This window comes from Paraburkholderia sp. BCC1886, assembly GCF_900996245.1.
Taxonomy (GTDB): domain Bacteria; phylum Pseudomonadota; class Gammaproteobacteria; order Burkholderiales; family Burkholderiaceae; genus Paraburkholderia.
The window spans coordinates 113,518-163,523 of sequence record NZ_CAAJGK010000044.1; the positions used below are offsets into that span (position 1 = coordinate 113,518).

Annotated in this window: 56 protein-coding genes and 4 tRNA genes (1 of these 60 running past the window's edge); 5 read left to right on the forward strand and 55 right to left on the reverse strand. The window is 59.9% G+C overall.

Annotated features, from left to right (window positions below):
* Positions 1–1,174: the 3' portion of a penicillin-binding protein 1A gene (locus FQ746_RS14470; protein WP_144110070.1), read on the forward strand. The gene continues 1,226 nt to the left of window position 1, outside the view; the window shows 1,174 of its 2,400 coding nt (coding positions 1,227–2,400); its start codon lies off the left edge, out of view; the stop codon is at positions 1,172–1,174.
* Between the two features lie 126 nt (positions 1,175–1,300).
* On the opposite strand, the gene cyaY is transcribed toward FQ746_RS14470, so the two are convergent.
* Positions 1,301–1,618, reverse strand: coding sequence for an iron donor protein CyaY (gene cyaY, locus FQ746_RS14475; protein ID WP_144110071.1), 318 nt, complete (start codon positions 1,616–1,618; stop codon positions 1,301–1,303).
* A gap of 83 nt (positions 1,619–1,701) precedes the next feature.
* On the opposite strand from cyaY, the gene lptM reads away from it, so the two are divergent.
* Both lptM and lysA read left to right on the forward strand, forming a co-directional pair.
* On the forward strand, positions 1,702–2,034 hold the full coding sequence (lptM, locus tag FQ746_RS14480; protein ID WP_144110109.1) for an LPS translocon maturation chaperone LptM: 333 nt from the start codon (positions 1,702–1,704) through the stop codon (positions 2,032–2,034).
* A gap of 9 nt (positions 2,035–2,043) precedes the next feature.
* Positions 2,044–3,306 (forward strand): diaminopimelate decarboxylase, encoded by a 1,263-nt coding sequence (gene lysA, locus FQ746_RS14485; protein WP_144110072.1) that lies wholly within the window; start codon positions 2,044–2,046, stop codon positions 3,304–3,306.
* A 69-nt stretch (positions 3,307–3,375) separates the two neighbouring features.
* Here the strand turns inward: lysA and msrQ are convergent, their stop codons facing one another.
* The 5 genes from msrQ to FQ746_RS14510 form a co-directional block, all read right to left on the reverse strand.
* Positions 3,376–4,056 carry a protein-methionine-sulfoxide reductase heme-binding subunit MsrQ gene (msrQ, locus tag FQ746_RS14490; RefSeq protein WP_144110073.1) on the reverse strand — a complete coding sequence of 227 codons (681 nt, stop codon included), beginning with the start codon at positions 4,054–4,056 and terminating at the stop codon, positions 3,376–3,378.
* Between the two features lie 11 nt (positions 4,057–4,067).
* A complete protein-coding gene (gene msrP / locus FQ746_RS14495) occupies positions 4,068–5,063 on the reverse strand; it encodes a protein-methionine-sulfoxide reductase catalytic subunit MsrP (protein WP_144110074.1) in 996 nt (331 codons plus the stop codon).
* Positions 5,064–5,250: 187 nt separating this feature from the next.
* Positions 5,251–6,456 (reverse strand): c-type cytochrome biogenesis protein CcsB, encoded by a 1,206-nt coding sequence (gene ccsB, locus FQ746_RS14500; RefSeq protein ID WP_144110075.1) that lies wholly within the window; start codon positions 6,454–6,456, stop codon positions 5,251–5,253.
* 4 nt (positions 6,457–6,460) lie between these two features.
* Positions 6,461–8,674, reverse strand: coding sequence for a cytochrome c biogenesis protein ResB (locus FQ746_RS14505; RefSeq protein ID WP_144110076.1), 2,214 nt, complete (start codon positions 8,672–8,674; stop codon positions 6,461–6,463).
* 115 nt (positions 8,675–8,789) lie between these two features.
* Positions 8,790–9,443: a c-type cytochrome gene (locus tag FQ746_RS14510; protein WP_144110077.1), complete on the reverse strand. Its 654-nt coding sequence runs from the start codon at positions 9,441–9,443 to the stop codon at positions 8,790–8,792.
* Positions 9,444–9,779: 336 nt separating this feature from the next.
* Between FQ746_RS14510 and yihA the strand changes: the two genes are divergently transcribed.
* Together yihA and hemB are read left to right on the forward strand one after the other, a co-directional pair.
* Entirely contained in the window at positions 9,780–10,442 is a 663-nt protein-coding gene (gene yihA, locus FQ746_RS14515; protein ID WP_144110078.1) for a ribosome biogenesis GTP-binding protein YihA/YsxC, read from the forward strand.
* A 251-nt stretch (positions 10,443–10,693) separates the two neighbouring features.
* Complete coding sequence (hemB, locus tag FQ746_RS14520; RefSeq protein WP_144110079.1) at positions 10,694–11,692, forward strand: porphobilinogen synthase; 999 nt, start codon at positions 10,694–10,696, stop codon at positions 11,690–11,692.
* 118 nt (positions 11,693–11,810) lie between these two features.
* Here the strand turns inward: hemB and dsbD are convergent, their stop codons facing one another.
* The 49 genes from dsbD to FQ746_RS14765 all read right to left on the reverse strand — a co-directional run bounded on the left by dsbD (position 11,811) and on the right by FQ746_RS14765 (position 49,742).
* Positions 11,811–13,712: a protein-disulfide reductase DsbD gene (dsbD, locus tag FQ746_RS14525; RefSeq protein ID WP_144110080.1), complete on the reverse strand. Its 1,902-nt coding sequence runs from the start codon at positions 13,710–13,712 to the stop codon at positions 11,811–11,813.
* Positions 13,705–14,037 (reverse strand): divalent-cation tolerance protein CutA, encoded by a 333-nt coding sequence (gene cutA / locus FQ746_RS14530; RefSeq protein ID WP_144110110.1) that lies wholly within the window; start codon positions 14,035–14,037, stop codon positions 13,705–13,707. Before cutA ends, dsbD begins: the two co-directional genes overlap by 8 nt.
* A 171-nt stretch (positions 14,038–14,208) precedes the next feature.
* A complete protein-coding gene (gene rplQ, locus FQ746_RS14535) occupies positions 14,209–14,601 on the reverse strand; it encodes a 50S ribosomal protein L17 (RefSeq protein ID WP_144110081.1) in 393 nt (130 codons plus the stop codon).
* A 195-nt stretch (positions 14,602–14,796) separates the two neighbouring features.
* Complete coding sequence (locus tag FQ746_RS14540; protein WP_006052226.1) at positions 14,797–15,774, reverse strand: DNA-directed RNA polymerase subunit alpha; 978 nt, start codon at positions 15,772–15,774, stop codon at positions 14,797–14,799.
* 124 nt (positions 15,775–15,898) lie between these two features.
* Positions 15,899–16,522, reverse strand: coding sequence for a 30S ribosomal protein S4 (rpsD, locus tag FQ746_RS14545; protein WP_027800372.1), 624 nt, complete (start codon positions 16,520–16,522; stop codon positions 15,899–15,901).
* A 156-nt stretch (positions 16,523–16,678) separates the two neighbouring features.
* On the reverse strand, positions 16,679–17,083 hold the full coding sequence (gene rpsK / locus FQ746_RS14550) for a 30S ribosomal protein S11 (RefSeq protein WP_006052224.1): 405 nt from the start codon (positions 17,081–17,083) through the stop codon (positions 16,679–16,681).
* Positions 17,084–17,111: 28 nt separating this feature from the next.
* On the reverse strand, positions 17,112–17,477 hold the full coding sequence (gene rpsM, locus FQ746_RS14555) for a 30S ribosomal protein S13 (protein WP_012434566.1): 366 nt from the start codon (positions 17,475–17,477) through the stop codon (positions 17,112–17,114).
* A 41-nt stretch (positions 17,478–17,518) separates the two neighbouring features.
* Positions 17,519–17,635, reverse strand: a complete 117-nt coding sequence (gene rpmJ, locus FQ746_RS14560; protein ID WP_004199844.1) for a 50S ribosomal protein L36 — start codon at positions 17,633–17,635, stop codon at positions 17,519–17,521.
* Positions 17,636–17,655: 20 nt separating this feature from the next.
* On the reverse strand, positions 17,656–17,874 hold the full coding sequence (infA, locus tag FQ746_RS14565; RefSeq protein ID WP_004521905.1) for a translation initiation factor IF-1: 219 nt from the start codon (positions 17,872–17,874) through the stop codon (positions 17,656–17,658).
* 8 nt (positions 17,875–17,882) lie between these two features.
* The gene (gene secY, locus FQ746_RS14570; RefSeq protein ID WP_144110082.1) at positions 17,883–19,229 is read right to left on the reverse strand and encodes a preprotein translocase subunit SecY; all 1,347 of its coding nucleotides are present in this window, start codon (positions 19,227–19,229) and stop codon (positions 17,883–17,885) included.
* A 46-nt stretch (positions 19,230–19,275) separates the two neighbouring features.
* Positions 19,276–19,710: a 50S ribosomal protein L15 gene (gene rplO / locus FQ746_RS14575; protein WP_144110083.1), complete on the reverse strand. Its 435-nt coding sequence runs from the start codon at positions 19,708–19,710 to the stop codon at positions 19,276–19,278.
* 29 nt (positions 19,711–19,739) lie between these two features.
* Positions 19,740–19,922 carry a 50S ribosomal protein L30 gene (gene rpmD, locus FQ746_RS14580; RefSeq protein ID WP_007180126.1) on the reverse strand — a complete coding sequence of 61 codons (183 nt, stop codon included), beginning with the start codon at positions 19,920–19,922 and terminating at the stop codon, positions 19,740–19,742.
* 10 nt (positions 19,923–19,932) lie between these two features.
* Positions 19,933–20,451, reverse strand: coding sequence for a 30S ribosomal protein S5 (gene rpsE, locus FQ746_RS14585; protein ID WP_006052219.1), 519 nt, complete (start codon positions 20,449–20,451; stop codon positions 19,933–19,935).
* A 14-nt stretch (positions 20,452–20,465) separates the two neighbouring features.
* Positions 20,466–20,831 (reverse strand): 50S ribosomal protein L18, encoded by a 366-nt coding sequence (gene rplR / locus FQ746_RS14590; protein WP_144110084.1) that lies wholly within the window; start codon positions 20,829–20,831, stop codon positions 20,466–20,468.
* A 12-nt stretch (positions 20,832–20,843) separates the two neighbouring features.
* Positions 20,844–21,374, reverse strand: coding sequence for a 50S ribosomal protein L6 (gene rplF / locus FQ746_RS14595; protein ID WP_144110085.1), 531 nt, complete (start codon positions 21,372–21,374; stop codon positions 20,844–20,846).
* A gap of 18 nt (positions 21,375–21,392) precedes the next feature.
* Positions 21,393–21,788 carry a 30S ribosomal protein S8 gene (rpsH, locus tag FQ746_RS14600; protein ID WP_144110086.1) on the reverse strand — a complete coding sequence of 132 codons (396 nt, stop codon included), beginning with the start codon at positions 21,786–21,788 and terminating at the stop codon, positions 21,393–21,395.
* Between the two features lie 14 nt (positions 21,789–21,802).
* Positions 21,803–22,108 (reverse strand): 30S ribosomal protein S14, encoded by a 306-nt coding sequence (gene rpsN, locus FQ746_RS14605; protein ID WP_029971247.1) that lies wholly within the window; start codon positions 22,106–22,108, stop codon positions 21,803–21,805.
* 7 nt (positions 22,109–22,115) lie between these two features.
* A complete protein-coding gene (gene rplE / locus FQ746_RS14610; protein WP_006052214.1) occupies positions 22,116–22,655 on the reverse strand; it encodes a 50S ribosomal protein L5 in 540 nt (179 codons plus the stop codon).
* 17 nt (positions 22,656–22,672) lie between these two features.
* Positions 22,673–22,981: a 50S ribosomal protein L24 gene (gene rplX / locus FQ746_RS14615; protein WP_006052213.1), complete on the reverse strand. Its 309-nt coding sequence runs from the start codon at positions 22,979–22,981 to the stop codon at positions 22,673–22,675.
* Positions 22,982–22,990: 9 nt separating this feature from the next.
* Positions 22,991–23,359, reverse strand: a complete 369-nt coding sequence (rplN, locus tag FQ746_RS14620) for a 50S ribosomal protein L14 (RefSeq protein WP_031361573.1) — start codon at positions 23,357–23,359, stop codon at positions 22,991–22,993.
* A gap of 290 nt (positions 23,360–23,649) precedes the next feature.
* Positions 23,650–23,922 (reverse strand): 30S ribosomal protein S17, encoded by a 273-nt coding sequence (rpsQ, locus tag FQ746_RS14625; RefSeq protein WP_007180129.1) that lies wholly within the window; start codon positions 23,920–23,922, stop codon positions 23,650–23,652.
* The gene (rpmC, locus tag FQ746_RS14630) at positions 23,919–24,113 is read right to left on the reverse strand and encodes a 50S ribosomal protein L29 (protein ID WP_035933103.1); all 195 of its coding nucleotides are present in this window, start codon (positions 24,111–24,113) and stop codon (positions 23,919–23,921) included. Before rpmC ends, rpsQ begins: the two co-directional genes overlap by 4 nt.
* Positions 24,114–24,123: 10 nt before the next feature.
* Positions 24,124–24,540 carry a 50S ribosomal protein L16 gene (gene rplP, locus FQ746_RS14635; RefSeq protein ID WP_007180131.1) on the reverse strand — a complete coding sequence of 139 codons (417 nt, stop codon included), beginning with the start codon at positions 24,538–24,540 and terminating at the stop codon, positions 24,124–24,126.
* Positions 24,541–24,542: 2 nt separating this feature from the next.
* Positions 24,543–25,343 (reverse strand): 30S ribosomal protein S3, encoded by an 801-nt coding sequence (rpsC, locus tag FQ746_RS14640; protein ID WP_144110087.1) that lies wholly within the window; start codon positions 25,341–25,343, stop codon positions 24,543–24,545.
* Positions 25,344–25,354: 11 nt separating this feature from the next.
* Positions 25,355–25,687 (reverse strand): 50S ribosomal protein L22, encoded by a 333-nt coding sequence (gene rplV / locus FQ746_RS14645; protein ID WP_007180133.1) that lies wholly within the window; start codon positions 25,685–25,687, stop codon positions 25,355–25,357.
* 7 nt (positions 25,688–25,694) lie between these two features.
* Positions 25,695–25,970, reverse strand: a complete 276-nt coding sequence (gene rpsS / locus FQ746_RS14650) for a 30S ribosomal protein S19 (protein WP_004199273.1) — start codon at positions 25,968–25,970, stop codon at positions 25,695–25,697.
* A 10-nt stretch (positions 25,971–25,980) separates the two neighbouring features.
* Complete coding sequence (rplB, locus tag FQ746_RS14655; RefSeq protein ID WP_144110088.1) at positions 25,981–26,808, reverse strand: 50S ribosomal protein L2; 828 nt, start codon at positions 26,806–26,808, stop codon at positions 25,981–25,983.
* A gap of 2 nt (positions 26,809–26,810) precedes the next feature.
* The gene (gene rplW, locus FQ746_RS14660; protein ID WP_144110089.1) at positions 26,811–27,125 is read right to left on the reverse strand and encodes a 50S ribosomal protein L23; all 315 of its coding nucleotides are present in this window, start codon (positions 27,123–27,125) and stop codon (positions 26,811–26,813) included.
* Positions 27,122–27,742, reverse strand: a complete 621-nt coding sequence (gene rplD, locus FQ746_RS14665; RefSeq protein ID WP_007180136.1) for a 50S ribosomal protein L4 — start codon at positions 27,740–27,742, stop codon at positions 27,122–27,124. Before rplD ends, rplW begins: the two co-directional genes overlap by 4 nt.
* On the reverse strand, positions 27,742–28,401 hold the full coding sequence (gene rplC, locus FQ746_RS14670) for a 50S ribosomal protein L3 (RefSeq protein WP_007180137.1): 660 nt from the start codon (positions 28,399–28,401) through the stop codon (positions 27,742–27,744). The genes rplD and rplC overlap by 1 nt, the downstream gene beginning before the upstream one ends.
* 201 nt (positions 28,402–28,602) lie before the next feature.
* Positions 28,603–28,914, reverse strand: a complete 312-nt coding sequence (gene rpsJ, locus FQ746_RS14675) for a 30S ribosomal protein S10 (protein WP_144110090.1) — start codon at positions 28,912–28,914, stop codon at positions 28,603–28,605.
* 126 nt (positions 28,915–29,040) lie between these two features.
* The gene (tuf, locus tag FQ746_RS14680) at positions 29,041–30,231 is read right to left on the reverse strand and encodes an elongation factor Tu (protein ID WP_074762375.1); all 1,191 of its coding nucleotides are present in this window, start codon (positions 30,229–30,231) and stop codon (positions 29,041–29,043) included.
* A 46-nt stretch (positions 30,232–30,277) separates the two neighbouring features.
* Entirely contained in the window at positions 30,278–32,380 is a 2,103-nt protein-coding gene (gene fusA / locus FQ746_RS14685; protein WP_144110091.1) for an elongation factor G, read from the reverse strand.
* A gap of 134 nt (positions 32,381–32,514) precedes the next feature.
* Positions 32,515–32,985, reverse strand: a complete 471-nt coding sequence (gene rpsG, locus FQ746_RS14690; RefSeq protein WP_006053291.1) for a 30S ribosomal protein S7 — start codon at positions 32,983–32,985, stop codon at positions 32,515–32,517.
* A gap of 182 nt (positions 32,986–33,167) precedes the next feature.
* Positions 33,168–33,548 carry a 30S ribosomal protein S12 gene (gene rpsL / locus FQ746_RS14695; protein WP_006053290.1) on the reverse strand — a complete coding sequence of 127 codons (381 nt, stop codon included), beginning with the start codon at positions 33,546–33,548 and terminating at the stop codon, positions 33,168–33,170.
* Positions 33,549–33,756: 208 nt separating this feature from the next.
* Positions 33,757–35,604: a DNA helicase RecQ gene (recQ, locus tag FQ746_RS14700; protein WP_144110092.1), complete on the reverse strand. Its 1,848-nt coding sequence runs from the start codon at positions 35,602–35,604 to the stop codon at positions 33,757–33,759.
* A gap of 203 nt (positions 35,605–35,807) precedes the next feature.
* On the reverse strand, positions 35,808–40,046 hold the full coding sequence (rpoC, locus tag FQ746_RS14705; protein WP_144110093.1) for a DNA-directed RNA polymerase subunit beta': 4,239 nt from the start codon (positions 40,044–40,046) through the stop codon (positions 35,808–35,810).
* A gap of 21 nt (positions 40,047–40,067) precedes the next feature.
* The gene (rpoB, locus tag FQ746_RS14710; RefSeq protein WP_144110094.1) at positions 40,068–44,174 is read right to left on the reverse strand and encodes a DNA-directed RNA polymerase subunit beta; all 4,107 of its coding nucleotides are present in this window, start codon (positions 44,172–44,174) and stop codon (positions 40,068–40,070) included.
* Between the two features lie 370 nt (positions 44,175–44,544).
* A complete protein-coding gene (gene rplL / locus FQ746_RS14715; protein ID WP_054043372.1) occupies positions 44,545–44,919 on the reverse strand; it encodes a 50S ribosomal protein L7/L12 in 375 nt (124 codons plus the stop codon).
* A gap of 63 nt (positions 44,920–44,982) precedes the next feature.
* Positions 44,983–45,486 (reverse strand): 50S ribosomal protein L10, encoded by a 504-nt coding sequence (rplJ, locus tag FQ746_RS14720; RefSeq protein ID WP_007180144.1) that lies wholly within the window; start codon positions 45,484–45,486, stop codon positions 44,983–44,985.
* A 302-nt stretch (positions 45,487–45,788) separates the two neighbouring features.
* Entirely contained in the window at positions 45,789–46,487 is a 699-nt protein-coding gene (rplA, locus tag FQ746_RS14725; protein ID WP_144110095.1) for a 50S ribosomal protein L1, read from the reverse strand.
* Entirely contained in the window at positions 46,488–46,919 is a 432-nt protein-coding gene (gene rplK, locus FQ746_RS14730) for a 50S ribosomal protein L11 (protein WP_144110096.1), read from the reverse strand. It abuts the gene before it with no gap.
* Between the two features lie 166 nt (positions 46,920–47,085).
* The gene (gene nusG, locus FQ746_RS14735; RefSeq protein ID WP_007180147.1) at positions 47,086–47,643 is read right to left on the reverse strand and encodes a transcription termination/antitermination protein NusG; all 558 of its coding nucleotides are present in this window, start codon (positions 47,641–47,643) and stop codon (positions 47,086–47,088) included.
* A gap of 1 nt (position 47,644) precedes the next feature.
* Positions 47,645–48,025, reverse strand: a complete 381-nt coding sequence (gene secE, locus FQ746_RS14740) for a preprotein translocase subunit SecE (RefSeq protein WP_144110097.1) — start codon at positions 48,023–48,025, stop codon at positions 47,645–47,647.
* 35 nt (positions 48,026–48,060) lie between these two features.
* A tRNA-Trp gene (locus tag FQ746_RS14745) sits at positions 48,061–48,136 on the reverse strand.
* A gap of 65 nt (positions 48,137–48,201) precedes the next feature.
* On the reverse strand, positions 48,202–49,392 hold the full coding sequence (gene tuf / locus FQ746_RS14750; RefSeq protein ID WP_074762375.1) for an elongation factor Tu: 1,191 nt from the start codon (positions 49,390–49,392) through the stop codon (positions 48,202–48,204).
* A 63-nt stretch (positions 49,393–49,455) separates the two neighbouring features.
* Positions 49,456–49,530, reverse strand: a tRNA-Thr gene (locus FQ746_RS14755).
* A gap of 14 nt (positions 49,531–49,544) precedes the next feature.
* Positions 49,545–49,618: transfer RNA gene (locus tag FQ746_RS14760), tRNA-Gly, on the reverse strand.
* A gap of 38 nt (positions 49,619–49,656) precedes the next feature.
* Positions 49,657–49,742, reverse strand: a tRNA-Tyr gene (locus FQ746_RS14765).
* Between the last annotated feature and the right edge of the window lie 264 nt (positions 49,743–50,006).

A 50,006-nucleotide genomic window follows, 5' to 3' on the forward strand; every position in this document is an offset into this window, starting at 1 on the left:
GCGGGCGCAGCCGAATCAGCGGGTGCGGCCGGGCGCGATCATCCGCGTCATCAAGAACGACGCCGGCGACTGGTCGATCACACAACTGCCGCAAGTGGAAGGCGCGTTCGTCTCGGTCATCCCGCAGGACGGCGCGATTCGCGCGCTGGTCGGCGGCTTCGATTTCAACAAGAACAAGTTCAATCACGTGACCCAGGCGTGGCGTCAGCCGGGGTCGAGCTTCAAGCCCTTCATCTATTCGGCGTCGCTCGAAAAGGGACTCGGGCCGGCGACGATCATCAACGACGCGCCGCTCTTTTTTAGCGCCGCGGAAACGGGTGGTCAGGCGTGGGAGCCAAAGAATTACGGCGGCGGCTTCGACGGTCCGATGAGCATGCGCACCGCTTTGCAGAAGTCGAAGAATCTCGTGTCGATTCGCATCCTCAACCAGATCGGCACGAAGTACGCGCAGCAATACATCACGCGATTCGGCTTCGACGCGGACCGTCATCCAGCCTATCTGCCGATGGCGCTCGGCGCGGGTCTCGTCACACCGCTGCAGATGGCCGGCGCGTTCTCGGTGTTCGCCAACGGCGGCTACCGTATCAATCCGTATCTGATCGCCGAGGTGACCGACCAGCGTGGTGTGGTGGTCGCTCATGCGCAGCCGCTGGTTGCCGCACAAAGCGCGCCGCACGCGATCACGCCGCGTAATGCCTACGTGATGAACAGCCTCCTGCAGAGCGTCGCGCAACGCGGCACGGGCGCGAAGACCAACGTGTTGAAGCGCACCGATCTCGGCGGCAAGACCGGCACGACCAACGACTCGCGCGACGCATGGTTCGCCGGCTATCAGCACACGCTGACGGCCATCGCGTGGATCGGCTACGACAACCCGCGCAGTCTCGGCGACAAGGAAACCGGCGGCGGACTTTCGTTGCCGGTGTGGGTGGACTACATGGCTCGGGCGCTAAAAGGCGTGCCCGAGTACAAGATGCCGAAACCCGACGGCGTGGTCGAAATCGGTTCGGAACTGTACTTCGAGGACTTTACCCCGGGCAACGGATTCGTCTCGACGGTGGGTGTCAGTCAGGCGGCGCTCGACGCCGATGCGAGCGGCGCATCCGGCGTCGCGCCGCAGCAGGTCGGCGAGCAGGAAAAGCAGGACATCATGAATCTGTTCCGCGGGCATTGACGGGTTGGTGGGCCGAGGCCTTGAAAAGCCCTGGCCCGCTCGCTGTGCCCCGTCACTTCCGCTGCTTCCGCTGCTTCCGCTGCTTCCGCTGCTTCCGCTGCTTCCGCTGCTTCCGCTACTTCCCGCTTACGCTTCGAAGCGAACAGGCTCGCCCGCCTGTTGCGTCGCGTACTCCGAGAGCGCGGCGAAAAACTCCGTACCGCTGCGCGTATCGCGCCACTCGCCGTCGATGAAACGGAAGTGAAAACCACCGGCTTTGGCGGCGATCCAGATCTCACTCATCGGCGGTTGCAGGTTGACGATGATCTTCGAACGGTTCTCGAATTCGAGGGTGAGAACGTTGCCGCTGCGCTCGGCTTCGACGTCGGCCGTGGTGTCGTCGAGCGCGCGTTCGATGGCGGCTAGCGCGGCTTCCGCGCGGGTCAGGTAATCACTATCGGCCATGCTAAACTCCATCGATTATTTATTCAGGGACAGTCATGCGAGTCGATAACCGCGTGCGAACGCGGGTGCAAACGCGGGTGCCAATGCAGGCGCAATCGCGGGTTCAGTCGCCACTACGAACGGCGGCAACCGGCCGCGCGATTGTAGCGGGTTTAGTCATTCTGGCAGGTTGTGCACTCGCCGGTTGCGGTCAACGCGGTTCGCTCTATTTGCCCAACGTGCCGCCGCTGCCCGCGAAGCCGGCAGATCGCACGGCGGCTCCGGCTACCATCACGCCCGCGCCTGCATCCGCGCCGGCCGAAGTGGGCGACGTGCCCGACACCTCTGGTACGCCACTCTCGCTCGCGCCGGAAACCGAACTCGCCAGTCCGCCCGCTGCTGCCTCCGCTGCCTCTGACGTTCCTCCCGCTCAATAAGACTTCCGTATGACTCGATCCGCATTTGATTACGTCGACGGCGTACTGCACGCCGAAGGCGTGTCCGCCGTCTCGCTCGCCGACCAGTTCGGCACGCCGTTGTACGTATACTCGCGCGCCGCGCTCACCGATGCGTGGAGCGCGTACGCCGGTGCCTGCGCAGGCCGCCGCGCAACCGTGCACGTGGCCGTGAAGGCCAACAGCAATCTGGCCGTGCTGAACGTGTTCGCCCGCCTCGGCGCCGGTTTCGACATCGTGTCGGGCGGCGAACTGGCGCGCGTGCTGGCAGCGGGCGGCAAAGCGGAAAACACCGTCTTTTCCGGCGTCGGCAAACATGCCGACGAAATGCGGCAGGCCCTCGCGGCCGGCGTCAAATGCTTCAACGTCGAATCCATTCCCGAGCTGGATCGTCTGAACGCGGTCGCGGCCGAAGTCGGCAAGCGCGCGCCCGTTTCGCTGCGCGTGAATCCGGATGTCGACGCGAAAACCCATCCGTACATTTCCACCGGCCTGAAGTCGAACAAGTTCGGCGTGGCGTTCGACGATGCGCGCGCCACCTATCGTGCGGCTGCCGCGATGGCCAATCTCGAAGTGGTCGGTATCGACTGCCATATCGGCTCGCAGATCACCGAGGTCGCGCCGTATCTGGACGCGGTCGACAAGCTGCTGGAACTGGTCGCGCAGATCGAACAGGACGGCGTGACGATTCGCCATATCGACGTGGGCGGCGGACTCGGCATTACGTATGCCGACGAAGCGCCGCCGGAAATCGGCGCGTTCGTGCGCACGGTGCTTGACCGGATCGAAGAACGCGGCCACGGTCATCGCGAAGTGTATTTCGAGCCGGGTCGATCGCTCGTCGGCAACGCGGGCATTCTGCTGACGCGCGTCGAGTTTCTGAAGCCGGGCGCGGAGAAGAACTTCGCCATCGTCGACGCCGCCATGAACGATCTCGCGCGTCCCGCGATGTACGAGGCTTATCACGCAATCGATGCGGTCGTGCAGCGCGATGGCGCCACACAGGTGTACGACGTGGTCGGGCCGGTGTGCGAGAGCGGTGACTGGTTAGGCCGTGAGCGTCAATTGGCCATCGAGCCCGGCGATCTGCTGGCGGTCCGTTCGGCAGGCGCTTATGGCTTCACGATGAGCTCCAACTACAACACCCGTCCGCGCGCCGCCGAAGTCATGGTGGATGGTACACAGGTGCATGTGGTCCGCGCTCGGGAAGAAGTGCAGCAGCTTTTCGCGGGCGAATCGATTCTGCCGGCGTAAACGTAGCGCTAACTGCAGGCGAGAAAAAAAGGCGATGCCCGAACACGGCATCGCCTTTTTTATTGGCGGTCAGCCGCGGCGCTCACGCAGCCAGACGATCAACCGCCAGCCCAGCAACGCGATCATGATCGCGCCGTAAATCTTCGGCAGAAGCAGATCGTGTTTGCCCGCCTTCATCCACCAGAAATGCAGGATCGCGAGCGCGCCGATTGCGTAGATTGCGCGATGCAAGGTCTGCCAGCGCCGGCCGAGCTTGCGGACCATGGCGCGCGGCGACGTCACGGCCAGCGCGATCAGCAGCACGAACGCCGCGAAGCCGACGGTAATGAACGGCCGCTTGCCGATGTCCTTGAGAATTTCGCCGACGTCGAACCACTTGTCGAACCAGAGATACGTGGTGAAGTGCAGCGTCGCGTAGAAGAACGCGTAAAGCCCGAGCATTCGCCGGAACCGCAGCAAGGCCGGCACGCCGGTCAGCTTGCGCAATGGCGAAACGGCCAGGGTGATGCACAGGAACACCAGCGTCCAGAGACCCGTCGAGCGCGTGATGAACTCGATCGGATTCGCACCCAGCCGGTCGGTCAGACCGAACAGTACGATGCGCGCGAGCGGATACCACGCCGCGATTAACACCACGATTTTTGCCGGCACGATCCAGCGCACGCCGCCCGCCGGACGACGACCCGTGGCGGCGGTTCGAGGTGCCGCTTTCGCTTGAGGTTGCGTTCCAGGTTGTGAGTCAGAAGCCATGAGCGAGCCGCCTAGAAATTCTTCTTCAGGTCCATGCCCTGATACAGCGACGCGACCTGATCGCCGTACCCGTTGAACATCAGCGTCTTGCGCTTGGGCGTAAAGAACCCGTCTTCACCGATGCGCCGCTCGGTCGCCTGACTCCAGCGCGGGTGATCGACGTTCGGGTTCACGTTCGAATAAAAACCGTATTCGTTCGACGCGTACGCGTTCCAGCTGGTCGGCGGCTGCTTGTCGATAAAGCGGATTTTCACGAGCGACTTCGCACTCTTGAAACCGTATTTCCAGGGCACCACCACACGCACCGGCGCACCGTTCTGATTCGGCAGCACCTGACCGTAGAGGCCCATCGTCAGCAAGGTGAGCGGGTTCATCGCCTCGTCCATGCGCAGGCCTTCGGAATACGGCCAGTCGAGCACCGGTGTCGAGAGACCTGGCATCTGCGAGGGATCGGCCAGCGTAATGAACTGCACGTAGCGCGCATTGCCCGTCGGTTGCACACGTTTGATCAGCTCCGCGAGCGGCACGCCGATCCACGGAATCACCATCGACCAGCCTTCCACGCAACGCAGCCGGTAGATGCGCTCTTCGAGCGGCGCAAGCTTCAGCAGCTCGTCGATGTCGTAGACCTTCGGATTGCGGATTTCGCCCTCCACGCTCACCTTCCACGGTCGCGGACGCAAGGTTCCGGCGTTGTGCGCGGGGTCGGCCTTGTCGGTGCCGAACTCGTAGAAGTTGTTGTACGTGGTGATGTCTTTGTACGGCGTGATCTTGTCGAGCGCGACGAACTTCGCGTTGGTCTTTGCCGTCAGCTTCTGCGCCTTCGGGTCGGGCGACGAATACGCGGCGAGCGCCTCGCCGTTCACGCCGACCAGACTGCCGAGCGCCACCGCGCCCGCCGCCTGCAGAATGCGCCGGCGGTTCTCGAACACATGTTGCGGGGTGATCTCGCTGCGCGGGATATCGTCGCCGTGCAGTCGAGTCCGTTCGTTTCGTTTGATCCACATGATGCTGCTCCTGACCGGACCGCGGCTACATCGACCCCGTGCGGTCATAGTGATAGACGGGCCATCCCGACATCGATAGATACTGTGATGGCGAACACTCTGGATGCAGCAAATATTCCGCCCGCCATAAAAAAAACCGCCGGGGCTGAGGCACACGGCGGTTTCGATCGACAGCGGAAAGCCGTTCTTACAGCTTGCCGTAACTATGCAAGCCCGACAGGAACATGTTCACGCCGAGGAACGCGAAGGTCGTCACCAGCAGGCCGGTCAGCGCCCACCACGCGGCCACCGCACCGCGCAGGCCCTTCATGAGACGCATATGCAGCCAGGCGGCGTAATTCAGCCAGACGATCAGCGCCCAGGTTTCCTTCGGGTCCCAGCTCCAGTAGCCGCCCCACGCTTCGGCCGCCCACAGCGCGCCGAGAATCGTCGCGATCGTGAAGAAAGCGAAGCCGACGGCGATCGACTTGTACATCAGGTCGTCGAGCACTTCGAGCGGCGGCAGGCGGTCGGCCAGTACACCGCGCTCCTTGGCCAGATAGGCGACCCCGACCATCGCCGACAGCGCGAAGCTGCCGTAGCCGATGAAGTTCGCCGGCACGTGAATCTTCATCCACCAGCTTTGCAGCGCCGGCACCAGCGGCTGGATCTGCTGCGCATCGCGCGATACCGAGTACCACATGAGAAAGCCAACCGCCGCGCTGATCACCAGCAGCACGAACGCGCCGAGCGCACGGGTGTTGTAGTGCTGCTCGTAGTACAGATAGAAAAGCGCGGTAATCAGGCTGAACAGCACGAATACTTCGTAGAGGTTCGAGATAGGAATATGGCCGACGTCCGCGCCGATCAGATACGACTCGTACCAGCGCACCATCAGGCCGACGAAGCCCATCACCACCGCGGCCCACGTCATGGTGGAACCGATCGCGCCGCCGGTCGGCGACCGCGACAGCAGCCCGATCCAGTAGAACACCGTGGCGAACACGAAGAGCGCGCTCATCCACAAGATGGCCGACTGACTCGAGAGGAAGTACTTCAGGAAGAACGCGGTGTCCGCGCGCGCCAGATCGCCGTGATAGATCTGGATGGCCAGCAGCGACAGCGCGGCGATACCCACCATGAGCGGTCGCACCGGCTTCCAGCGCCAGCCCAGCACCACGAACACCGGAACTGCGCAGCACAGCACCAGCTTGTCGTAGTAGTTCATGAACGGGTGATAGCGCGTCAGCGCAAAACCCGCTCCGGCGACCATGGCGAGAGCGAACAGCCAGTCGACGATACCGAGCCGTTTCAGAAACGGGCGGTCGTCGAACTGTTCGACGTTGAGCGTTTCGCTCGCGGGCGTTTTTCTAAGCCGCGAGGCCGAGGATGAGGATGCTTGAGTCAGGTCCATGATCTTACCGTGTCGAATCTTGGGAGCGAGTGGACGGCTCGGCGCGGGAGCCGACTGTGTCGGAGGCATCGGGTGCTTCGATGAGTGTCGCGCCGAGGGCGGTGCTCACTGCGTCGCGGGTTTGCACGAATTCTTTTTCGAAGTCGAGCGTCTTGCGGGCACTCGACATCGCCATCACGACGGTCGTGCCGAGGTCGGTGTCTTTCAGCCAGAACCAGAGGCGCCGTTCGCGGACGTAGAACATCGAGAAGATGCCTGACACGAGGAGCAGGCTGCCAAGATACACGACTTTTTTGCCGGGTGCGCGCGTCAACTGAAATACCGAAGCTTGCACCTGCTTGAATGAGTCGAGTTGCAGATAGACCGGCGATCCATACAGAAAGCTGTCGGAAATCGCGTTGATCGAGCTCTGGATGAAGCGGCTCGCGTCGGCGCTCGCTGCGGCTTCGGGCTCGCCGAGTTGCTCGCGCGACAGTTGCCAGAGGTCCCACGTCGAGCCTTCCAGCATGCGCAGCAGCAGGCCGGCGGCTTTTTCCTGCTCGGCCTTGGGCACCGAGTGATCGATGAAACCGGCGATGGCCTGGAAGCCGCCGACGGTCTGACCGTTCGGCGTCTTGATGCTGGTGTCGGCGCCGGCGAACAGCGTCAGCACGCGCAACGCGCTTTCTTCCAGATGCTGCTGCAACTCGGGATTCGAGCCCGGCACCGAGCGCAACGCGAAACGATGCGCGGCCGCGGTGCGCATCGCCGGGTTTTCCAGCGTGGCGCGCAGGTTCATCCATTCCTTGACGGTGCCGCCCGTGTCGGCCGGAATGCGCAGATAGCGGAACGGGTCGTCCGGATTCACGCGCATGCCGGCGAGAAACATGCGTTCGCCGGCCACGTCGACCGGCAGCATGTAGTTGTTGTACTCGCGCGCCTGGCCGTCCTTGTCGCGCACCTTGTATTGAACCGACGGCCCGACGTTATGCAGATCGAGCGGCTTCGAGGTCTTCGCGCCCGAGCCGAGCCGTTCGTCGAACGCTTCTTTCAGCGTGCTGTGCGCGGCTACGCCGCGCGCGTCGTTCTGGCCGCTGCCGTTCGAGATGTTCTCGACATTGATCGCGCGGAAATCGGTGAACTCGACGGTTTGGCCGTCGGCCAGCGGACTCGCGGTGCTCAACGGCGCATTGCCGCCGATAATGCCGCCGAACGGCGCGGTCTTCGCGCTATTGCCGCTCATCGGGTAGGCCGTCATCTGCATCTGCGAGCCGCCGTCCTGGAAGCTCGACTGGTAGATCGACACGCCGTCGTAGGTGAAGGGTTTGTTCACCTCGACGCGCGCCGGCACGCGCGCGCCGGTCTTGTGATCCACCACCACGATGTCGCTTGCGAACAGCTTCGGCATGCCCGTCGAGTAGTAGTCGACGATGAACTTGTTGAGTTCGATCGAGAACGGCAGGTCCTGGATCAGCGAGCCGTTCGGCTCGTTCAGGATCGCGGTGGACACGTGCTGCCCTTCAGGCACCCACGCATAGCCACGGAACGACGGGTTCGACTGCGACAGACGGTGTTCCGGCGGAATGTCGTTGATGACCGTGTTCGCGCTGATCGGCGACTTGCCGAACAGCCACATTTGCAGCTTGATCGGCAGATTGCTGTCGAGCAGACCGCCGAGGCAGATCACCACGATCGCGAGATGAGCCGAGATGTAGCCGAACTTGGTGAGCGCGCCGCGCTTGGCCGCGATCAGCGTCGCGCCTTCCGATTCGCGCGTAACGAACTTGTAGCCGAGTCGCGCGGAGAGCCTGGCCAGCACCGCCGAAGTCTCAGCGCGCGTGCCTTGCACCGCGAATTCGCCTTTGTGATGAAACGCGCGCAGGCTGCCTTCGCGGACTTTGTCTTTCCAGCTCTTTGCGTCGGCGACCATTTTCGGGCCGTTGCGGATTACGCAGAGCGACACCGACACCATCAGGAAAGCGAGGATCAGCATGAACCACCACGAGCTGTACACGGTGTACAGACTCAGCGAGCGGAAGATGTCGGCCCAGAACGGGCCGAACTGGTTGACGTAGTTTGGATACGGATCGTCCTGCGTGAGGACGGTGCCGATGATGCTGGCGATGGACAGAATCACGAGCAGCGCGATGGCGAAGCGCATCGAACTCATGACTTCGATGACGCTGCGCGTGAGGCGATTGCCCGACTTCGACTGCAGACCCGACGTGGTGACGCTCATTCAAACTCCGGCTGAACAGCAAAAAAGGGTGACCGGCCGTCGTGCGTACGACGCCTCCACCCTTTTCTTATTGGTACCGATCTCGACGGACCGGTTGCACCTGCGTGCGGGCCTCTTAATGCAGCCCCGCGATGTAGTCGGCGACAGCCTTGATATCGCTGTCCGACAGACGCGATGCTACGGCATGCATCGCGTCGTTGTTATTACGCGCGCCCGGTCCCTGCGTGAACGCGGTCAACTGCGCGACCGTGTAGTCGGCCCACTGGCCCGACAGACGCGGATACTGCGACGGAATCCCCTGACCGGTCGGACCGTGGCAGCTGGCACAGGCCGGTACGCCCTTGTCCGCGAGGCCGGCCCGGTAGATTTTCTGACCGAGCGGGACCGTGTCCTTGTTGTGCGCGTAACCGGGTTTCGGGGTTTGCGTCGAAAAATACGCGGCGACGTTGACCATGTCCTGATCGGAGAGCGCCGCAGCCATGCCCGCCATGATCGCATTGTTGCGCGCCGGCTGCTTCGAGCCCGGCTGCGTTTTGAAATCCATCAGCTGCTTGACGAGGTACTCGGGATGCTGGCCCGCCAGCTTGGGATAGGCACCGCCGGTACTGTTGCCGTCTGCCCCGTGACAGGACGCGCACACCTGCACCGCGATGGCCTGCCCCCGATTGACGTCCGGTTTGGCCGGATCTGCTGCTCGTGCCTGAATTGTCAAACCTGAAAGACCTGCCGCCACCTGAAGCACCATCAGAGTCTTGCTCAGTCGATTCATTCGCGCACCCTGTCTCGTCTTGTGGGATTTTTTAGAGAGCCCCCAAACCCGGCGCATCGCCAGTGGCACTTGCGCTTGGCCCTCAGAGGGGGCGATCCCCGACGAGGACTTACTGCGATGCGAAAAGCTTGGGACGGCCCGGCGTTCTTTTGAAGGCTTTGCAAATCACGACGGCGACCGGGTGACCGTGAGGAGCCGCCAAGGCACGCGGGCTGGCCCCCTCAGGTTTTCAGTAAACCGTCGTATTGTACAATAACTCGCTAATCGCTAAGACGCCAGTCGGGCTTGACCCGTCCCCGCTCCGGGTTCCCCGGCGTCTCGAATCCTGGCCTGAACATGTCCTTCCTGCTCCACCAATCCCGCTTTTTCACCACGGTCAATCACTTGCGTGATCTGCCGGCGACTGCGCAACCCGAAATCTGCTTCGCGGGGCGCTCGAATGCGGGTAAATCTACGGCCATCAATATTCTCTGCAACCAGAAGCGTCTGGCCTTCGCCAGTAAGACGCCGGGCCGTACGCAGCACATCAACTATTTCTCCGTCGGCAAAGCAGACGAACCCACCGCGCATCTGGTCGATCTGCCGGGTTACGGTTATGCGGAAGTGCCGGGCGCCGCCAAAGCGCATTGGGAAGCCTTGCTGTCGACGTATCTGCAGACGCGCTCGCAACTGCGCGGCATGATCCTGATGATGGATTCGCGCCGCCCGCTGACCGATCTGGACCGCCGCATGATCGAGTGGTTTGCGCCGACCGGCAAGCCAATTCACACGCTGCTCACCAAAAGCGACAAATTGTCGCGTCAGGAAAGCACCAATGCTTTGCGCGCCACGCAGAAGGGTCTGGCGGAATATCGCGCCGCGGGCTATCAGGGTGAACTGACCGCGCAACTCTTTTCCGCGCTCAAGCGAGTGGGCCTCGACGACGCTCACGAACTCATCGAAAGCTGGTTGATTCCCAAGGCTAGCGAGGAATCCGGCGAAGTGGACGAAGCGCAGTAACAGCGGCGCCCGCCGTTGCGGCCCGTGCAAACACGCGTTTGCGGCCGCCCATAAAAAAACCCGCCGCTTGAACGGCGGGTCAAACAGCCTAATCAAAAAACTGACAGGCACCCGCTCAGGGAGGAGAAGCGGGGAGGTCAGCGCGAGGCGCCTTGCTCGATCGGTATGATATACCATTGTCTCGAAAAGTTTCCGCGAGCGGAGGCAGGCGTGACTTGTCCACTCCCCCCATCCACCTCTTCGATTCCCCTATGAGCTTCTACCCGCACCACCGTCCGCGCCGTATGCGCCGTGACGACTTCTCGCGCCGTCTGATGCGAGAAAACATCCTCACCACCAACGATCTGATCTATCCCGTGTTCGTCGTCGAAGGCACCAACGTGCGGCAAGCCGTTCCGTCGATGCCCGGCGTCGAGCGCGTATCGGTCGATCTGCTGATGGGCGTGGCCGCACAATGCGTTGAACTCGGCGTGCCGGTCATCTCGCTGTTTCCGGCAATCGAACCTTCGCTGAAGACGCCCGATGGCCGTGAAGCGACCAACCCGGCCGGTTTGATTCCGCGGGCGATTCGCGAACTCAAGAAGAATTTCCCCGATCTGGGCGTGCTCACCGATGTCGCGCTCGACCCGTACACGAGCCACGGCCAGGACGGTGTGCTCGACGAAGCCGGTTACGTGATCAACGACGAAACCGTCGATATCCTGATCGAACAGGCGCGAGCCCAGGCACAAGCCGGCGTGGATATCGTGGCGCCGTCGGACATGATGGACGGCCGCATCGGCGCGATCCGCGAGATGCTCGAGAGCGAAGACCATGTGCATACGCGCATCATGGCTTACGCCGCGAAGTTTGCTTCGGCGTTCTACGGTCCGTTCCGCGATGCCGTCGGCTCGGCGACGAATCTCGGCAAGAGCAACAAGATGACGTATCAGATGGATCCGTCCAACTCGAACGAAGCGCTGCGTGAAGTGCAGGCCGACATCGACGAAGGCGCGGACATGGTGATGGTCAAGCCAGGCATGCCGTATCTGGACATCGTGCGACTGGTGAAGGACGAGTTCCGTTTTCCGACGTATGTCTATCAGGTGAGCGGCGAGTACGCGATGTTGAAGGCGGCCGCGCAGAACGGCTGGCTCGATCACGACAAGGCCATGATGGAGTCGCTGCTGGCGTTCAAACGCGCCGGCGCGGATGGTGTTCTGACTTACTTCGCGCTGGATGCCGCGCGGATTTTGCGCGCGCAGAAGTAGCGCGCGGCGGCCGGGCGCTCGATGTCCGGCGCGTGATGGCTTAGGCCAGATGAAGAGGCGGACCTTCGGGTCGCGCCTCTTTTTTATTGCGGCTTTGCTTTGCTCTGCAGAGTGAGGGTTACGCTGCCGGCGTGCCGACGCGCTCCAGCGAGCGCAGGAACGTGTCGGCGGACTCGTAGCCAACCACCCGCAGCACTTCCTTACCGTTCCGATCGAAAAAGATAATGCCCGGCGGTCCGAACAGGCTGAAACGCTTGAGCAAGGTCTGGTCGTCGGGATTGTTGGCCGTTACGTCGGCGCGCAGCAAGTTCATCTGCTTCAGTTTGGCCTGAACGCGGGCGTCGCTGAAGGTGAACTTCTCCATTTCCTTGCAACTGACGCACCAGTCCGCGTAGAAATCGAGCATGGCGGGTTTGGCGGCCGTTTTCACCGCCTGATCCAGTTCGGGCGAGGAGCGCACCGAGCCGAAGACCAGATCGGCGGATGCAGCGGTTTGCGACCCGTTGACAGAATTGGCGCCGGTCGCGTTGCCCGCACCTCGGGCAGCGAAGACGGCTAATGGCCTCAGCGGATCGGACGAACCCGCCGCCACGCCGACCAGCAGCACGACCGCCCACACGGCGAGCGCTGCCCCGACCGCACGGCCGAGCCGTCGCCATAGAGATGCACCGCTTGCTCCGGTGACCAGGCCCGAAAACAGTCCGAGCGAAGTGGCGGCGATCAACAGCCATAACGCGCTCAACAGCATGACGGCGCTCGCGCCGAGCACCGGCCAGACGATCCACAACGCTGCGCCGAGCAACACCACGCCGAAGAACACCTTGACGCCGTCCATCCATGCGCCGGCACGCGGCAGCAAGGTGCCTGCGCCGAGTCCGATGATCAGAAGAGGAACGCCGAGGCCCAGGCCCATCGCGAAAAGCGCGGCGCCGCCGAGCACGGCATCGCCGGTGTGCGCGATGAAAGCCAGCACAGCGAAAAGTGGCGCGGTCATGCAGGCGCCCACCACCAGCGCCGACAATGCGCCCATCACGGCGACCGCCGCGAATTTGCCTCCGGAACGGCCGTTCGATGCGCGCGAGACGCCGTCTTGCCAGCGCTGCGGCAGCGCAATGTCGACACCGCCGATTAACGTCAATGCAAAGGCGGTCAGCAGGACGCCGAACGCGCCCAGCACCCAGGGATTCTGCAGCCAGGCGCCCAGGCTTTGGCCGACCAGCGCGGCGGCGACGCCCAAGGCCGTGTAAACGAGCGCCATGCCGATCACATACGCGAGCGACAATGCGAAGCCGCGCGTGCGCGTCACCCGAGCCCCCTCGCCGATGATGATGGCCGAGAGGATCGGGATCATCGGGTAAGAACACGGCAGCAGGCTGAGCACGGCGCCGGCCGCGAAGTAGAGTCCGATGATCGCGAGGAAGCCACCGCTTTGCAGCAGCGATTGCGCATAGTCGGCGTTGGTAGCGCGCTCGTACCACGGCGTGCTACCGGTCGTTGCCGATTGCGTGGCGTTTGCTGCGGCTGCCGTCGCGCTGCCGGCCGGCTGCAAGGCCGCGCCGCTGACGTGATAGACGCGCTCCATCGGCGGATAGCAGATGCCCGCGTCCGCGCAACCTTGCGATGTGACGGCCAGATCGAACGGGCCGGCCGCCTGCTTGATGGGAATCCGGATGGTGAGCTGGTTGCGATACGTTTCGACGTTCTTGTTGAACGTCTCGTCGAACTTGACGTGGCCCGCCGGCAGATTCGGCTCGCCGAGCGTCACCGTGCCGTTGTTGCCAGCGTTGCGGGTGACGAATGCGAAGCGCTCGCGGTACATGTAGTAGCCGTCCGCGATCCTGTACGTCACGTCGACTTCGCCCGGCTGTTCGGTCGCGCTGAATTTGAACGCTACCGCGGGATCGAGGAAGTCGTCCGCGGCGCGCGCGAGCGTGCCGAATTGCGTCGACGTGATGCACACGAGCGCGAGAAAGAAGGTGCGCAGCGCATTGCGTACGCGTCGGTCGAAGCCGTTAAACATGGAGAGTGCGTTGAGTTTCCGTGGCGACCCACTGGCCATACGCGGCGGATGCCGTCGCGGACCATGAGAGGATTTCCGGAGTGTCGTAGGGATGGTGCGCCTGGATGTACTGCTCCAGTTCGTGGACGCGGGCCGCGCTGGTCTTGAACAGGAGCTGGATTTCCTCGGTGGTTTCGATCGTGCCTTGCCAGTGGTAGCTGGATTGCACCAGTCCCAGTTCGCTGACGCATGCGCAGAGTCTTGCTGCCAGCGCGCCATCTGCAAGCGTTCGAGCCACGGCTTTGTCCGGCACGGTGGTCAACACTAACGTCACGCTGCTGCTCACGCTCACGGATAACTCCAGACTGGCTCGGTCGAGGTGGCGATATCGTATCACTCAGGCTTGGCTGGACGCAGGCCGGTGAGCTTTGCGCTTTGCGCGGCGGCGCCGCGTTTGGGGGGCGGGAATAAAAAAAGCCAGGCTTGGCGCCTGGCTTTTTCTCGCGATGCTAAAAGCTTACTCAGCTTCTTGCACTTCGGTTTCTTCGACTTCCGGACGATCGAGCAGTTCGACCAGTGCCATCGGTGCATTGTCGCCAACGCGGAAACCGAACTTCAGCACGCGCAGGTAGCCGCCCGGACGGGTAGCGTAACGCGGGCCCAGCACTTCGAACAGCTTCGTGACCGAGTCACGATCGCGCAGGCGGTTGAACGCCAGACGACGATTTGCCAGCGACGGCTTCTTGCCGAGCGTGATCAGCGGCTCGACGACTTTACGGAGTTCTTTGGCCTTCGGCAGCGTGGTCTTGATGACTTCGTGCGCGATCAGCGAGTTGGACATATTACGGAGCATTGCCAGACGGTGGCTGCTCGTGCGGTTCAGTTTCCGCAAACCATGACGGTGACGCATGTTAATTCCTTCGATTCAAAGTTTTGGTCCAGCTCTTCTATCGCACTGTCTTAACGCTGCCTGTTGGTTCCGGTGTTCGGGAACCATGGTAGCCAGTGCACGGGCCGGTAGTGAAAAAAGACAAGACGCGGATTCTAAAGGAAAATCCGCGTCTTTGCCACTGCAGCGGCGGGAGTGATGTCCCGGCTCGCCCGATTACTTGTCCAGACCTGCCGGCGGCCAGTTTTCGAGCTTCATGCCGAGCGTCAAACCACGCGACGCCAATACTTCCTTGATTTCGTTCAACGACTTGCGACCCAGATTCGGGGTCTTCAGCAACTCGTTTTCCGTACGCTGGATCAGGTCGCCGATGTAGTAGATGTTCTCGGCCTTCAGGCAGTTCGCGGAACGAACCGTCAGTTCGAGGTCATCGACCGGGCGCAGCAGGATCGGATCGATCTGCGGCGCACGCGACGGCGCTTCCGCCGTAGCTTCAGTGCCTTCCAGGGCAGCGAACACCGACAGTTGATCGACCAGAATGCGCGCCGATTGACGGATCGCTTCTTCCGGCGAAATCACACCGTTGGTTTCGATGTTCATCACGAGTTTGTCGAGGTCGGTACGCTGTTCGACACGCGCGCTTTCGACGGCGTAGCTCACGCGGCGAACCGGCGAGAACGACGCATCCAGCACGATACGGCCGATGATCTTGGCCGACTCTTCGCCATAACGACGCACGTTGCCCGGTACATAACCGCGGCCCTTTTCGACCTTGATCTGCACGTCGAGCTTGCCGCCCTTCGACAGATGCGCAATCACGTGATCCGGATTGATGACTTCGCAATCGTGCGCGAGTTCGATGTCGCCAGCGGTGACAACGCCTTCGCCTTCCTTGCGCAGCGTCACCGTCACTTCGTCACGGTTGTGCAGCTTGAAGACCACGCCCTTCAGGTTCAACAACAGGTTGACGACATCCTCTTGCACACCGTCGAGCGTCGAATATTCATGTACGACGCCTGCGATCGTCACTTCGGTCGGCGCATAGCCGATCATCGACGACAGCAGCACGCGCCGGAGCGCGTTACCCAAGGTGTGGCCGTAACCGCGTTCAAACGGTTCCATGACCACTTTCGCATGGCTCTCGCCAAGCGATTCAACAGCGATGATCTTGGGCTTCAACAAACTGGTTTGCATAGGTTTTCCTTTTCAATACCCTCGGCTCGTTACACCGATAAGGCTGACCGGTAACAACCTGAAAATAAACAGCCGGGACGCCCCTTTGCGCAATGCAAACGGGGTGCCCCGGCCGTTAATCCGATTACCGCGAATACAATTCGACGATCAGGCTTTCGTTGATATCGCCAGCGATGTCGCTGCGTTCCGGCTTCGACTTGAACGTGCCTTCGAATTTCTTCGAATCCACGGCAACCCAGCTCGGCAGACCGCCTTGTTCGGCGAGCGACAGCGCTTCGAGAATACGAGCCTGCTTCTTCTTCTGTTCACGGACAGCGACGACGTCGCCAGCCTTCACTTGCATCGACGGGATGTTCGACACCACGCCGTTCACCGTGATTGCCTTGTGGCTAACCAGCTGACGCGCTTCAGCGCGCGTCGAGCCGAAGCCCATGCGATACACGACGTTGTCCAGACGCGATTCGAGCAACTGCAGCAGGTTTTCACCCGTGTTGCCCTTCAGGCGGTCGGCTTCAGCGAAGTAGCGGCGGAATTGACGCTCGAGCACGCCGTAGATGCGCTTCACTTTTTGCTTTTCGCGCAGCTGCGTGCCGTAGTCGGACGTACGTGCACCCGAGGTGCGGCCATGTTGGCCGGGCTTGCTGTCAAGCTTGCACTTGTCAGCCAGCGAACGACGGGCGCTCTTCAGGAAGAGGTCAGTGCCTTCACGGCGGGAGAGCTTGGCCTTAGGGCCGATGTAACGTGCCACGTTGGTTCCTTCGTTGATTGATCACGCGAATGCCTGCACTCGCGCTAGTCCGAACCCTTTGGGTCGAACGGTGGGCTTAGTCAATTCAATAACGCAAGCGGCCTGCCGTCGCCGGACTACCACCCAGCGGCAACAGGCGCTTGCGAAAACAGCGTCTTAGATACGACGACGCTTCGGCGGACGGCAGCCGTTGTGCGGTACCGGCGTGACGTCGGAGATCGCGGTGATCTTGATGCCAAGACCATGCAACGCGCGCACCGCCGACTCGCGGCCCGGGCCGGGGCCCTTGATACGCACTTCGAGGTTCTTCACGCCGTATTCCATCGCCACGCGGCCAGCCGATTCGGCGGCCACCTGAGCTGCAAACGGGGTCGATTTACGCGAACCCTTGAAGCCCTGACCACCTGACGTTGCCCAGGCGAGTGCATTGCCTTGACGATCGGTGATCGTGATGATGGTGTTGTTGAACGACGCGTGAACGTGAACCACGCCCTCGGCGACGTTCTTCTTGACCTTCTTGCGAACGCGTTGCGCCGCGGAGTTGTTCGAAGCCTTAGCCATTACGTTTTCCTGTAACTGTCAGTTCCGCTTACTTCTTCAGCGATTGCGCTGCACGACGCGGACCCTTGCGCGTACGGGCATTCGTACGCGTACGTTGGCCGCGCAGGGGCAAGCCCTTACGATGCCGCACGCCACGATAGCAGCCGAGATCCATCAGGCGCTTGATATTCATCGTCGTTTCACGGCGCAGATCGCCTTCAACGATGAACTTGCCGACTTCTTCACGCAGCTTTTCGAGGTCTGCGTCGTTCAGGTCTTTGACCTTCTTCGAAAATGCCACACCAGCAGCGACGCAAATGTCGCGCGAGCGCGTGCGGCCTACACCGTAAATAGCCGTCAAGCCGATTTCGGTATGCTGGTGATTCGGGATGTTAACCCCTGCGATACGAGCCATTGTTTTTCCTCAAACAAAAAGCGCAGCAAAAAGCGCGGCGTTCAGCCTTGACGCTGTTTGTGGCGCGGATCAGAGCTGCAAATCACGCGCACAACGCCCTTGCGCTTGATGATCTTGCAATTGCGGCAAATGCGCTTAACCGATGCCATCACTTTCATGATATTACCCTTTTTTCAAATCACTTCGCCCGGAACACGATCCGCGCACGCGACAGATCGTAAGGCGTCAATTCAACCGTCACCTTGTCGCCCGGCAAGATTCGGATGTAGTGCATCCGCATCTTGCCGGATATGTGTCCCAATACGACATGGCCGTTTTCCAGCTTCACCCTGAAGGTAGCATTAGGCAGGTTTTCGATGACTTCACCCTGCATCTGGATAACATCGTCTTTGGCCATAAGTCCTTTCAACGCATCGGGACGCCGCCGCCTTTGAAATTGGCCTTCTTCAGCAGCGATTCATACTGTTGCGACATTACGTACGACTGCACCTGTGCCATGAAATCCATTGTGACGACGACAATGATCAGCAGCGACGTACCACCAAAATAAAACGGCACGTTCCAGCGCAGTACCAAAAACTCGGGCAGCAGGCAAACGAAGACGATGTAGATCGCACCAGCCAGCGTCAGACGCGTGAGGATACGGTCGATATATCGCGCCGTTTGATCGCCCGGGCGGATGCCTGGAACGAAAGCGCCACTCTTTTTCAGGTTGTCGGCCGTTTCCCTGCTGTTAAACACCAAGGCGGTGTAGAAAAAACAGAAGAAGACGATCGCCAACGCGTACAGCAACACATACACGGGTTGGCCGGGCTTGAGAGCTTCGGCTACGTTATGCAATGTGTCTGCGAACCAGCCGGTACGCGACCCCGAACTAAACCAGTTCAGGATGGTTGCCGGGAAGAGAATGATCGACGATGCGAAGATCGGCGGAATCACGCCCGACATGTTCAACTTCAGCGGCAAATGCGAGGACTGACCGCCGTAAATCTTGTTGCCGACCTGCCGCTTGGCGTAATTCACAAGAATCTTGCGCTGGCCGCGTTCGATGAACACCACCAGATACGTCACTGCAGCAATCAGCGCGACCACGATAATCGCCGAGATGATGCTCATCGAGCCGGTTCGCACCAGTTCGAAAAGACCACCGATTGCGTTCGGGAAACCAGCCGCAATACCGCCGAAAATGATGATCGAGATACCGTTTCCGAGACCGCGCTCCGTGATTTGCTCACCCAGCCACATCAGGAACATCGTGCCCGTTACCAGCGTCACGACCGTCGTCAACCGAAACACCATTCCCGGGTCGATCACGAGGCCAGGCTGATTTTCCAGAGCTACGGCAATGCCGAAAGCCTGGAACGTCGCCAGCAGGACCGTGAAGATACGCGTGTACTGCGTGATCTTCCGTTGACCCGCCTGCCCTTCTTTCTTCAGCGCTTCGAGTTGCGGCGAGACGATCGCCAGCAACTGCATGATGATCGACGCCGAAATGTACGGCATGATCCCAAGCGCGAAAATAGTGAACCGCGAAAGTGCGCCACCCGAAAACATGTTGAACATGCCAAGGATGCCGCCCGACTGGCTTTGGAACAGCTTAGCCAGTTGGTCCGGGTCGATACCCGGCACCGGAATATGCGCGCCGATACGGTAGACGATCAACGCCAGCAGCAGGAATACTGCACGCCGACGCAGATCGCCGAACTTCGCCGCGCCGCGACCGGGTTTTGCGAGACTCGGGCTGTTAGCCAAGTACCTTCTCCGATGCAAATGCTAGTGACGGCAAATAACTTGCACGTTACTCGGCAAAAGAGCCGCCGGCTGCTTCGATAGCAGCGCGCGCACCCTTCGTCGCACCCAGACCCTTCACAACGATCTTGCGCTTCAGCTCGCCCGTCGCGATGATCTTGGCGCTCTTGATCAGCTCACCGACCAGGCCGGCTTGCTTCAGAGCCAGCAAATCGACTTCGTCGACCGGCAGCTTTTCCAGATCCGAGAGACGCACTTCACCGATGAATTCCTTCGTCAGCGAAGTGAAACCGCGCTTCGGCAGGCGACGTTGCAGCGGCATTTGACCGCCTTCGAAGCCAACCTTGTGAAAGCCGCCCGAACGCGACTTCTGACCCTTGTGACCACGGCCAGCAGTCTTGCCGAGGCCAGAGCCGATACCACGACCAACGCGACGCTTTGCGTGCTTCGCGCCTTCAGCCGGCTTCAGGTTATTCAATTCCATTATCAACTCCTTGAGTCCTGGTCAGCCGCTTAGCTGATGACCTTAACGAGGTACGAAACCTTGTTGATCATGCCGCGCACGGCCGGCGTGTCCTGCAACTCGCTGACCGAGTTGAGTCGGCGCAGGCCCAGGCCACGCACCGTAGCACGGTGCGTTTCACGGGTGCCGATCAGGCTCTTGACGAGCTGGACCTTGACAGTTTTATCAGACATGGTGTCCACCTTAGCCCAGAATATCTTCGACGGACTTGCCGCGCTTCGCCGCGATATCGCCCGGCGTGGACTGCTTGCGCAGACCGTCGAGCGTTGCACGAACGAGGTTGTACGGGTTCGTCGAACCGTGGCTCTTCGCCACAACGTTCTGCACGCCCATCACGTCGAACACTGCGCGCATCGGGCCGCCAGCGATCACACCGGTACCGTCCTTCGCCGGGGCGAGGAGGACCATCGATGCGCCGTGCTTACCGTGCACTTCGTGTTGCAGAGTACCGTTCTTCAGCGGCACCTTGAACATGTTGCGGCGAGCCTGTTCCATCGCCTTCTGAACAGCGACCGGCACTTCCTTCGCCTTGCCCTTGCCCATACCGACGCGGCCATCACCGTCGCCAACCACGGTCAGTGCGGCGAAACCGAGAATCCGGCCACCCTTCACGACCTTGGTCACGCGGTTGACCGAAATCATCTTTTCGCGCAGGCCGTCGTCGCGTTCGTCAGCCTGAACTTTCGCTTGCATCTTTGCCATGACGAATTCTTCCCTTAGAACTTGAGTCCGGCTTCGCGCGCCGCATCAGCCAGCGCTTTCACGCGGCCGTGGTAACGGAAACCTGAACGGTCGAAGGCGACGGATTCGATGCCGGCAGCCTTAGCCTTTTCTGCAATGCGCTTGCCGATCAAGGTCGCAGCATTGACGTTGCCGCCCTTGCCGGTTTGATCAGCCAGTTGCGCACGCACTTCGGCCTCGAGCGTCGACGCGCTAGCCAGCACCTTGGTGCCGCACGGCGAGAACACTTGCGCATAAATGTGCGTGTTCGTGCGATGCACGGCGAGACGCGCGACCTGCAGCTCGGAGATCTTGATACGCGTCTGACGAGCGCGGCGCAGGCGAGATTGAGTCTTATCCATGATTGCGCACCCTTACTTCTTTTTCGTTTCTTTGAGGATCACAACCTCGTTGGCGTAACGCACACCCTTGCCCTTGTAGGGCTCCGGCGGGCGATAGCCGCGCACTTCTGCAGCGACCTGGCCAACTTTCTGTTTGTCGATCCCCTTGATCACGATTTCGGTTTGCGTCGGGGTCTCGGCCTTCACGCCTTCCGGCATCTGGTGCACCACGGGGTGCGAGAAACCCAGCGACAGATTCAGCTTGTCGCCTTGCGCCTGTGCGCGGTAACCGACGCCAACCAGCGTCAGCTTGCGCTCGAAACCCTTCGTCACGCCGTTCACCATGTTTGCAACCAGTGCGCGCATCGTGCCCGACATCGCATTCGCTTCGCGGCTTTCGTCAGCCGGCGCGAAATTCAACGTGCCGTTGTCGTTCACCACTTTCACCAGGCGGTTCGCTGCCTGCGTAATCGTACCCAGCGGACCCTTGACGGTGATGCTATCGTCGCTCAGGGCCACTTCTGCGCCTTGCAGCGCGATCGGGCTTTTACCTACTCGAGACATGTTTCTCTCCTTTCGGCCTTAAGCGACGTAGCAGATGACTTCGCCGCCAACGCCCGTTGCACGCGCCTTGCGGTCCGTCATCACGCCCTTCGGCGTCGACACGATTGCCACGCCGAGGCCATTCATGACCACGGGGATGTCGTTACGGCCGCGGTACACACGCAGACCAGGCTTCGAAACGCGTTCAATGCGCTCGATGACCGGACGGCCAGCGTAGTACTTCAACGTGATGTTCAATTCAGATTTCGCACCTTCAGACTTCACTGCGAAATCATCGATATAACCTTCGTCCTTAAGGACTTGCGCAATCGCAACCTTGACTTTCGACGAGGGCATAGTCACCGAAACTTTCTCAACCATCTGCGCATTGCGGATGCGAGTCAGCATATCGGCGATAGGATCACTCATACTCATTTACGTTTCTCCTATTACCAGCTCGCCTTGGTCAGGCCAGGGATCTCGCCGCGGAACGCGATTTCGCGAATCTTGTTACGCGCCAGCCCGAATTTACGGAACGTGCCGCGCGGACGACCGGTAATTGCACAACGATTGCGCTTACGGGTCGGATTGGAGTTGCGCGGCAGTTGTTGCAGTTCCAGACGTGCTGCGTAATGCTCTTCGTCCGACTTGCTCGTATCGCCGATGATCGCTTTCAGCTCAGCACGCTTGGGAGCGTACTTAGCAGCCAGGCGAGCACGCTTCTTTTCACGTTCGATCAGTGCCAGTTTAGCCACGGTAACCTCAGTTTCTGAACGGGAACTTGAAGCTGGCGAGCAGAGCCTTTGCTTCGTCGTCGGTCTTCGCAGTGGTCGTAATGCTGATATTCAGCCCACGCAATGCGTCGATCTTGTCGTAGTCGATTTCGGGGAAAATGATCTGCTCTTTCACACCGATGTTGTAGTTGCCGCGACCGTCGAACGCACGTCCCGACACGCCACGGAAGTCACGCACCCGGGGGAGCGCAACCGTCACGAAACGGTCCAGAAATTCGTACATTGCCTGACCACGCAACGTGACCATTGCACCGATCGGATAGCCTTGACGGATCTTGAAGCCAGCGATTGCCTTGCGTGCCTTCGTGATCACCGGCTTCTGGCCTGCGATCTTCGTCAGGTCGCCGACGGCGTTTTCGATGATCTTCTTGTCAGCAACCGCTTCGCCAAGGCCCATGTTCAGGGTGATCTTGGTGATGCGCGGCACTTCCATCACGGACTTGTAACCGAACTTCTCGATGAGGCCGGGTACAACCTTTTCTTTGTAAAACTCTTGCAAACGAGCCATTTTTTTACTCCGCAGCGTCAGGCGCTCAGCTCGGCACCGGTCGTTTTAAGGAAACGGACTTTCTTGTCTCCCTCGACCTTGATGCCTACACGCGACGCCTTGCCATTCGCGTCGACCAATGCGACGTTCGAAATTTGCAGCGGCATCGTCTTGGCTTCCACACCGCCCGTCGTACCCTTCATCGGGTTCGGCTTGACGTGTTTCTTGACGAGGTTGATGCCCTCGACAATAACCTTGCCTTCGCCAACGGACAGCACGACGCCGCGCTTGCCTTTATCTTTGCCGGTGATGACGATAACTTCGTCACCTTTGCGAATCTTGTTCATCGCGACTCCTTACAGCACTTCAGGTGCCAACGAAACGATCTTCATGAATCGTTCGCTGCGCAACTCGCGCGTGACAGGCCCGAAGATACGGGTGCCAATAGGTTCGAGCTTGGCATTCAACAACACAGCGGCGTTGCCATCGAACTTGATCAGCGAGCCGTCTTGACGACGAACGCCCTTGGCGGTGCGAACCACCACGGCGTTATAGATTTCGCCTTTCTTTACGCGCCCGCGCGGCGTTGCCTCTTTGACGGTCACCTTGATGATGTCGCCAATGCTGGCATAACGACGCTTCGAGCCGCCGAGCACCTTGATGCACAAAACTTCACGCGCACCCGTGTTGTCGGCCACTTCAAGCCGAGTTTCGGTCTGGATCATGGTTTATCTTTCCCAACTTAATCCGGTCACACCACCATGGCGTACCCGGTCAGTCTTGGTCCCGTCAGCCAATCGGCTGCTTGGGTATGAACAGCAGCGACGGCAAACGAAACCCGCCATCGCAATCCGGTGAATCCTACGGAACGGACTGGCGCCCGGACCGCTTCCCCCACCAACTTCGCCCGCGACGGGGCTCCCATAAAAGAGGGAAGACCGAAATTATATCAAATAATTTCGGTCTGGCAAGCGAAACTTACTGCGATTTCAATTACTTCTACAACTTTGCGGCGTCAGATGACGCGAGCAGCCTCGACCAGGCGAGCCACAACCCAAGCTTTCGTCTTCGAAATCGGACGCGTTTCCTGGATTTCAACGAGGTCACCCTCGTTGTACGTGTTCGCATCGTCGTGCGCGTGGTACTTCTTCGAACGCACAACGTACTTGCCGTAGATCGGGTGCTTCACGCGGTGCTCGACCAGCACAGTGACCGTCTTGTCCATCTTGTTGCTGACGACCTTGCCGACCAGCGTCCGCTTGAGCGAGGTTTTTACGCTATCGTTCATTTCTGGTTCGCCTTCTCAGTCAGGACGGTCCGCACGCGTGCGATGTCGCGACGAACCTTCTTCAGCTGGCTCGTGTTCGTGAGCTGCTGGGTCGCGAGTTGCATGCGCAGGCCGAATTGCGCCTTAAGCAGGTCCGTCAGCTCCTTGTTGAGCGCGGCCTGATCTTTCTGGTGAAGTTCGGAAGCCTTCATCATTTGCTCCTTAGGCGCCGAGCTGACGCACGATAAACGTCGTCTTAAGCGGCAGCTTAGCTGCAGCCAGACGGAACGCTTCGCGTGCCAGCTCTTCGGTTACGCCATCCATTTCGTACAGCATCTTGCCCGGTTGAATCTCTGCGACGTAGTACTCAGGGTTACCTTTACCGTTACCCATCCGTACTTCAGCCGGCTTGTGCGAGATCGGCTTGTCCGGGAAAATGCGAATCCAGATGCGGCCACCACGCTTGATGTGGCGCGTCATTGCACGACGTGCCGCTTCAATCTGGCGCGCGGTCAGACGACCACGACCGATAGCCTTCAGGCCGAATTCACCGAACGACACCGCGTTGCCGCGAGTGGCGATACCGGTATTACGACCCTTCTGCTCTTTGCGATACTTTCTACGTTTCGGTTGCAGCATCGTTATTCTCCAGTCTTCCCGTCGCCACCCGGACGACGAGGAGCAGCGCCGCGGCGTGCACCTGCCGGACCACCACCCTCACCATCGCGACGCGGACGGCGATCGCCACCCGGACGTGCGTTACGGCGCGGACGCTTTTCTTCGGTGACTTCTTCGACCACCGGTGCGTCGTTACGGCCGAGCGTGTCGCCCTTGTAGACCCACACCTTCACGCCGATGATGCCGTACGTGGTCTTCGCTTCCGAAGTTGCGTAGTCGATGTCGGCGCGCAGCGTATGAAGGGGCACGCGACCTTCGCGATACCACTCCGTGCGGGCGATTTCGATACCGTTCAGACGGCCGGCGCTCATGATCTTGATGCCTTGAGCACCCAGACGCATCGCGTTTTGCATCGCACGCTTCATCGCGCGGCGGAACATAATCCGGCGCTCGAGTTGTTGCGTGATCGAGTCGGCGATCAGTTGCGCATCGGTTTCCGGCTTGCGGATCTCTTCGATGTTGACGTGGACCGGAACGCCCATGCGACGTTGCAGTTCCGACTTCAACAGCTCGATATCCTCGCCCTTCTTACCGATGACCACACCCGGACGCGAGCTATAAATCGTGATGCGCGCATTCTTCGCCGGACGCTCGATGACGACGCGACCAACCGAAGCGTTTTTCAGCTTCTTCTTCAGGTATTCACGAACACCGATGTCTTCCTGCAACATCGCCGCAAAATTGTTGTTGTTCGCGTACCAACGCGACGCCCAATTGCGGCTGACGGCCAAACGGAAGCCAGTCGGATGAATTTTCTGTCCCATCGTATGACTCCTTAATTCCCGACCGTCACAGTGATGTGACAGGATTGCTTCTCGATGCGGTTACCGCGGCCTTTAGCGCGCGCGGTAAAACGCTTCAGCGAGGCAGCCTTGTCGATGTAGATGCTCGTGATCTTGAGCTCATCGATATCGGCGCCTTCGTTATGCTCCGCATTCGCGATCGCCGACAGCACGACCTTTTTCACGATTCCCGCAGCCTTCTTCGGCGAGAACGTCAGAACGTTCAGCGCCTTGTCGACCGGCAAACCGCGGATCTGGTCAGCCACAAGACGCGTTTTCTGCGCCGAGATGCGGGCACCGCGATGAATTGCTTTCACTTCCATCATGAGCCCCTTATTTCTTAGCCTTCTTGTCGGCTGCGTGACCCTTGAACGTCCGGGTCAATGCAAACTCGCCAAGCTTGTGGCCGACCATGTTTTCCGAGATATACACCGGGACGTGTTGACGGCCGTTGTGAACGGCAATCGTCAGACCGATGAAATCCGGCAGAATCGTCGAACGGCGCGACCAGGTTTTGATCGGCTTCTTATCCCGCGAAGCTGCTGCCGCCTCAACTTTCTTCAGCAAATGGGCGTCGCAGAACGGACCTTTTTTTACAGAACGTGCCATTGCCTACTCCTTAACGCTTGTGACGGCGCTGGACGATCATGCTCGTCGTGCGCTTATTGCTGCGGGTGCGATAACCCTTAGCAGGCGTGCCCCACGGGCTCACCGGATCGCGACCTGCAGCCGTCTTGCCTTCACCACCACCGTGCGGGTGATCGACCGGGTTCATTGCAACGCCACGCACCGTCGGGCGGATACCGCGCCAGCGGTTTGCGCCAGCCTTACCGATTTGACGGAGGCTATGCTCTTCGTTGCCAACTTCACCAATCGTCGCGCGGCATTCGACGTGAACGCGGCGGATTTCACCGGAGCGCAGGCGGACCTGTGCGTAGATGCCTTCACGAGCCAGCAACATCGCCGACGTACCAGCCGAACGCGCCATTTGCGCGCCCTTGCCCGGCAGCATTTCGATGCAGTGGATCGTCGTACCGACCGGAATGTTGCGGATCGGCAGCGTGTTACCTGCGCGGATCGGAGCTTCCGAACCCGACAGCAGTTGCTGACCAACCGTCAGACCCTTCGGAGCGATGATGTACTTACGCTCGCCGTCTGCGTACAGAACCAGCGCAATGTTTGCGCTACGGTTCGGATCGTATTCGAGACGTTCGACCTTCGCCGGAATGCCGTCCTTCGTGCGACGGAAATCGACGACGCGGTAATGATGCTTGTGACCACCACCCTTATGACGGGTCGTGATATGGCCGTTGTTGTTACGGCCGGCGGTCGAGGATTGCGAGTCGAGCAGCGGTGCGTACGGCTTGCCCTTATGCAGATCCTTGTTGACCACCTTGACCATCGCGCGGCGACCCGGCGAAGTCGGTTTAACTTTAACGATTGCCATGATTACTTGGCCTCCGCTTCAAAGTTGATTTCCTGGCCGGGCTTCAGGCAGACATACGCCTTCTTCACGTCCTTGCGCTTACCCATGAAGCGGCCAAAGCGCTTGGCTTTACCCTTCGAGACCAGCACGTTGACGGAATTGACTTCTACCTTGAACAGCAGCTCGACTGCAGCTTTCACTTCCTGCTTCGTGGCATCGGGCGCGACTTCGAACACAACCTGTTCGTTCTTGTCGGCCACCAGCGTCGCCTTTTCGGAGACCACCGGCGCGAGCAGGACCTGCATCAAACGATGATCGTTCTTGCGAATCTCGCTCATGACAGCAACTCCTCGATCTGGGCGACCGCAGCCTTCGTGATCAGGATCTTCTTGAAGTAGATCAGCGACAGCGGGTCGGCGTAACGCGGCTCGACAACTGCCACATGGGCGAGGTTGCGCGACGCGAGGTACAGGTTTTCGTCAACCGTGTCGGTAATCACCAGCACGGAGTCGAGACCCATCGCCTTGAATTTTTCGGCCAGCAGCTTCGTCTTCGGCGCTTCGAGCGTCAGCTCGTCGACCACCGAAATGCGGCCTTCGCGGGCCAGCTGCGAGAAGATCGAGCAGAGACCTGCGCGATGCATCTTCTTGTTGACCTTGTGCGAAAAGTTTTCTTCCGGCGAATTCGGGAAGATCCGGCCACCGCCGCGCCACAACGGGCTCGACGACATACCGGCACGGGCGCGGCCCGTACCCTTCTGGCGCCACGGCTTCTTGGTCGTGTGCTTGACTTGCTCACGATCTTTCTGCGCGCGGTTGCCGCTACGGGCATTCGCTTGATACGCCACCACGACCTGGTGAATCAGGGCTTCGTTGTAATCGCGACCGAACACTACGTCCGACGCGCTAACGCCTGCACCTTCCTGACCATTGGCATTCAGGAGCTTAAGTTCCATTATTTCGCTCCTTTCACGGCACGCGTCTTCACGGCCGGCGTAACGAATACTTTGCCACCCTTGGCACCCGGAACGGCGCCCTTGACCAGCAACAGCTTGCGGTCAGCGTCGATACGAGCGATTTCGAGGTTTTGCACCGTTACCGTGTCGTCACCCATGTGACCGGTCATGCGCTTACCCGGGAAAACACGACCCGGATCCTGCGCCATACCGATCGAACCCGGCACGTTGTGCGAGCGCGAGTTACCGTGCGATGCACGGCCGGATGCGAAGTTGTAACGCTTGATGGTACCGGCGTAGCCCTTACCAATCGACACGCCTTGCACGTCGACCTTCTGGCCTACTTCGAACAGGTCGGGACCGACCACGGTGCCGTTCGACAACTCGGCAGCCTTGGCAGCATCGATCTGGAATTCTTTGAGGATTTCACCGGCTTGAACACCGGCTTTGGCGAGATGACCGGCCAACGGCTTCGTCACACGCGATGCACGGCGTGTACCGAACGCAACCTGCACGGCCGTGTAGCCGTCGGTTTCAACAGTCTTGATCTGCGTCACGCGGTTGTCGGACACGTCCAGCACGGTAACGGGAATCGAATCCCCTTCTGCCGTGAAGATACGGGTCATGCCAACCTTGCGACCTACGAGTCCAAGGCTCATCGTTTTCTCCATTCCCGACTGCGATTGGTCGGGGCTAATTTACAAAATGCCGGTGCCGTTTCGGGCGTGAAATCACGCTGCAGCACACCGACTTTTTTGCGCAAATGCGCGAAAAGCCTTGCATTATAGCGAGGCTTTTCGTTTTCCGCAAGCAATCAAAGACTTAGCGCTGCCCGGTATAACAGGCAACGCTTGCAGGCCTTATTGCAGCTTGATTTCGACGTCCACGCCAGCCGGCAGGTCCAGCTTCATCAGTGCATCAACGGTCTTGTCCGTCGGATCGACGATGTCCATCAGACGTTGGTGCGTACGGATTTCGAGCTGGTCACGCGACGTCTTGTTGACGTGCGGGGAACGCAGGATGTCGAAGCGTTGAATACGGGTCGGCAGGGGCACCGGACCGCGAACGATTGCGCCGGTCCGCTTGGCCGTTTCGACGATCTCGGCAGCCGATTGATCGATCAGGCGATAGTCGAACGCCTTCAGGCGAATGCGGATTTTCTGGTTAGCCATGGTAATTCCTTGGAAAGAGCGAGGCGGTATTGCGCCGCCAGACAGTAAAAGAACGTAGAGCCGGGCACCTGCAAGAGACGGGCGCCCGGCTCCGGGCACCACTTACAACAAATTCGACCCGCGATTTTACTCGAGAATCTTGGCAACCACACCAGCGCCGACCGTACGGCCGCCTTCACGGATAGCGAAGCGCAGACCTTCTTCCATCGCGATCGGGTTGATCAGCTTCACCGTGATCGACACGTTGTCGCCCGGCATGACCATTTCCTTGTCCTTCGGCAGCTCGATCGAGCCCGTCACGTCCGTCGTACGGAAGTAGAACTGCGGACGGTAGTTGTTGAAGAACGGCGTGTGACGGCCGCCTTCGTCCTTGCTCAGCACGTACACTTCAGCCGTGAAATGCGTGTGCGGGTTGATCGAGCCCGGCTTCGCCAGAACCTGACCACGCTCCACGTCTTCACGCTTCGTGCCGCGCAGCAGGATACCGACGTTGTCGCCAGCCTGACCCTGATCGAGCAGCTTGCGGAACATTTCCACGCCCGTGCACGTCGTCTTCACCGTCGGCTTGATACCGACGATTTCGATTTCCTCGCCGACCTTCACGATGCCGCGCTCGACGCGACCCGTCACCACCGTACCGCGACCCGAAATCGAGAACACGTCTTCCACCGGCATCAGGAACGCGCCGTCAACTGCGCGCTCCGGCGTCGGGATGTACGTGTCCAGCGCGTCGGCCAGATTCATGATCGCCACTTCGCCCAGCTCGCCCGCGTCGCCTTCCAGGGCCAGCTTTGCCGAACCCTTGATGATCGGCGTGTCGTCGCCCGGGAAGTCGTACTTCGACAGGAGTTCGCGAACTTCCATCTCGACCAGTTCCAGCAACTCGGCGTCGTCCACCATGTCGCACTTGTTCAGGAACACGATGATGTACGGAACGCCAACCTGACGGGCCAGCAGGATGTGCTCGCGCGTTTGCGGCATCGGGCCGTCTGCAGCCGAACACACCAGGATCGCGCCGTCCATCTGCGCTGCGCCCGTGATCATGTTCTTCACATAGTCAGCGTGGCCCGGGCAGTCGACGTGTGCGTAGTGGCGGTTAGCCGTTTCGTACTCGACGTGTGCCGTGTTGATCGTGATACCGCGTGCCTTTTCTTCCGGCGCCGCATCGATCTGGTCATATGCCTTCGCTTCACCACCAAACTTCTTGGTCAGAACCGTCGTGATCGCTGCCGTCAGCGTGGTCTTGCCGTGGTCAACGTGACCAATCGTGCCGACGTTCACGTGCGGCTTGGTCCGTTCGAATTTACCTTTAGCCATGTTTCTCTTCTTTCAAAAGTTAATCGTTGAATGACTTGCCGCGCGCTTACTTCGACTTCGCGTTGATGATCGCTTCAGACACGTTGCGCGGTGCTTCCGAGTAATGCTTGAACTCCATCGTGTACGTCGCACGACCCTGGGTCAGCGAACGCAGCGACGTCGAGTAGCCGAACATTTCCGACAGCGGTACTTCCGCGCGAACGATCTTGCCGCCGCCCACCATGTCGTCCATGCCCTGGACGATACCGCGACGGCCCGACAGATCGCCCATCACGTTGCCCATGTAGTCTTCCGGCGTTTCGACTTCCACAGCCATCATCGGTTCAAGAATGACCGGCTGAGCCTTACGCATTGCTTCCTTGAACGCCATCGAACCGGCCATGCGGAACGCGTTTTCGTTCGAGTCGACATCGTGGTACGAACCGAACGTGAGGTGAACCTTCACGTCGACGACCGGGAAACCTGCCAGCACGCCAGCCTTCAGCGTTTCCTGGATACCCTTGTCGACTGCGGGAATGTACTCACGCGGGATCACGCCGCCCTTGATCTCGTCGAGGAACTCGTAACCCTTGCCCTGTTCGTTCGGCTCGAGCGTGATGACCGCGTGGCCGTACTGGCCGCGACCACCCGACTGCTTGACGAACTTGCCGTCGACGTCTTCTGCCTTGCCGCGGATGGTTTCGCGGTAAGCCACTTGCGGCTTGCCAACCGTTGCCTCGACGCCGAACTCACGCTTCATCCGGTCGACCAGAATTTCGAGGTGGAGCTCGCCCATACCCGAAATGATGGTTTGACCCGACTCTTCGTCGGTTTGCACGCGGAACGACGGATCTTCCTGAGCCAGACGGTTCAGTGCCAGACCCATTTTTTCCTGGTCGGGCTTCGTCTTCGGCTCGACGGCCTGCGAAATCACCGGCTCCGGGAAAATCATGCGTTCGAGCACGATCGGGTGCAGCGGATCGCACAGCGTGTCGCCGGTGGTCGCGTCTTTCAGGCCAACCGCAGCCGCGATGTCGCCGGCGTGCACTTCCTTGATTTCTTCGCGCTGGTTTGCGTGCATCAGCAGAATACGGCCGAGACGTTCCTTCTTGTCTTTGGTCGCGTTCAGCAGCGTGTCGCCCGACTTCGTGGTACCCGAGTACACACGGAAGAAGATCAGCTGGCCAACGAACGGGTCGGTCATGATCTTGAATGCGAGCGACGAGAACTTTTCGTCGTCCGCAGCACGGCGCTCGGCCTTCTCACCGTTTTCGAGTTCGCCCGTAACCGGCGGAATGTCGATCGGCGACGGCAGGAAATCGAGCACGGCGTCCAGCATCCGTTGCACGCCCTTGTTCTTGAACGCGGTGCCGCACAGCATCGGCTGGATTTCGCAGGCGATCGTACGGTCGCGCAGACCCTTGATGATTTCCGCTTCGGAGAGCTCGCCCTCTTCCAGGTACTTGTTCATCAGCTCTTCGCTCGATTCAGCCGCGGCTTCGATCATCTTCTCGCGCCATTCATTGCACGTGTCGACGAGTTCTGCCGGGATGTCTTCGTACGAGAACTTGGTGCCTTGGGACGCTTCGTCCCAAATGATCGCTTTCATCTTCAGCAGATCGACCACGCCCGTGAACGTTTCTTCGGCGCCGATAGGCACCACGACCGGAACCGGGTTGGCCTTCAGACGCAGCTTGAGCTGGTCGTAGACCTTGAAGAAGTTCGCGCCGGTACGGTCCATCTTGTTGATGAACGCGAGACGGGGAACCTTGTACTTGTTAGCCTGACGCCACACGGTTTCCGACTGGGGCTGCACGCCGCCCACAGCGCAGTAAACCATGCACGCGCCGTCGAGCACGCGCATCGAGCGCTCGACTTCAATCGTGAAGTCGACGTGACCCGGGGTGTCGATGATGTTGATGCGGTGCTCAGCACGATCGCCGGCCATGCCTTTCCAGAACGCCGTGGTAGCAGCGGACGTGATCGTGATACCGCGTTCCTGCTCCTGCTCCATCCAGTCCATGGTCGCAGCGCCGTCGTGAACTTCACCAATCTTGTGGTTCACGCCGGTGTAGAACAGGATGCGCTCGGTCGTCGTCGTTTTGCCGGCGTCGATGTGAGCGCTAATACCGATGTTACGGTAGCGCTCGATAGGTGTCTTGCGAGCCACTTTGATCCTCTATTGGGATGACGCGATGCGAGAAAATACCCATCGCGCTGTAACACAAACGGGCGAGGCGCTTTGTAAGCGCACCCGCCCGGAATTTCTTTCCGCTTTTTCTGCTAAACCCGGGGTCGGGAAGCTTAGAAACGGAAGTGCGAGAACGCCTTGTTGGCTTCTGCCATCCGGTGAACTTCATCGCGCTTCTTCATCGCGCCGCCACGGCCTTCGGCCGCTTCGGAGAGTTCACCTGCCAGACGCAGGGCCATCGACTTCTCGCTGCGCTTCTTCGCGGCTTCACGCAACCAACGCATCGCCAATGCCATACGACGCGACGGGCGCACTTCGACCGGAACCTGATAGTTCGCACCACCAACGCGGCGGCTCTTGACTTCGACCACCGGCTTGACGTTGTTGAGCGCTACCGTGAACACTTCCAGCGGGTCCTTGCCACCCTTGGTCTGGATCTGTTCGAAAGCGCCGTAAACGATGCGTTCTGCAACCGACTTCTTGCCGGACAGCATCAGCACGTTCATGAACTTGGCTACATCTACGTTACCGAATTTCGGATCCGGCAATACTTCCCGCTTGGGGACTTCGCGACGACGCGGCATGATTCTTCCTTTACTTTTTCAGTTGGAGCTAATTTTTTAGCCCCGCGGCCACCAACTAACCCGATTCATCTCTAGCGACTTACCAGCCTGGTCGGGTGACCACTTACTCGACAGCACCGGCGATTCCGGTACCACCGCTATTACCGCCCTTGCAGGCGACCTGAAACTTCCTGACCAGCTGCTTACTTGCCGGCCTTAGCGCGCTTCGCACCGTACTTCGAACGAGCTTGCTTACGATCCTTGACGCCCTGGGTATCCAGCGAGCCGCGAACCATGTGGTAACGCACACCCGGCAAGTCCTTGACACGACCGCCGCGAATCAGCACGACCGAGTGTTCCTGCAGGTTGTGGCCTTCACCACCGATGTACGAAATAACTTCGAAGCCATTCGTCAGACGAACCTTGGCGACTTTACGCAGTGCCGAGTTAGGCTTCTTAGGCGTCGTGGTGTACACGCGAGTGCACACGCCGCGACGCTGGGGGCAGTCCTGCAAGGCCGGGCTCTTGCTCTTCGTCGTTTCCGACGTGCGGCCTTTGCGAACCAGTTGATTGATGGTTGGCATTGTTTATTCCTGAAATTGAACAAAATCGACGCATTTGTTTCCGGGCAAAGCAGAAACGGTTGCGCATCGAACTTCCAGACCCGGTGTGCTCGCACGAATTGACTCCGTGCGCAGGCATCCCAGAAACCGGAACCTAGCATGATATTCTGAAAAGACTAAGGGAGTCAACGGCTTGCGCCGTTTTGCGAGCCTTCCTTGCGCTGCAGCGTCAGTCGGCGCCGACTACCTCCAGCAGTTCGTCGCCGAAGCGATCGAGTTTGCGCGCACCCATACCTGGAATACCGCGCAAATCTTCGATGGTGTCCGGCCCGTTGCGGGCAATCTCCGCCAGCGTCGCGTCGTGAAAAATCACGTAGGCCGGCACGCCGTCGCTCTTCGCGGTTTCCGTGCGCCAGGCACGCAGACGGTCCCAGCGGGCACGTTCGCGCGGCCCCATACCAATGGTCGGATCGGCGCGCTCGCTCGTGCGACTGGACGATTGCCGTGTGCGGGTAGGCTTCACATACCGGCGCATCGTGACGTTCTGCTCGTTCTTCAGCACGGCTTTCGCGGCCTCGGTCAGCACCAGCGAGCCGAAACCTTCGTGATCGACGGTGAGATAGCCGAACGCAACGAGCTGCCGGAAAATCGCCCGCCACTCCGGTTCGCCGAGTGCGGCGCCAATGCCGAAGGTCGTGAGCTTTTCGTGGCCGCGCTGCATGACCTTTTCGCTACGGTTACCGCGCAGGATGTCGATGAGATGCCCGGCGCCGAAGTGAAAGCCGCTCGCACGCTGCGCACGGAATACGCACGAGAGCGCCATCTGCGATTCGCGCGTCGCATCCCAGGTGTCCGGTGGCTCGAGGCAGTTATCGCAGTTGCCGCACGGCTTGCTGGTTTCGCCGAAATACGCGAGCAGGCGCACCCGCCGGCACGTTGCGGCTTCGCACAGTCCGAGCAGCGCATCGAGCTTGCCGGTTTGCACGCGCTTGTGAGCGTCGTCGGCATCGGACTCGTCGATCATCTTGCGCTGCTGCACCACGTCGCCCAGGCCGTACGCCATCCACGCGTTGGCCGGCATCCCGTCGCGACCCGCTCGCCCGGTTTCCTGGTAATAGCCTTCGACGCTCTTGGGCAAATCGAGGTGCGCCACGAAGCGCACGTCCGGCTTGTCGATGCCCATACCGAACGCGATCGTCGCGCACATCACGATGCCTTCTTCGCGCTGGAACATCTCCTGATGTTTCTGGCGGATTTCGAAATCCATGCCGGCGTGATAGGGCAGCGCGCGCATGCCCTTTTCTTTGAGCCATTCCGCGGTCTCTTCGACCTTGCGTCGCGACAGGCAGTACACGACGCCTGCGTCGGTCGTACCGTCCGCCTTCGAATGTTCCGCGCGGATGAAATCGAGCAGCTGCGTGCGCGCATTGTCCTTTTCGACGATGCGGTAGCGGATGTTCGGCCGGTCGAAACTGGAGACGAAAATACGCGCGTCGTCCAATGCCAGCCGATGAATGATCTCGTCGCGCGTAATCGCGTCTGCGGTCGCGGTGAGCGCGATGCGCGGCACGTTCGGAAAACGTTCGTGCAGCACCGACAGTTGAATATATTCAGGCCGGAAGTCGTGACCCCATTGCGACACGCAATGCGCTTCGTCGATCGCAAAGAGACCGATGCGCGTGCGCTCGAGCAACTCCTGAAAGCGCGGCGTCATGAGCCGTTCCGGCGCCACGTAAAGCAGATCGATATCGCCTTCACGCAACGCGCGTTCGGTCGCCATGGCCTCGGCGCTCGACAAGGTCGAGTTCAGATAAGCCGCGCGTACGCCAACCTCTTTGAGCGCCGCCACCTGGTCCTGCATCAGCGCGATCAGCGGTGACACGACGATACCGGCTCCCAAGCCGCGTTCGCCACGCACCAGCGACGGAATCTGATAACACAGCGACTTGCCGCCGCCCGTCGGCATCAGCACGAGACAGTCGCCGCCGTCGGCGACGTGCTCGACAATTTCGCCCTGCTGCCCTCTGAACGCGGGGTAACCAAAGACTTCGTTGAGGATTTCGAGCGGACGGGACATGAATTTGAAAGAAGCAGCGTGTGGCCGGTGACACGAATTTTACCAACCCATTCGTGCTGCGCCCGCGCTTTGCGACAACGTTAGCCGTTCGGCCAACGATTTCACACAAACGCACAGAACGTAGGCACATAAAAAAAGCCGCTCAGTCGAAACTGAGCGGCTTCGCTGGCTGGTGAGCCCCAGGCGGCTTGCGCCGCCGGGACTTACTCGCCCGAGTGCTGCTGTTCGGCGGCCGGGGTTTCCGGCGTACCGAATTCGAACGACTCTTCCGCTGCGATCTGGTCGAAACGCTCGCGGTCGGACAGTTCCTTGCTCTTGCGTGCCTTGTGGAACGCGAGACCCGTACCGGCCGGAATCAGACGGCCGACGATCACGTTTTCCTTCAGACCACGCAGGTCGTCGCGCTTGCCCATGATCGCCGCTTCGGTCAGCACGCGGGTCGTTTCCTGGAACGATGCCGCAGAGATGAACGAGTCGGTCGACAGCGACGCCTTCGTGATACCGAGCAGCACGTTGTCGTACGTTGCCGGGATCTTGTCTTCCGCCGCCATCCGGTCGTTCTCGTCGAGCATATCCGACCGCTCGACCTGCTCGCCCATGATGAAGCGCGTATCGCCGTTGTCGACGATCTGCACACGACGCAGCATCTGACGGACGATCACTTCAATGTGCTTGTCATTGATCTTCACGCCCTGCAGACGGTACACGTCCTGCACTTCGTCCACGATGTAACGCGCCAGCGCTTCGACGCCTTGCAAACGCAGAATGTCGTGCGGATCAGCCGGCCCGTCGACAATCATTTCGCCCTTGTTGACGACCTGACCATCGTGCACCAGAACCTGCTTTTCCTTCGCGATCAGGAACTCGTGCTGATTGCCTTCGAGGTCCGTAATAACGAGACGCTGCTTGCCCTTCGTGTCCTTACCGAACGACGTCGTGCCCGTGACTTCCGCCAGAATACCGGCGTCCTTCGGCGAGCGCGCTTCGAACAGTTCGGCCACCCGCGGCAGACCACCGGTAATGTCGCGAGTCTTTTGCGATTCGACTGGAATACGTGCGAGCACTTCACCGACCTGCACTTGCTGACCGTCCTTCACGGTGATCAGAGCGCCGACCTGGAAGCCGATCTGCACCGAATGCTCGGTGTTCGGGATCTTCACTTCTTCGCCGTTCGCGTCGAGCAGCTTGACCTGCGGACGCACCGTCTTCGAAGCTTGCGAACCGCGGCGCTTCACGTCGATCACGACCAGTGTCGAGAGACCCGTCACATCGTCGATCTGCTTGGCAACCGTCACGCCTTCTTCGACGTTTTCGAACTTCACCGTACCACCGTACTCGGTGATGATCGGACGCGTCATCGGATCCCACGTCGCCAGTTGCGTGCCGGCCTTGATCTGCGCGCCGTCCAGTTGCAACAGCGTCGCGCCGTACGGCACCTTGTGACGTTCGCGCTCGCGACCGTGGTCGTCGGTAATCATCGCTTCGCCCGAACGCGAGATGACGATCTGCTCGCCCTTCGCGTTGGTGACGTAACGCATGGTGGCCGTGAAGCGCACCGTACCGTTCGACTTCGCTTCGACCGACGAAGCCACTGCTGCACGCGATGCCGCACCACCGATGTGGAACGTACGCATCGTGAGCTGCGTGCCCGGTTCACCGATCGACTGCGCAGCGATCACGCCGACTGCTTCACCGACGTTGACCGACGAGCCACGACCGAGGTCGCGGCCGTAGCAGGCTGCGCACAGGCCATAACGCGTTTCGCAGGTAAGCGGCGTACGTACGCGCACTTCGTCGATGCCGAGGCGTTCGATTTCTTCGACCGCATCTTCGTCGAGCAGCGTGCCCGTTTCGTACAGCGTTTCCTGCGATTCCGGATTGACGACGTCAGCCACCGTCACGCGACCCAGAATACGGTCACGCAGCGCTTCGACGACTTCACCGCCTTCGACCAGTGCCTTCATGGCGACGCCGTTGGACGTACCGCAATCGTCCTCGACCACCACCAGATCCTGCGTCACGTCGACGAGACGTCGCGTCAGGTAACCCGAGTTCGCCGTCTTCAGTGCCGTATCAGCCAGACCCTTACGTGCGCCGTGGGTCGAGATGAAGTACTGCAACACGTTCAGACCTTCACGGAAGTTCGCCGTGATCGGCGTTTCGATGATCGAGCCGTCCGGCTTCGCCATCAGGCCGCGCATACCGGCCAGCTGACGAATCTGGACAGCCGAACCACGTGCGCCCGAGTCGGCCATCATGTAGATGGAGTTGAACGATTCCTGACGCGTCTGGTTGCCGTCGCGATCGACCACCGGCTCCGTCGAGAGCTGTTCCATCATCGCCTTGCCGACCGCTTCCGACGTTGCCGACCAGATGTCGACCACGTTGTTGTAGCGCTCCTGCGAGGTGACGAGACCCGACATGTACTGACGGTCGTATTCCTTCACCTTCTTTGCGGCGTCGCCGACGATGGTTTCTTTCTGCGGCGGCACGAGCATGTCGTCGACGCAGATCGAGATACCGGCGCGCGTTGCCAGACGGAAACCCGACTGCATCAACTGATCGGCGAAAATCACCGTTTCACGCAGACCGCACTTGCGGAATGCGGTGTTGATGAGGCGCGAGATTTCCTTCTTCTTCAGCGGCTTGTTCAGCACCGAGAACGGCAGGCCCGGCGGCAGAATTTCCGACAGGATCGAACGGCCGACCGTCGTCGCGTACAGCGTGATCTTCGGCACGAACTTCGGTGCGCCTTCCGACTTGTCTTCGTTGTGGACCATTTCCGTGATCCGCACGTTGACGCGCGAGGCCAGCTCGACTTCCTTGTTCTCGTACGCACGCAGCGCTTCCGAGACGCCGGTGAACGTCAGGCCTTCGCCCTTCGCATTCACGGCTTCACGGGTCGCGTAGTACAGACCGAGCACGATATCCTGCGACGGCACGATCGACGGATCGCCGTTGGCCGGGAACAGGACGTTGTTCGACGCCAGCATCAGCGTGCGCGCTTCCATCTGCGCTTCGAGCGACAGCGGCACGTGAACAGCCATCTGGTCACCGTCGAAGTCGGCGTTGAACGCCGCGCAAACGAGCGGATGCAGCTGGATTGCCTTACCTTCGATCAGCACCGGCTCGAAAGCCTGAATGCCAAGACGGTGCAGCGTCGGCGCGCGGTTCAGCATGACCGGATGTTCGCGGATCACCTCTTCGAGGATGTCCCACACCACCGGCGTCTGGTTCTCGACTTCCTTCTTCGCAGCCTTGATGGTGGTAGCGACACCCATCACTTCGAGCTTGTTGAAGATGAACGGCTTGAACAGTTCGAGCGCCATCAGCTTCGGCAGACCGCACTGATGCAGCTTGAGCGTCGGGCCGACCACGATCACCGAGCGGCCCGAATAGTCGACGCGCTTACCAAGCAGGTTCTGACGGAAACGACCGCCTTTACCCTTGATCATGTCGGCGAGCGACTTCAGCGGACGCTTGTTCGCGCCGGTCATGGCCTTACCGCGACGACCGTTGTCGAGCAGCGAATCGACGGCTTCCTGCAGCATCCGCTTTTCGTTGCGGACGATGATTTCAGGCGCCTTCAGTTCGAGCAGACGCTTCAACCGGTTGTTACGGTTGATCACGCGGCGATACAGGTCGTTCAGGTCCGACGTCGCGAAGCGGCCGCCGTCGAGCGGCACCAGCGGACGTAGTTCCGGCGGCAACACCGGCAGCACTTCGAGCACCATCCAGTCGGGCTTGATGCCCGAACGCTGGAATGCCTCGAGCACCTTCAGGCGCTTCGCGTACTTCTTGATCTTCGCTTCCGAACCCGTGTTCTTGAGTTCGGTGCGCAGCATCTCGACCTGTTCGTCGATGTTGATCGCGCGCAGCAGTTCACGCACGCCTTCCGCGCCCATTTCGGCACGGAATTCGTCGCCGTACTCTTCGACCTTGTTGTAGTAATCCTCTTCGGTCATGATCTGCCGCGCTTTGAGCGGCGTCATACCCGGATCGATCACCACGTACGCTTCGAAGTACAGCACGCGTTCGATGTCGCGCAGCGTCATGTCGAGCACCATGCCCAGACGCGACGGCAGCGACTTCAAAAACCAGATGTGCGCAACCGGCGAGGCCAGTTCGATGTGGCCCATGCGTTCGCGACGCACTTTGGCGAGCGTCACTTCGACACCGCACTTTTCGCAGATCACGCCACGATGCTTCAAACGCTTGTACTTACCGCACAGGCATTCGTAGTCCTTGATCGGCCCGAAGATCTTCGCGCAGAACAGACCATCGCGTTCCGGCTTGAACGTCCGGTAGTTGATGGTTTCCGGCTTCTTGACCTCGCCGAACGACCACGAACGGATCTTGTCTGGCGACGCCAGACCGATCTTGATCGCGTCAAAAACTTCGGGTTGTTGGACTTGCTTGAATAGATCGAGCAGAGCTTTCATTGCTTTCTCTCCGTAGTCCGATTAGTTGCGGTCGAGGTCGATATCGATACCGAGCGAACGGATTTCCTTCACCAGCACGTTGAAGGATTCCGGCATACCCGCATCGATCACGTGATCGCCCTTGACCAGGTTCTCGTAAACCTTGGTCCGGCCAGTCACGTCGTCCGACTTCACCGTCAGCATTTCCTGCAGCACGTACGATGCGCCGTACGCTTCGAGCGCCCACACTTCCATCTCACCGAAACGCTGGCCACCGAATTGGGCCTTACCGCCCAACGGCTGCTGTGTCACGAGCGAGTACGGGCCCGTGGAACGCGCGTGCATCTTGTCGTCGACCAGGTGATGCAGCTTCAGGTAATGCATGTAGCCAACCGTGACCGTGCGCTCGAACATCTCGCCGGTGCGGCCGTCGTACAGACGAACCTGATTCTTCGACGGCGTCATGCCGAGGTTCTTCGCGATGTCGTCCGGGAAAGCCAGGTCCAGCGCGCGCGACATTTCTTCTTCCGTCGCACCGTCGAACACCGGCGTCGCGAACGGCACGCCTTCGCGCAGGTTCTTCGCCAGTTCGACGATTTCGTCGTCGGTGAAGCTGTCCAGCTCTTCGGCGCGGCCCGACTCGTTGTAGATCTTGGTCAGGAATTCGCGCAGCTCGGCGATCTTCGCCTGACGCTGCAGCATTTCGCCGATACGCCAGCCGAGACCCTTCGCGGCCCAACCCAGATGCACTTCGAGAACCTGACCCACGTTCATCCGCGACGGCACGCCGAGCGGGTTGAGAACGACGTCGGCGGGACGGCCATCGGCCATGTACGGCATGTCTTCGATCGGCACGATCTTGGACACCACACCCTTGTTACCGTGACGGCCGGCCATCTTGTCGCCCGGCTGCAGACGACGCTTCACAGCCAGATACACCTTGACCATCTTCAGCACGCCCGGCGGCAGTTCGTCGCCTTGCGTGAGCTTCTTGCGCTTTTCTTCGAACGCCAGATCGAACTGGTGACGCTTCTGTTCGATCGAGTCCTTGATGGCTTCGAGCTGGGCCGCTGCTTCTTCGTCCGCGAGGCGGATGTCGAACCAGTGGTAATGATCCAGATCCTGCAGGTAAGCCTGCTCGATCTTCGTGCCCTTCGCGAGCTTCTTCGGACCACCGTTCGCGACCTTGCCGTCGAGCATACGGGCGAGACGCTGGAATGCGTCGCCTTCCACGATGCGCAACTGGTCGTTCAGGTCGAGGCGATAGCGCTTCAGTTCGTCGTCGATGATCTGTTGCGCGCGCTTGTCGCGCTGGATGCCTTCGCGCGTGAACACCTGCACGTCGATCACGGTGCCGCTCATGCCGGACGGCACGCGCAGCGACGTGTCCTTCACGTCCGAAGCCTTCTCGCCGAAAATGGCGCGCAGCAGCTTTTCTTCCGGCGTCAGCTGGGTTTCGCCCTTCGGCGTGACCTTACCGACCAGCACGTCGCCTGCTTCGACTTCAGCGCCGATGTAGACGATGCCCGACTCGTCGAGACGGCCGAGTTGCACTTCAGCCAGGTTCGAGATGTCGCGCGTGATTTCTTCCGGTCCGAGCTTCGTGTCGCGAGCAACGACGTTCAGTTCTTCGATGTGGATCGAGGTGTAGCGGTCGTCAGCAACCACTTTTTCCGAAATCAAAATCGAGTCTTCGAAGTTGTAGCCGTTCCACGGCATGAACGCGACCAGCATGTTCTGGCCGAGAGCCAGTTCGCCGAGGTCGGTCGATGCACCGTCAGCCAGCACGTCGCCACGCGACACGATGTCGCCGACCTTCACGATCGGGCGCTGGTTGATGTTCGTGTTCTGGTTCGAACGCGTGTACTTGATCAGGTTGTAGATGTCCACGCCGACGTCGCCAGCAACGGCTTCGTCGTCGTTCACGCGGATCACCATACGGCCTGCGTCGACGTAATCGACCACACCGCCGCGGAATGCCTGAACCGTCGTACCCGAGTCGACCGCCACCGTGCGTTCGATACCCGTACCGACCACGGCCTTTTCAGGACGCAGACACGGCACAGCCTGACGCTGCATGTTCGAACCCATCAACGCGCGGTTCGCATCGTCGTGTTCGAGGAACGGAATCAGGGAAGCCGCAACGGAGACGATCTGCGACGGCGCCACGTCCATGTACTGGATGCGGTCCGGCGTAACCATCAGCGTTTCGCCGGCTTCACGCGACGACACCAGTTCGTCGGTCAGCGAGCCGTCGGCAGCCACCGCCGCGTTCGCCTGAGCGATCACGTAACGGCCTTCTTCGATTGCCGACAGGTAATCGATCTGGTCGGTCACCTTGCTGTCCACGACCTTGCGATACGGCGTTTCGAGGAAGCCGTATTCGTTCAGATGCGCGTACAGTGCGAGCGAGTTGATCAGGCCGATGTTCGGACCTTCAGGCGTTTCGATCGGGCAGACACGACCGTAGTGAGTCGGGTGCACGTCGCGCACTTCGAAGCCTGCGCGCTCACGCGTCAAACCGCCCGGGCCAAGTGCCGAAACACGGCGCTTGTGGGTGATTTCCGACAGCGGATTCGTTTGGTCCATGAACTGCGACAGCTGCGACGAACCGAAGAACTCGCGGATCGCCGACGAAATCGGCTTCGAGTTGATCAGGTCGTGCGGCATCAGGTTTTCGCTTTCGGCCTGGCCGAGGCGTTCCTTCACAGCACGTTCGACACGCACGAGACCGGCGCGGAACTGGTTTTCGGCCAGTTCGCCGACGCAACGCACACGACGATTGCCCAAGTGGTCGATGTCGTCCACTTCGCCCTTGCCGTTACGCAGCTCGACCAGAATCTTGATGGTCGCGAGGATGTCGTCGTCCTGCAGCGTCATCGGACCGACGATTTCGTCGCGGCCGACACGGCGATTGAACTTCATACGACCCACCTTCGAGAGGTCGTACGCGTCTTCGCTATAGAACAGACGGTTGAACAGCGCCTCGACTGCTTCTTCGGTCGGCGGTTCGCCCGGACGCATCATGCGGTAGATCGCGATGCGAGCGGCCATCTTGTCCGCGGTTTCGTCGATACGCAGCGTCGACGAGATGTACGGACCTTGATCCAGATCGTTCGTGTAGAGCGTCTGGATGTCTTTGATCTTGGCTTCGCGCAGCTTCTCGAGCGCGGTTTCGGTGATTTCTTCGTTCGCGTTCGCGATCACTTCGCCGGTATCGCCGTCGACGACGTTTTTCGCCAGCACGCGGCCGAGCAGATAGTCTTCCGGCACCGAGATAAACTTCGTCTTCGCGTTGTCGAGATCGCGAATGTGCTTGGCGTTGATCCGCTTGTCCTTCTGGACGATCACGTTGCCTTCACGGTCCGTGATGTCGAAACGTGCGACTTCACCACGCAGACGCTCCGGCACGAATTCCATCTGCGCGCCTTCCGGCATCAGCGTGAAATTGTCGAACACGAAGAAGTTGGCGAGGATCTGTTCCGGCGTGAGGCCGATGGCCTTCAGCAGGATCGTGACCGGCATCTTGCGACGACGGTCGACGCGGAAGTACAGCACGTCCTTCGGATCGAATTCGAAGTCGAGCCAGGAACCGCGGTAAGGGATGATACGTGCCGAGAACAGGAGCTTGCCCGAGCTGTGCGTCTTGCCCTTGTCGTGTTCGAAGAACACGCCCGGCGAACGGTGCAACTGCGAAACGATCACGCGTTCCGTACCGTTGATGACGAACGAACCGGTGGGTGTCATGAGCGGAATTTCGCCCATATACACTTCCTGTTCCTTCACTTCCTTGACGACCGGCTTGCTCGGCGATTCCTTGTCGAGCAGCACCAGGCGCACTTTCGCGCGCAGAGCCGAGCAGTACGTCAGGCCACGTTGCTGGCATTCCTTGATGTTGAACGCCGGGGGCGACAACATGTAGCTGACAAACTCTAGACGAGCGAACCCGTTGTGCGAAACAATCGGGAAAACGGATGTGAATGCAGCTTGCAGGCCTTCGGGCTTGCGCTGCGTGGATGACGCCTCTGCTTGCAGGAACGTACTGAAAGATTCAAGCTGGGTAGCCAGCAGGAAAGGTACTTGGTGAACGATGGGGCGCTTCGCAAAACTCTTGCGAATGCGCTTCTTCTCGGTGAAGGAATATTGCATACGATCTCCGAATCACGGCGGGCATTGTTGTCGAGGCAGGATACCTGGATGAGACAACCCGAGTGTTCACCGACTGAGACCCGATGGCCGTCCGATGGCTTGAACGAGCCTAGAAGCTTGGTGGTTGGCCGCTACCAACCGCTGGCTGACGGCAGCGGATGCCTATGTTGCCCGCTACCCGACCAAACTTGCCTTCTGCAGTCGCTTCAGAAGACAAAGAGAAGCGCCGGTCGATGTTACCGAAAGACGGTTTTCTTTGGCTTCTGGGTCCGGCGTTCTTGCCGAAAATCTCGTGCAAAAACGGCGTCCCCACAAAGCACAAAAAGGCCGGCGGTGGAAAACCGCCAGCCTTCGCACAGCGCGCTGAAACTTACTTGATTTCAGCCTTCGCGCCGGCTTCTTCCAGCTTCTTCTTGGCTTCTTCAGCAGCAGCCTTCGGTACCGATTCCTTAACAGGCTTCGGTGCGCCGTCGACCAGGTCCTTCGCTTCCTTCAGGCCGAGACCCGTCAGTTCACGAACAGCCTTAATGACCGAAACCTTGTTCGCGCCGACTTCCGTCAGGTTGACCGTGAATTCGGTTTGCTCTTCAGCAGCAGCAGCAGCGCCGCCGCCAGCCGGGCCTGCCACTGCAACAGCAGCTGCCGACACGCCAAACTTTTCTTCGAACGCCTTGACCAGCTCGTTCAGTTCCAGAACCGACATCGAGCTGACTGCCTCGAGGATGTCATCTTTTGCGATTGCCATTTGAAATACTCCTAAATTGAATTCGGATACAGCCAGCGATCAATTACGCTCGGCTGAAGTGCGTTAAGCAGCGGTTTCTTCGCCTTGTTTCTTTTCTGCCAGCGCGGCCAGAGCGCGCGCGAAGCCGGAAACAGGTGCCTGCATAACGTACAACAGCTTGGAGAGCAGTTCTTCGCGGCTCGGGATGTTTGCCAGCGCTTGCACGCCAGCCTTGTCCATCACCTTGCCTTCGTAGGAACCAGCCTTGATGATCAACTTGTCATTGGTTTTGCCGAAGTCGTTGACGACCTTGGCAGCAGCAATGGCATCTTCCGAGATGCCGTAGATCAACGGACCAGTCATCTGCTCTGCCAACGGAGCAAACGGGGTACCTTCGACAGCGCGACGCGCCAGCGTGTTTTTCAACACGCGAAGGTAAACCTGTTGCTCACGCGCTTTCGCGCGCAGCTTGGTCAGATCGCCAACCGCGATTCCACGATACTCAGCCAGAACCACGGTCTGGGCTTTCGCGACTTGCGCGGCAACCTCAGCGACGACGGCCTGCTTGCTTTCTTTGTTAAGTGGCACGGTTAACCTCCAGATTCGATACACGCAGCGTGCGCCTTGTGTACCGCGTTCAATAACGGCGTCCGACCAGTCAGGAGTATTTCGACCGCCTGAGACCCGCATTGCTGCGGAGTTCAACCGGCTTCATCACTACAAAACTTTTTCGGGTTCGCCATCTGCGTTGGCTTTACATTAAGAACTCGCCTGCCTGCTGCTCGTTCGCCAACGGTCTTTGACAACCGGTTGCCCGATGCAGACTGCCATCTTGCAACCGCCCAAAGCCCATAAAACCGCCCCGACTTACGACGAGGCGATGAATTTGATTACTGTGCTGCGATCGACGTCTGGTCGACGCGGACGCCGACACCCATCGTGCTCGACAGTGCAACCTTACGCAGGTAGACACCCTTGCTCGTTGCCGGCTTCGCTTTTTGCAGCGCGTCGACGAGAGCGTTCAGGTTGCTACGCAGAGCCGCTGCTTCGAACGAAGCACGGCCGATCGTTGCGTGGATGATACCGGCTTTGTCGACACGGAATTGCACCTGACCTGCCTTGGCGTTCTTCACTGCTGTCGCAACGTCCGGCGTGACCGTGCCGACCTTCGGGTTCGGCATCAGGCCGCGCGGGCCGAGAATCTGACCGAGCGTACCGACGACGCGCATCGTGTCCGGGGAAGCGATCACGATGTCAAAGTCCAGCTTGCCCGCCTTAACCTGTTCGGCCAGGTCTTCCATACCGACGACTTCTGCGCCCGCTGCCCGTGCCTGCTCGGCCTTTTCGCCTTGTGCAAACACTGCCACGCGGACCGACTTACCCGTACCTGCCGGCAACACGACGGAACCGCGAACCACTTGATCCGACTTCTTCGCGTCGATGCCGAGTTGCACTGCGACGTCGATCGACTCGTCGAACTTCGCGCTTGCGCATTCCTTCACGATCGACAGTGCGTCCTCGATTGCGTACAGCTTCTGGCTGTCGACTTTGGCTGCAAATGCTTGCAGACGCTTTGAAAGCTTAGCCATTTACACGCCCTCCACGGTGATGCCCATCGAGCGGGCGCTACCAGCGATCGTACGAACCGCTGCGTCCAGGTCCGCTGCCGTCAGGTCAGGCATCTTTGCCTTGGCGATGTCTTCGGCTTGAGCGCGGGTGATGGTGCCGACCTTGTCGGTGTGCGGCTTGGCCGAACCCTTGTCGATCTTCGCTGCTTTCTTGATCAGAACCGTTGCCGGCGGCGTCTTCAGAACGAACGTGAAGCTCTTGTCCGCGAACGCGGTGATCACGACCGGAGTCGGCAGACCCGGCTCCAGCGATTGAGTCTGGGCGTTAAACGCCTTGCAGAACTCCATGATGTTCAGGCCGCGCTGACCCAGTGCCGGACCGACCGGCGGCGACGGATTGGCTTTACCTGCAGGAATCTGCAGCTTGATAAAGCCGATAATTTTCTTTGCCATGTTGGAAACCTCTGTGGAACGCTGCGTTGACAGCTGCAAGCGTTCAGTGAGTAGTAGCGCGCGTTCGCCGACGAATCGACTAGTGACGCTCCTCAACGGCCATTACGCGGACCGTAAGCGCGAAATACGGAACGCACCGTATGGTGCGTTCCGTAGTATCTGGAATTTACAGCTTCTCGACCTGCCCAAATTCGAGCTCGACCGGCGTTGCGCGGCCGAAGATTGTAACGGAAACCCGGACTCGCGACTTCTCGTAATTCACTTCTTCGACGCTTCCGTTGAAATCCGTGAACGGACCATCCTTTACACGCACCATCTCGCCAACTTCGAACAGGGTCTTCGGACGTGGCTTTTCCACGCCTTCCTGCATTTGCGACATGATTTTCTCCACTTCACGCGGAGAGATCGGGCTGGGACGATTGCGCGCACCACCTACGAAACCGGTCACCTTTGCCGTATTCTTGACGAGATGCCAGGTTTCGTCCGTCATTTCCATCTCGACAAGCACATAGCCCGGGAAGAAACGACGCTCGGTCACCGACTTGTGACCGCCTTTAACTTCGACCACTTCCTCAGTCGGCACGAGAATCTGGCCGAACTGGTCTTGCATGCCGGCCCGCTCAATGCGTTCCTGAAGTGCACGTTGTACGCTCTTTTCCATGCCCGAATAGGCATGCACTACATACCAACGCTTGCCACTCGGAGATGCCGGAGTATCACTCATATCATTTCCAACCCAGAATCACCGAGAAGATCGCCCATTCGATGGATTTGTCGCTCACCCACAGAAAGATTGCCATGACGAACACGAAGCCGAACACCACGAGCGTTGTCTGGGTTGCCTCTTTGCGAGTCGGCCAGACAACCTTACGAACTTCTTTGTACGAGTCTTTGGCGAATGCGATAAATCCCTTACCGGGCGCGGAGAGAAGACTTACTGCGACGCCGGCTATCACTCCAACAGCCAAGGCAGCTCCGCGGACGTACCATTCTTGGCCGCTGAGCCAGAAGAACCCCACGAACCCGGCCAAGACCAAGAATACCCCAGCAGACAGCATCAGCTTGTCGCCGGATGTATTTACAGTTTCGACGGAAGGATTCGCCATAACACCTTAACGAGCGCCACGTGCGACGCGAGAGTTGGCAGGGGCAGAGGGAATCGAACCCCCAACCTTCGGTTTTGGAGACCGACGCTCTGCCAGTTGAGCTATACCCCTAAACCATTTTGGGGCTGACGACACCGCCAACCCCGAAACTACCGATTAACGAGAACTATCTGGCGTTACTCGAGAATCTTGGCAACCACACCAGCGCCGACCGTACGGCCGCCTTCACGGATAGCGAAGCGCAGACCTTCTTCCATCGCGATCGGGTTGATCAGCTTCACCGTGATCGACACGTTGTCGCCCGGCATGACCATTTCCTTGTCCTTCGGCAGCTCGATCGAGCCCGTCACGTCCGTCGTACGGAAGTAGAACTGCGGACGGTAGTTGTTGAAGAACGGCGTGTGACGGCCGCCTTCGTCCTTGCTCAGCACGTACACTTCAGCCGTGAAATGCGTGTGCGGGTTGATCGAGCCCGGCTTCGCCAGAACCTGACCACGCTCCACGTCTTCACGCTTCGTGCCGCGCAGCAGGATACCGACGTTGTCGCCAGCCTGACCCTGATCGAGCAGCTTGCGGAACATTTCCACGCCCGTGCACGTCGTCTTCACCGTCGGCTTGATACCGACGATTTCGATTTCCTCGCCGACCTTCACGATGCCGCGCTCGACGCGACCCGTCACCACCGTACCGCGACCCGAAATCGAGAACACGTCTTCCACCGGCATCAGGAACGCGCCGTCAACTGCGCGCTCCGGCGTCGGGATGTACGTGTCCAGCGCGTCGGCCAGATTCATGATCGCCACTTCGCCCAGCTCGCCCGCGTCGCCTTCCAGGGCCAGCTTTGCCGAACCCTTGATGATCGGCGTGTCGTCGCCCGGGAAGTCGTACTTCGACAGGAGTTCGCGAACTTCCATCTCGACCAGTTCCAGCAACTCGGCGTCGTCCACCATGTCGCACTTGTTCAGGAACACGATGATGTACGGAACGCCAACCTGACGGGCCAGCAGGATGTGCTCGCGCGTTTGCGGCATCGGGCCGTCTGCAGCCGAACACACCAGGATCGCGCCGTCCATCTGCGCTGCGCCCGTGATCATGTTCTTCACATAGTCAGCATGGCCCGGGCAGTCGACGTGTGCGTAGTGGCGGTTAGCCGTTTCGTACTCGACGTGTGCCGTGTTGATCGTGATACCGCGTGCCTTTTCTTCCGGCGCCGCGTCGATCTGGTCATATGCCTTCGCTTCACCACCAAACTTCTTGGTCAGAACCGTCGTGATCGCTGCCGTCAGCGTGGTCTTGCCGTGGTCAACGTGACCAATCGTGCCGACGTTCACGTGCGGCTTGGTCCGCTCAAACTTACCCTTGGCCATTTTCGACTCCTAAGAGGATTTATCCGTACGTTGCGCCGCGCGCAAACAATCAACGAGTACTTCTGGTGCCCATGGGCAGGATCGAACTGCCGACCTCTCCCTTACCAAGGGAGTGCTCTACCACTGAGCCACATGGGCGCTACTTCTGTTGCTGGAGCGGGTGAAGGGAATCGAACCCTCGTCGTAAGCTTGGAAGGCTTCTGCTCTACCATTGAGCTACACCCGCAAGGACCAACCGATTCCCAACTACTACAGCATGCATTCTGGTGGAGGAGGTTGGATTCGAACCAACGTAGGCGTAAGCCAACAGATTTACAGTCTGCCCCCTTTAGCCACTCGGGCACCCCTCCGTAGAGAACTGATGATTATGGGGGAACAACCGTTTTCTGTCAAGACCTGCACGGCCGTTCCAAACCCAAAGCTCTCACTTATATAGTGAAATAAAGTGAAACCAGTCCCTTCGTAAACGCAGAAACCCCACCGTTGGCCGGTGGGGTTTCTGTTGCTGCTGGGGAGCCTGACGATTACCTACTTTCACACGGGAATCCGCACTATCATCGGCGTGGAGTCGTTTCACGGTCCTGTTCGGGATGGGAAGGGGTGGGACCGACTCG

Bases quoted from the DNA above. Each gene is read 5' to 3' on its own strand.
- rplX (WP_006052213.1), bottom strand. From the start codon at position 22,981: ATGAACAAGATTCGCAAAGGTGACGAAGTTATCGTCATCACCGGCAAA.
- tuf (WP_074762375.1), bottom strand. From the start codon at position 30,231: ATGGCTAAAGGTAAATTCGAACGGACCAAGCCGCACGTGAACGTCGGC.
- rpsL (WP_006053290.1), bottom strand. From the start codon at position 33,548: ATGCCAACCATCAATCAACTGGTTCGCAAAGGCCGCACGTCGGAAACG.
- rpsC (WP_144110087.1), bottom strand. From the start codon at position 25,343: ATGGGACAGAAAATTCATCCGACTGGCTTCCGTTTGGCCGTCAGCCGC.
- lptM (WP_144110109.1), top strand. From the start codon at position 1,702: ATGCAGGCGCAATCGCGGGTTCAGTCGCCACTACGAACGGCGGCAACC.
- rplF (WP_144110085.1), bottom strand. From the start codon at position 21,374: ATGTCTCGAGTAGGTAAAAGCCCGATCGCGCTGCAAGGCGCAGAAGTG.
- rplD (WP_007180136.1), bottom strand. From the start codon at position 27,742: ATGGAACTTAAGCTCCTGAATGCCAATGGTCAGGAAGGTGCAGGCGTT.
- rpsM (WP_012434566.1), bottom strand. From the start codon at position 17,477: ATGGCTCGTATCGCAGGGGTTAACATCCCGAATCACCAGCATACCGAA.
- hemB (WP_144110079.1), top strand. From the start codon at position 10,694: ATGAGCTTCTACCCGCACCACCGTCCGCGCCGTATGCGCCGTGACGAC.
- rplL (WP_054043372.1), bottom strand. From the start codon at position 44,919: ATGGCAATCGCAAAAGATGACATCCTCGAGGCAGTCAGCTCGATGTCG.
- rplC (WP_007180137.1), bottom strand. From the start codon at position 28,401: ATGAGCCTTGGACTCGTAGGTCGCAAGGTTGGCATGACCCGTATCTTC.
- rpsK (WP_006052224.1), bottom strand. From the start codon at position 17,083: ATGGCTAAGGCTTCGAACAACTCCGCGGCGCAACGCGTTCGCAAGAAG.
- lysA (WP_144110072.1), top strand. From the start codon at position 2,044: ATGACTCGATCCGCATTTGATTACGTCGACGGCGTACTGCACGCCGAA.
- rpsE (WP_006052219.1), bottom strand. From the start codon at position 20,451: ATGGCAAAGATGCAAGCGAAAGTTCAGGCTGACGAACGCGACGACGGC.
- rplN (WP_031361573.1), bottom strand. From the start codon at position 23,359: ATGATCCAGACCGAAACTCGGCTTGAAGTGGCCGACAACACGGGTGCG.
- rplE (WP_006052214.1), bottom strand. From the start codon at position 22,655: ATGGCTCGTTTGCAAGAGTTTTACAAAGAAAAGGTTGTACCCGGCCTC.
- rplV (WP_007180133.1), bottom strand. From the start codon at position 25,687: ATGATGGAAGTGAAAGCAATTCATCGCGGTGCCCGCATCTCGGCGCAG.
- rpsH (WP_144110086.1), bottom strand. From the start codon at position 21,788: ATGAGTATGAGTGATCCTATCGCCGATATGCTGACTCGCATCCGCAAT.
- rplW (WP_144110089.1), bottom strand. From the start codon at position 27,125: ATGAGCGAGATTCGCAAGAACGATCATCGTTTGATGCAGGTCCTGCTC.
- recQ (WP_144110092.1), bottom strand. From the start codon at position 35,604: ATGTCCCGTCCGCTCGAAATCCTCAACGAAGTCTTTGGTTACCCCGCG.
- FQ746_RS14540 (WP_006052226.1), bottom strand. From the start codon at position 15,774: ATGCAAACCAGTTTGTTGAAGCCCAAGATCATCGCTGTTGAATCGCTT.
- secE (WP_144110097.1), bottom strand. From the start codon at position 48,025: ATGGCGAATCCTTCCGTCGAAACTGTAAATACATCCGGCGACAAGCTG.
- dsbD (WP_144110080.1), bottom strand. From the start codon at position 13,712: ATGTTTAACGGCTTCGACCGACGCGTACGCAATGCGCTGCGCACCTTC.
- FQ746_RS14510 (WP_144110077.1), bottom strand. From the start codon at position 9,443: ATGAATCGACTGAGCAAGACTCTGATGGTGCTTCAGGTGGCGGCAGGT.
- rpmD (WP_007180126.1), bottom strand. From the start codon at position 19,922: ATGTCTGATAAAACTGTCAAGGTCCAGCTCGTCAAGAGCCTGATCGGC.
- infA (WP_004521905.1), bottom strand. From the start codon at position 17,874: ATGGCCAAAGACGATGTTATCCAGATGCAGGGTGAAGTCATCGAAAAC.
- rplB (WP_144110088.1), bottom strand. From the start codon at position 26,808: ATGGCAATCGTTAAAGTTAAACCGACTTCGCCGGGTCGCCGCGCGATG.
- yihA (WP_144110078.1), top strand. From the start codon at position 9,780: ATGTCCTTCCTGCTCCACCAATCCCGCTTTTTCACCACGGTCAATCAC.
- rplO (WP_144110083.1), bottom strand. From the start codon at position 19,710: ATGGAATTGAATAACCTGAAGCCGGCTGAAGGCGCGAAGCACGCAAAG.
- ccsB (WP_144110075.1), bottom strand. From the start codon at position 6,456: ATGGACCTGACTCAAGCATCCTCATCCTCGGCCTCGCGGCTTAGAAAA.
- rpmJ (WP_004199844.1), bottom strand. From the start codon at position 17,635: ATGAAAGTGATGGCATCGGTTAAGCGCATTTGCCGCAATTGCAAGATC.
- rplK (WP_144110096.1), bottom strand. From the start codon at position 46,919: ATGGCAAAGAAAATTATCGGCTTTATCAAGCTGCAGATTCCTGCAGGT.
- tuf (WP_074762375.1), bottom strand. From the start codon at position 49,392: ATGGCCAAGGGTAAGTTTGAGCGGACCAAGCCGCACGTGAACGTCGGC.
- msrQ (WP_144110073.1), bottom strand. From the start codon at position 4,056: ATGGCTTCTGACTCACAACCTGGAACGCAACCTCAAGCGAAAGCGGCA.
- rplR (WP_144110084.1), bottom strand. From the start codon at position 20,831: ATGGATAAGACTCAATCTCGCCTGCGCCGCGCTCGTCAGACGCGTATC.
- rpsS (WP_004199273.1), bottom strand. From the start codon at position 25,970: ATGGCACGTTCTGTAAAAAAAGGTCCGTTCTGCGACGCCCATTTGCTG.
- rpoC (WP_144110093.1), bottom strand. From the start codon at position 40,046: ATGAAAGCTCTGCTCGATCTATTCAAGCAAGTCCAACAACCCGAAGTT.
- rpoB (WP_144110094.1), bottom strand. From the start codon at position 44,174: ATGCAATATTCCTTCACCGAGAAGAAGCGCATTCGCAAGAGTTTTGCG.
- msrP (WP_144110074.1), bottom strand. From the start codon at position 5,063: ATGTGGATCAAACGAAACGAACGGACTCGACTGCACGGCGACGATATC.
- rpmC (WP_035933103.1), bottom strand. From the start codon at position 24,113: ATGAAGGCTTCCGAACTTCACCAGAAAGATCAGGCCGCGCTCAACAAG.
- rplP (WP_007180131.1), bottom strand. From the start codon at position 24,540: ATGCTGCAACCGAAACGTAGAAAGTATCGCAAAGAGCAGAAGGGTCGT.
- rpsG (WP_006053291.1), bottom strand. From the start codon at position 32,985: ATGCCGCGTCGTCGCGAAGTCCCCAAGCGGGAAGTATTGCCGGATCCG.
- rplQ (WP_144110081.1), bottom strand. From the start codon at position 14,601: ATGCGTCACCGTCATGGTTTGCGGAAACTGAACCGCACGAGCAGCCAC.
- FQ746_RS14505 (WP_144110076.1), bottom strand. From the start codon at position 8,674: ATGAGCGTCACCACGTCGGGTCTGCAGTCGAAGTCGGGCAATCGCCTC.
- rplA (WP_144110095.1), bottom strand. From the start codon at position 46,487: ATGGCTAAGCTTTCAAAGCGTCTGCAAGCATTTGCAGCCAAAGTCGAC.
- rpsQ (WP_007180129.1), bottom strand. From the start codon at position 23,922: ATGAACGATAGCGTAAAAACCTCGCTCAAGCGGACGCTGGTCGGCAAG.
- rpsJ (WP_144110090.1), bottom strand. From the start codon at position 28,914: ATGGCTAACCAGAAAATCCGCATTCGCCTGAAGGCGTTCGACTATCGC.
- cyaY (WP_144110071.1), bottom strand. From the start codon at position 1,618: ATGGCCGATAGTGATTACCTGACCCGCGCGGAAGCCGCGCTAGCCGCC.
- nusG (WP_007180147.1), bottom strand. From the start codon at position 47,643: ATGAGTGATACTCCGGCATCTCCGAGTGGCAAGCGTTGGTATGTAGTG.